We start from the raw sequence: 57671 nt of genomic DNA on the forward strand, positions 1-57671 counted from the left end.
TGGCGCGGGATCTTGCCACCCAGATCGCGTTGGCGGAGGCCGAGCGGGCCTCGCGCAAGCGCGCCCAGCTCAAGGCCCACCGGGAGCGCGTCATCGTCGCCATGCGCGAGGGCAAAGGGCTGGCGGAGCTGATCGCCGGCCCCGACGTCGATGCCGTGCTCGGCGCGGTGGCCGCCGACGGCGTCGCGCTGGTGGGCGCCGGGCGGGTGGTTACTGGCGGCGCCACGCCGGAGCCGGCCCGTTGCGCCGAGCTTGCCGCACGGTTGGCCGGGCAGTTGCCGAACCCGGGGACGCATTTCTTTGCAACGGACTGCCTGAGCCTCCATCTGCCGGGCACCGAGGACCTCGCCGCCACGGCCGCCGCGGTCTTAGCGCAGCCCCTGGTTGCCCGTTCCGAGCTGCAGATGCTGTGCTTTCGCGGCGAGTCGGTGCGCGAGCTTACCTGGGGCGGCGACCCGGACAAGGCTGTCACCGCCGATGCCGATGGGCGCATCAGTCCGCGCAAGTCGTTCGCGGCCTGGCGGCAGAGCGTGCAACTGCATGGCCCGCGCTGGTCCGAGGAAGAACTGGAGTCGGCGCGCGAGTTCGGCGTGCTTATCGACATCGAGACGCGCCGCGTCGCCGAGCAGGCGATGCGCGACGTCGAGGCGCGCTTCCGCTCCATGCTCGACAACTCGCCGGCGGCGGTCGTCCTCAAGGATCTGGACGGACGCTATCTGTTGGTGAACCGCCGCTGCGAGGCCCTGCTCGGCCGCAGCAATGCCGAGCTTTTGGGCAAGCGCCCGGATCAGGTGATGCCAACCGCCATCGCCGCCGAACTGATGGCCAACGACCGTGCCGTTATCGACGAACTGAGCACGCACACCGTCGAGGAGATCATCGAGGGACCGGGCGGCCCGCACGTGATGCTCTCTACCAAGTTCCCGCTGCTGGACGCGGCCGGCCGAACCACGGCCATCGCCGGCATGGCGTTCGACATCACCGTGCGCAGGCGCGCGGAGCGCGCCCGCGACGTGGCGCTGGCCAAGTATCGGGCGCTGTTCGAGAACTTTCCTCTGGGCATCACGGTCTGCGACCGCGATGGCTCCATCGTGGAGGCCAATCCCGCCTCGGTTCAGATGCTGGGTGTGCCGTTGGCGGAGCAGACAGAGCGTGCTATCGACGGCCCGGAGTGGTCCATCGAGCGGCCGGACGGTGCCCCGTTGCCCGCATCGGAGTATGCCTCGGTGCGCGCCTGTCGGGATCGCACCGTCGTGCGTGAGCAGGAGATGGTGTTGGTGGCGCCTGGTGGCGAGCGCCGCTGGCTCAATGTCAGCGCGGCACCGTTGCCGATGGAAGGTCTGGGTGCGCTCGTCGTCTACGAGGACATCACCGAGCGCAAGGAGTTCGAGGCCAGAAGCCGGGAAGAAGCGGCGCTGCGCGCAAGCGAACAACGCTTCCGCCTGATGGCCGATGAGTTGCCGGTGCTGATCTGGGTCAACGACCCCGACCTCAACTGCACCATGGTCAACAAGACCTACCGCAACTACTTCGACCTGCCCGAGTCCGCCTGCACGGGCCGGCAGTGGCTCGAGCGCCTGCATCCGGAGGACCGTGACAGTTATCGCAACACCTTTTTCGAGAAGCTGCGCTTGCGCAAGCCCTTCCACGGTTTCTTTCGCGCCCGCCGTGGCGATGGTTCATGGCGCTGGCTCGAATCCTTTGCCCGGCCGCTGTACGACCCGGAGGGGAGGTTCGCGGGGGCGGTGGGCACCAGCCTGGACATTACCGAGCGCAAGGCGGCCGAAGACGCACTGCAGGCATCCAATCGCGAGCTCGAGCTTCACGCCGACAAGCTCGGGCGGCTCGCCGCGGCGCTGACACTTGCGGAGCAGCGTGAGCGCGAGCGGCTGTCGAAGGTGCTGCACGATCACCTGCAGCAACTGCTGGTGGGGGCATCCCTGGGCCTGGAGCGCCTGTCGCGCCGGCTCGCGGCCGCCGCCGAGGATGCGGTGACGCCCGCCGGCGTCGGCATCGAGGAGGCGCTGGATTCGCTGAAGGACCTGTTGCGGCAATCCCTGGATGCCGCGCGCACGCTGGTGGCCGATCTCGGGCCGCCGATCCTGCATGATGTGGGACTGGAGCCGGCGCTGGAGTGGCTGTCCCGCAACATGGCGGACAACCATGCCCTGGCGGTGGAGCTGACGCTGGAGACGGAGATCCGACCGAAGCCCGAGGACGTTCGCAGTGTGTTGTTCGAATGCGTGCGCGAGGCGCTGTTCAACGTCGTCAAGCATGCCGGTCTTGCGCACGCCGAGGTGCGGGTCTACCGAGACGCATTCGACCGGCTTTGCATCGAGGTGTCCGATCGCGGCAGGGGCTTCGACACGGGGCAGCCCGCGGCCGGAGAGAGCAACGGCACAGGTTTCGGCATCCTGTCCATGCGCGAGCGGCTGCGCTGCCTCGGCGGGTTGTGCGAAATCGAGAGCACGCCCGGCGCCGGCACGCGCGTGCGGCTGCGCGCGCCGCCGCAGGAGGAGGCGCCCGTCGGCCCCGTACTGACGGATAACGGCGCCGGCGATGGGGCCGACTCCGCCCACCGCGCACCCGGAGAGCCCTCGCGCGGCAAACGCCTGTCGGTGTTGCTGGTGGACGATCACCCCATGATGCGCCAGGGCTTGCGCGCGCTGCTGGCGGACGAGCCGCAATTCGCGGTGGTGGGTGAGGCCTGCGACGGTGTCGAGGCCCTCATGCTCGTGGGGCAGCTCAAGCCCCAACTGGTGCTGATGGACTATTCCATGCCACGCATGGACGGGCAGCAGGCGACGCAGCGCATCAGGGAGAGATACCCCGAAGTCTGTGTGATTGCGCTCTCCATGTATCGGGAGGCCGACCGGGCGGAGGCCATGCTGGCCGCGGGTGCCTGCGCGTACGTGGACAAGACGGCCGGTGCCGACGCCCTTCTCGATGCCATCCGTGCGGCGCTGCCGCGCTGCAGCGGTGACTGGGGCGGTCCGTCCGGCGAGGAGCGCGACGCCCCGTTGTCTTGAACTGATTCCCAGAACTGATTCCCAGAACTGATTCTGGGTCGCGACGCCCCCGCGACCCCCACCAGCGCCACGGGGGCGCGGCCGGTGGCAGCGTCGACGCTGTCATTGGCGCCGCCGCCCGCGATCCTGCGATAATCACGTGTTTCCGTGCACTTGCGCTACGGAGTCACGAAACACAACGTGCAAATGATAGTCGGCTGCAACAAGTGCGCTAGGGGCGCCAGGGTTGCAGAAGCCGTCCACAATTCGCGCGACAGCACGCCCACGCGACGGTGCGGATCGCTCGAGTGGCGATTTCCCCTGCGATCGTCGCCTTGAATCCGCGCTTGCGCACAATACAATAACCAAGCAATCTACTCAGAAATCGGAGCGAGCCATGAGTGCAACCCCACAAGACCTGCCAGGACAGCCGGTCGCCGAGCAGCGGTCTGGTGCCTCGCGCAAGGCCGCCGAGACCGAGGCCGAGTACGGCCACTTGGTCAAGTCCGAATACGAGCACGGGTTCGTCACCGAGATCGAGTCCGACACGCTGCCGCCTGGCCTGGACGAGTCCGTCATCGCGACCATCTCCCGGCGCAAGGGCGAGCCGCAATGGATGCTGGACTGGCGCCTTGCGGCCTACGCTAAGTGGCTTGAGATGCCGACGCCACAATGGGCGGCGGTGCACTACGCGCCCATCGACTTCCAGGCGATCTCCTACTTCTCGGCGCCGAAGAAGAAGGAGCTGAAGAGCCTGGACGAGGTGGACCCGGTGCTGCTCGAGACCTACGAGAAGCTCGGCATCCCCATCGAAGAGCAGAAGGCGCTGGCCGGCGTTGCCGTCGACGCCGTGTTCGACAGCGTCTCCGTGGCCACCACCTTCCGCGAGAAGCTGGCGGAGGCGGGCGTGATCTTCTGCTCCATTTCGGAGGCGGTGCAGGAGTACCCCGAGCTGGTGCAGAAGTACATCGGCAGCGTCGTGCCGCCGACCGACAACTTCTATGCCGGACTCAACTCCGCGGTATTCACCGACGGCACCTTCGTCTACGTGCCGAAGCACACCCGCTGCCCGATGGAGCTCAGCACCTACTTCCGCATCAACGAGGCCAAGACCGGCCAGTTCGAGCGCACGCTCATCGTCGCCGACGAGGGCAGCTACGTGAGCTACCTGGAAGGCTGCACCGCCCCGCAGCGCGACGAGAACCAGCTGCACGCGGCGGTGGTGGAGCTGATCGCCATGGACAACGCCGAGATCAAGTATTCCACGGTGCAGAACTGGTATCCGGGCGACGAGGAAGGCCGCGGCGGCATCTACAACTTCGTCACCAAGCGTGGCGACTGCCGCGGGGCCAACTCCAAGATCAGCTGGACCCAGGTGGAGACGGGCTCCGCCATCACCTGGAAGTATCCGAGCTGCATCTTGCGCGGCGATCACTCGGTGGGCGAGTTCTACTCGGTGGCCGTGACCAAGGGTCGCCAGCAGGCGGACACCGGCACCAAGATGATTCATCTGGGTAAGCACACGCGCTCCACCATCGTCAGTAAGGGCATCTCGGCGCAGCATGGCATCCAGTCCTACCGCGGCCTGGTGCGAATCGCCGGAAAGGCGGAAGGGGCGCGCAATCACACCCAATGCGATTCGCTGCTCATCGGCGACAAGTGCGCCGCCAACACCTTCCCGTATATCGAGGTGAAGAACCCCACGGCGAAGATGGAACACGAGGCCACCACGTCGAAGATCAGCGACGACCAGCTCTTCTACTGCCGCTCCCGCGGGCTGTCGGAAGAGGACGCGGTGTCGATGATCGTCAACGGCTTTTGCAAGGAGGTGTTCAACGAGCTGCCCATGGAATTCGCCGTGGAGGCTCAGAAGCTCTTGAGCATCAGCCTGGAGGGTGCGGTGGGCTGATCCGCCCCCAATCCGCCCCTGAACTGCCCCTAACCTGCTCCGGGCCCCGCCCCGGGCATGCGATGAGCACGCCGCGCCGCCAGCCGCGCGCGGACTTGATACACAAGCGAGCCGCATTCGTGCCGCGAGACCGCCGCGGATGCCGCCAGCCGACGGAGTCAACCATGCTGTCTGTAAAGGGCCTGAAGGCCACGGTCGACGACAAAGAGATCCTGAAGGGTCTCGATCTGGAAGTGGGCGCCGGCGAGGTGCACGCCATCATGGGGCCGAACGGCTCCGGCAAGAGCACGCTCGCGCACGTGCTCTCGGGCCGAGAGGGCTACACGGTCACCGCCGGCAGCGTCACCTTCGAGGGGCGCGACCTGTTGGAGCTGGACCCCGAGGAGCGGGCCTGCCTGGGCCTGTTCCTGGCCTTCCAGTATCCGGTGGAGCTGCCGGGTGTCAACAACACCTATTTCCTCAAGGCCGCGCTCAATGCCAAGCGCCGGTATCACGGTGAGGAAGAGCTGGACGCCGTCTCCTTCCTGCGTCTGATGAAGGAGAAGCTGAAGGTGCTGCACCTGGACGACTCGCTGCTGAAGCGCCCGGTGAACGTGGGCTTCTCGGGGGGTGAGAAGAAGCGCAACGAGATCTTCCAGATGGCGCTCCTGGAGCCCAAGCTCGCGATCCTGGACGAGACCGACTCCGGCCTCGACATCGACGCGCTGCGGGTGGTCGCCGATGGCGTCAACTCGCTGCGCAGCCCCGAGCGCTCCATGCTGGTGGTGACGCACTACCAACGCCTCCTGGACTACATCGAGCCGGACTACGTCCACGTGCTCGCCCGGGGCCGCATCATCCGCTCCGGCGGCAAGGAGCTGGCGCTGGAGCTGGAACAGAAGGGCTACGGCTGGATCCTCGACGAGGCCGCGGCATGAGCGCGCAGGCACTCGAATCCGACCGGGCCACCAACGCCGTGGGCGGTGTGCCCGAGGCGGGCCCCTTCGACGCCTGGTTGCCTGCATCGGCACCTGCTACCGGCGAGCCCGGCTGGCTCACCGCCGCCCGGACTGCCGCCACCGAGCGCGTGCGCACCCAGGGTGTTCCCACCGGCAAGTCCGAGGGCTGGCGCTACACGGGTCTGCGCGCGCTGCTGGAGCAGGGCTTCACGCCAGTGGACGAGCCACTGGACGCCATGCTGCGCGAGGACCTCGACGACCTGCTGGTCCCGGGCCTCGACGCCCACCGGGTGGTGGTCGTCAACGGCAGCTTCGCGCCGCATCTTTCCGATCTCGACGACCTGCCCAAGGGGCTTCGCATCGGTGGCCTGCGGGCGACGCTGGCGGAGGACCCGGACGCGCTCGCGGACGACCTCGCCCGCATCGCCGGCGACGGCGCCCACGTGTTCGCGTCGCTCAACACCGCCGGCATGGGCGACGGCGTGGTGCTGCTGGCGGACCGCGGAGCCCTGGTGGAGAAACCCGTCGAGCTGCTGCACCTCTCGGTCGGCATGGACGAGCCCAAGGTGGCGCAGCCGCGCCACGTGATCCGGCTTGGCGACGGTGCCCGGGTGACGCTCATCGAGCGCTGGGCGAGCCTCGGGGATGCGCTCTACTGCAACAACGCGGTGCTGGAGATTGGCCTCGGCCGCGATGCCGTGCTCGCACACCGGCGCGTGCAACTGGAGAGCCCGAGCGCCTTCCACCTCTCCGGCGTCTACCTGCGCCAGGGCGCCGGCAGCCGCTATGACGGCATCAACGTCGGTCTCGGCGGACGCTGGGCGCGCACCGATCTGGTGGTGCGCTTCGCGGGCGAGCACGCCGAGTGCGACTTGAGCGGACTCTACCTGGCCGGCGACAAGCAGCTCATCGACTATCACCTCGACGTGCAGCACGGCCTGCCGCGCTGCACCAGCCGTGAGAACTTCAAGGGTATCGTCCACGGCAAGGGCAAGGCGGTATTCGACGGTCTGGTGTATGTCGCCAAGGACGCCCAGCAGACCGACGCCGCGATGTCCAACCGCAACCTGCTCCTGTCGCAGGGCGCGGAGGTGGACACCAAGCCGCGGCTCGAGATCTACGCCGACGACGTCAAGTGCAGCCACGGCACCACCGTGGGCCAAATCGAGCCTGAGATGCTCTTCTACCTGCGCTCCCGCGGCATTCCCGAAGGGCTCGCGCGGCGCATGCTCTGCCTCGGTTTCGCGGGCGAGATCATCAATGCCCTGGGCAACGAGGCGCTGGCCGGCTACGTCTCGGAGGCCGTCGGTGGGCGGCTCCAGGCTGCGCCGCTCTGACGCCCGAGGCGTGTGATCGGGGCCGTGCAATCGACTCAGAACCATCTCCGGGCGGGAGCCGTCACGCACGGCGCCCGGAGGCCGTAACGTGGTGATGTGATGAACAGACTCGCGCGTTTCGCCGGCTTCGGAGCCGGCCACGAAGAGGGCGTCGACCGTGACGACATCGACGCCGAAGCGGCAGCCTCCGACGCGGCTGCCCCGCCGGGCACCGGCTCGGATGTGGACGCCGCCGGCGGCGAGGCCCTGCGGGAGCCTATCATCGCCGCGCTGCGGCAGGTCCACGATCCAGAGATCCCCGTCAACATCTACGATCTCGGGCTCATCTACAGGATCGACATCACCGGCCGCGGCAACGTCGCCATCGACATGACGCTCACCGCACCGGCCTGTCCCGTGGCCGGCATGATGCCGGTCATGGTCAAGGATGCCGTCAAACGGGTGGAGGGCGTCGGCGAGGTCATCGTGGAGCTGGTGTGGGACCCGCCCTGGAGTCCGGAGACCATGTCCGACGAGGCCAAGTTGCAGCTCGGCATGTTGTAGCCACCGCCAACCGCCTGTGCCCGCCCCCTGCAGCACCACCGATGGGGCGAGCGCCGTTCTTGCACGTCAGCCAGGCCGCATGCCCGCGTTGCCCGTGAACGCCACGGGCCGTGTTGCGGTCGTGCATCGCACGGCTCGGCCAAGTTCTCCCGATGCGCGTGGACGTACGCCCGGGCGCCTGGTTCCAAAGAACAGGATGTGCGTCGCTCGGGGCGGCAGAATGGCGTGACCGAGCGTCTCCCGCACGTGGGTATGGGGCTTTCTGATGGCCCCGTTGGGCGCTCCGTGGGGCCGGTCGTGCGGACTTGCGCCCACCGGTTTCGCCCGTTGGTCGGCTTGCTAAGCGCTTGTGCCGGGAGTACGTTTCGACATGCGCGCAGCTACGATAGCGTCTGTGTCCAGCTGTCCGTGTCGGCAACAACCGGCAATGACCGGTGTCTTCAGCCGTCCGGCCGTTGCCCTTCCGGGCACCTATAACGGAGCGTATTCCTTCCGACAGCGGCGATAGGGAGCGAAGCGCCAATGATCGCGAACGCGCAGGCTCAGAATCCCGGGAAACTCGGCGGCGAGTCGCCCACCGGCCGGGGCGGCATCGTGCCGTCGCATGCCAGCGATGCTGACTCGCTGCTGGTGGTGGTGGTGGACGATCAGAGCGCCGGGCGCAGAATCCTGGAACAGGTCATTCGCGGCATCGGGGCCGATATACGCGTGGCGTCTTTCGACGACGCCGCCGCCGCGCTGGCTTTCGTTCGTGCCGAGACGCCGGATCTCATTGTCACCGACTACCTGATGCCGGGCATGGACGGCGTCGGCTTCATCCGCCGCGTCCGGCTCATGCCCGGCTGTGACGACGTGCCCATCATCGTGGTGACGGTGGTGGAAGACCGACAGGTGCGCTACCGCTCCCTGGATGCGGGGGCCACGGATTTCCTGAGCCGCCCGATCGACGAGCACGAGTGCCGGGCGCGCTGCCGCAACCTGCTCACGCTGCGGCGCCAGCAGCAGATCATCAAGGCCCGGGCATTGGCGCTGCAGGAGACCGAGCGGCGTTTTCGCATCATGGCCGATGAGCTGCCGCTGGTCATCTGGGTGCAGGACACGGCGGGGGCGGTCGCCTTCGTGAACAAGACCGGCTGCGACTTTTTCGGCTTGCCGGAGGCGGAGCTGGCCGGCCGGCGCTGGCAGCAGTTTGTGCACCCGGACGACCGCGGGCGCTATTTAGCCGCGGCCGAGGCCAGCTTCCCCGCCCGGCAGCCGCACCAGGACCAATGTCGTGTGCGCCGCGCCGACGGGCAGTGGCGGTGGATCGAGACCTTTGCCCGCCCCTACCAGAGCCCGCAGGGCGTGTTCGCCGGCGTCGTCGGCGCCTGTCTGGACATCACCGAGCGCAAGGCCGCCGAGGAGTCGCTGCGCTTATCGCATCTGGAGCTCGAGCGCCGGGGCGAGCAGTTGGCGCGCCTGTCCTCGCAACTGAGTCTCACCGAGCAGCGCGAGCGTAAGCGGCTCGCGCAGGTCATCCACGACGACCTGCAGCAGTTGCTCGTGGGCGCCGCGTTCAGCATCGAGCGTGCCGGGCGGCGTTTGGACGATAGCGCGGGGGGCGCCGCCGCACGCGATGCGCTGAATGGCACGGGCGCATTGCTGCGGCAGGCGATCGAGGTCGCGCGCACCCTGGTGGGTGATCTGAGCCCCCCCATCCTGCATGAGGTCGGACTGGCCGCGGCGCTGGACTGGCTCGCCCGGCGGATGCAGCAGCGCTTCGGCCTGAACATCTCGCTGGATCTCGACCGCGCCGTGGCCCCGCAGCACGAGCATCTGCGCTGTGTGCTCTTCGAGGCGGCACGGGAGGCGCTGTTCAACGTCGTCAAGCATGCCGATTGCAGCGAAGTCCACCTCGCCCTGTCGTGCGCCGCCAATGGCTGGCCGCAGGTGGTGGTTGAAGACGACGGCGTCGGCTTCGATGTCCCGACGCGTCTAGGGGACGGCTCCGACACGGGCGGGTTCGGCCTGTTCTCGATGCGCGAGCGTTTGCACCTGTTGGGTGGGGATCTCCGCATCGAGAGTCGGCCCGGCGCCGGCACCCGGGTCGTGCTCACCGCGCCGCCGGTGGTTGCGTCCTGCGGGTCGGCCGAGGTTCCCGGCAGCGTCCATCAAGTGATGCCCGCGGCGGTGGTGGCGGCAGCAGGGGTCGCGCCTGCGGCGGACTTGCGTATCTTGTTGGTGGACGACCACGCCATGATGCGCCGAGCGCTGTCGTCCATGCTGGAAGGGGAGTCCGGGCTCAGCATCGCCGGCGAGGCCGCCGATGGCATCGAGGCTGTCGCCGCGGTCGAGCGACTGCAACCGGATATGGTGCTGATGGATTTCTCGATGCCGCGCATGGATGGCGTCGAGGCGACGCGCAGCATCAAGCAGCGCTGGCCGCGGGTGCGGGTGATCGGGCTGTCCATGCACGAGCAGGCCGACCGCGCCCAGGCGATGCTCAACGCGGGCGCGTCGGCTTATGTCTGCAAGTCCGGCGACGTTGAGCTGTTGCTGCAGACCATCCAGCGGGTGAGCATGGCCGAGGACTCGGAAGGTCGCGTCTGACAAGCGCGATTGCGTGAGCCGCGGCTTACAAGAGGTGCCGCTCGGCTGCTGCCCTGTGACGCGGTACCACCGATCTGGGCTGATTGCGTGATGGACACCAACCGGCAGCGAGACAGCAACGAGGTGCCCGAGTCCGCCGGGGGGCGCTTGACCCGGTGGTCATGGCTGCATCTCCCGACCGCGCTGCGCTTGTCTCGGGAGCACAAGGGCGGCGACGCCATCGAGCGCGAGCAGGCGGTCATCCGCGTCATTCTCGGCAGCATCGTAGTGATCTACATGTTCACCGCCGGGACCGGCGCCGCATCCGTGTCGGTGGTGGGCGCCGTGCGCTGGGTAGGGGGGATGTTCCTGCTTGCGGCGGTCGTGCTGCTCCTCGCCGCATTGCGCGATATCGGACCCGCGCAGGCGCGGCGCAGCCTTGGCATCCTGGTCGACCTGTCCGGTGCCTCGGCGATGATGGCGCTGGCTGGTGAGGCGGGGGCGCCACTGCTCGGCATCTATCTCTGGGTCATCGTCGGCAACGGCTTCCGCTACAACATCCGCTATCTGGCGTTCGCCACGGTCATGAGCCTGATCGGCTTCGCCCTGGTCGTCGTGGTTGCGCCCTATTGGCATCACCACCCCGTTTTTGCCCTCAGCTACTTCCTGGTGCTGATGGTCATTCCCGCCTACGTGGCGGCGCTGCTGGCCACGCTGCATCGCGCCGTGCGCGAGGCCAAGGAGGCGAGCTCGGCGAAGAGCCGCTTCCTCGCGAAGATGAGCCACGAGCTGCGCACGCCGCTGAACGGGGTTATTGGCCTCAGCGATCTGCTGATGGATGCCGAGCTCCGTGGCCAGGAACGCGAGCTCGTGCGCACCATTCACGTGTCCGGCAAGACCTTGCTCGGCATCATCGACAACATTCTGGATTTCTCCAAGATCGAGGCCGGGCGGCTGAGCGTCGACTGCACCGACCTGGACATTTATCGCCTGGTGTCGGAGACGGTGGCGATGTTCGCCCCACAGGCATGGCGCCAAGGCATCGAACTTGACACGGAGCTCGATCCGCAACTGCCGCATCGACTCCGGGGCGACCCGCTGCACATCCGTCAGGTTCTCATGAATCTGGTCGGCAACGCCGTGAAGTTCACCGAGTCGGGTGGCGTGGTGGTGCGCGTGATGCAAGCGGACGACCCGCAAGTGCCGGCGCTGCTTCGGCTCCGCTTCGAGGTGGAAGACACCGGGATGGGGATTGCTCCGAAGGATCAGCAGCACATCTTCGACAGCTTCCAGCAGGCCACCGACATCGCCAGCCGGCGGTTCGGCGGCACGGGGCTTGGCACCGCCATTGCCCGCGAGCTGGTTCGGCTCATGGACGGGCAGATCGGCTTCCACAGCATCCTGGGACAGGGCTCGCTATTCTGGTTCGAGCTGCCGCTAGAGCGGTCGCAGGCCGTCGCTGAAGGTGCCGTGCCCGCACCGGATCAGAGCGCGCAGCTGCTGGCCGCGAACGTTGTCCCGCTGGCCGCGCCCCAACGCAGCCTGTTGCCGGTGTCCGGCCTCAGGGTGCTCGTGGCAGAGGACAACGAGATTAACAGGCAGGTTTTGCGCGCGACCCTGGAGCGGGCCGGCTGCCGCCTGATCATGGTGCAGGACGGGGAGCAGGCGCTCAACGCCCTGCACGAGCATGGCGATGAGCTGGACCTGCTGCTGCTGGACAAGAACATGCCTGGGCGCGGTGGACTGGAGGTGTTTCGGGCGCAGCGCTTCATGCGGTCGCGGGCGCCGGTGCCCACCATCATATTGTCCGCCGATGCCACGGACGCGGCGCTGCAGTCAGCGCGCGCGACGGGTGTGGACGCTTATCTCACCAAGCCCCTGGACCGCCAGCGCCTGCTGGACACCATTGCCGCTATCGCTTTGCGGGGAGGACGCGCGCCCGCGGGCGCTGACGCGCCGACGCCGGTCGAGTCGTCGGCATTGACAGACGGTGCCTGCGCCCGCGGTCCTGCGCCTGATGCCGGGGCCGGAAAGTCCGAGCCCTTCCTGGACCAACACAAGCTGGCGTCGCTGCGGCAACTCGACGGGGGCAGTGGCTTCTTCGTCGAGCTCCTCGAGGGTTTCCAGCGGGACGCCGAGACATCGGTATCGGCCATCGCCGAGGCGCTCGCGGACGGTGACTATCCGCGGATGCGGCACGCCGTCCATGCGCTGCTGGGCAGTGCCGGCGAGGTCGGCGCGTTGCGCCTGGTGAGCGACGCCCAGAAGTTCCGCGGCCTGCGGCCGTTCGAGCTCGACTCGGCGCCGGCGCAGCAACTCCTTGCCCGGCTGCGGCAGACCCTCGCGACGACGCTTCGGCTGCTGCGGGCGCCGGAGCGTAGCGTCCCTGCCGACTGGGTGCCGTAACACCGCCTTACGCGGCAGCGGCACCGAGCTGGGTCTGGCGCGACACGAGGCGCTGCATCATCCGCAGGTCCCGAGGCTCCAGCGCGAGCGCGGCATCGACCCAAATCTCCAAGACGTCACGCAATTCCCGGTAGCCGAGGGGATTGAGGGTGTTGCGCACCTTGCGCACGGCGCGGAAGCCGTTGCGGCTCCGGTTTTCGCGCCGAATGTGCTCGTAGACCGCCAGCGCGCCGTCTCCCGGCTCGGCAAGTACATCGACGAGCCCCATGTCGTGAAGGGTCTCGGCTGAATAGAGATCGCCACTCAGCATCATGCGCTCCGCCTGCTTGGCGTCGAGCTTGCGCGAGAGTAGGCTATAGGCTCCCATGCCAGGGAACAGGTTGAAAAGGATTTCCGGGAAGCCCATGCGCGTGCCGCGCTCGGCGATGATGACATCGCTGGACAGTGCGGCCTCGAATCCCCCGCCCAACGCGTCCCCCTGCACCAGAGAGATGGTGGTCACGCCGCTGTCGAGGCACTGCAAGTTGGCGTGCAGCGCATCGATGCATCTGATGCCGTAGTCCAGCAGACCCTCGCGGTCTTGCTGCTGGATGAGCTTGCTGAACAGATCCAGGTCGCCGCCCAGGTTGTAGACCCCAGGCATTGCGGATGCGATGACGTGATAGCGCACGCCGAGCGCCGCAGCACCATGACGCAGACGGCCGAACCAATCATTGAGCTCGTCGAGCATCACGGTGGTGAAGCACGGCCGTGCGGGTGCGCTCATGAAGCACCAGGCGGCTTCATGCTTTTGATCAATATGAATTTGCAATTGCCGGAAAGTGGGCGTTGAGGCGCTGCGGTGGGCGATGGAGGTAACGGCGGACATTGGGAGCTCCTGGTTTCTATTCGTGACTTTGGCGGCAGACTCGGATACCGACTTGAGCGTCCGGGATCGGCTCGGCCGAGCAAACGCCCGATAACAGACTATACTATTGCACCTAGATCTAGATAAACTAATTTCTTATCTAAAGATAAGAGAAACACTGTCTTACAAACAGAAATAATCCGCTTGCTTCCGCGTAGGGTTCTCCATATCGACATCGGCTATTGCCGTCGGGTCGCTCGATTGGCGCCCTAGGGGGGGTCGGGGCTACAGGGCTCGTGTGGCGGAGGCTCGCGACCGGTATCCTTCGGTCTCCTCGTGCGAGGGAACTGCCGATTGTTCGATGTTGCCCGTGCGGGGCAGGCTGCCCCGCCATGTTCAGCGACCCATCGCAGAAGGTGAGGGGGAGCGGAAACCGCGTTTTTGCTTCTCATGCCGATCTTGGCCATGGATTATGGCCAATAATCGGCGTCTCCCCAGCCCATGGAGCACACGCATTGACCGATCTCGTCGCTGCTGCCCGGCGCTTCGCCACCGAGGCGCACGAGCGCATCGATCAGCGCCGCAAGTACAGCAACCAGCCCTATCAGGAGCATCTGAAGGCGGTGGCCGAGCATGTCGCCGGCGTTACCGACGACGCCGAGATGCTCGCCGCCGCCTGGCTGCATGACACGGTGGAGGACACGCCGGCCACCTTCGGTGACATAGAGCGGGTGTTTGGGCGCGCGGTTCGCGACCTGGTGGCGGAGCTCACCGACGTGAGCAGGCCCGGTGATGGCAATCGTGCCGCGCGCAAAGCCAAAGACCGCCATCATCTGGCGCAGGCCTCGGCGCGGGCCAAGACCATCAAGCTTGCCGACCTGATCGATAACTGCACCGACATTTGCCGGCACGATGCCGCCTTCGCCCGCGTCTACCTCGGCGAGGCGGCGGCGTTGTTGGACGTGCTGGGTGACGGCGATCCCCGGTTGTACCGCCGCGCCCAGCAGGCCATCGCCGCATGCGCGCGGCGCCTCGGCTTGCCGGCACCGCCGCAGAGTCTCGCCGAGGGCGACGTGGTGCACCCGCCCGGTGAGCTCAGCCTGTCTCAGCGACGCGCGCTGCGCCTGTTCACCGACGCCTTCACCGCCAGCGAGATCGCGCAGCCGCTGCGCTCTTACGACTGCGAGCGCGGTGTCAACGCGCTGTCGGACCTCGCTGCCCGGGATGATCTGGAAGTGGCGGGACTGCGCCGGGACGGGGTTTGTGTCGGCTTCCTCAACCCCGACGTAAGGCCGGCGCGGCACGTCGATGACCTGCTTCGCCCCTTCGAGCCGGCGCAGGTGGTGCCGCGCGATGCGTCCCTGTCCGAGGTGGTGCACGTGCTGACCCAGTACGATTTCTGCTTCGTGACTGCCATGGGCGACGTAGCGGGCGTCATCACCCGCGGCGACATGCAGCAGCCGGTGGTGCGCATGTGGCTGTTCGGCATCATCACGCTGATGGAGATGGAATTGCTCGAGCGCATCCGCGCCCGCTGGCCGGACGGCGGTTGGACCGGGCTCCTCTCCGCCGGCCGTCTCGACAAGGCGCAAGCGCTGCTCGCGGAACGCCGCCGGCGGGGGCAGCACGTGGACTTGGCGGATTGCCTTCAGCTCAGCGACAAGGCGCGCATCCTGATGGATGACGAGGAGCAGCGTCTCGCCTTTGGTCTGCGCACCAAGGGGGCCGCCAAGCGTGTCATGAGCGATCTCGAGTCGCTGCGCAACAACCTCGCCCACATGCAGGACATCGTGACCTACGACTGGCCGCAGATCGCGCGCCTGGCGCGCAACATCGAGGAGCGGCTTCGTCGGCACGGCGGCGACCGTCTGTGACCGAGAAATGACCGTTGAATGACGGGATCGAGGTGGCAAGCATGTGGTTCTGGCCCCTACACTCCGCCGCCGGAGCGGCGGAGCGCAGGTCCATCGAGACGACGACTCGGGGACAACCAGCCCGCTTGCCCGAGTCGCATCGCCACCGTGGAACCGAGGACCCCGACATGACTCATTGCCGCCGTGCCGCCGCCCTGCTGCGCCACCTGCTCGTCGCCGCATCCTTGCTTGCCGTTGCTGCATCGTCACCGGCGGCAGAGCAGGGCAAGGCGCTGAAGCTGATCGGCTCTGGCGCCAGCTTCCCGGCACCGCTGTACCTGCGCTGGTTCCGGGACTACTACGTGGCGCATCCCGAGCTCCAAGTCGACTATCAGAGCACCGGCAGTGCCGGGGGGGTGCAGGACCTGATCGGCGGTCGGGTGGATTTTGCGGGCACGGATCTGCCGCTCACCGAAGAGCAGGCGCGCCGGGTCGCCGGCGGGATTCGCCAAGCGCCGATGGCGGCCGGCGGCATCGTCGCGGTCTATAGCCTGGACGGCGTGCCGGACCTGAAGCTCAGCCGCGACGCCTTGGTGGGCATCTTCTCGGGCCGCATCGCGCGCTGGAACGACGCGGCCATCGCGGCGGCCAACCCCGGGGCGACCCTGCCGGATGCGCCCATTACCGTGGTCGCGCGCGCCGATTCCAGCGGCACCACCTACAAGTTCACCCGCCACCTGAGCGCGGTGAGTGCCGAGTTCGCGCAGCAGGTGGGCACCAACATGCTGCCCAACTGGCCGAAGGCGCTGAAGGTGCGCGGTGGGCTGGTACGCGGCCGTGGCAACGACGGCGTTGCGGCCAGCGTGCGGGCGATTCCGGGCAGTATCGGCTACGTGCAGTACGCCTTCGGTTTCTTGCCAGGGATCAGCATGGCGGCGCTGGAGAACCGCTCGGGCAAGTACGTCGCCCCCGGCGAGGCCGGCTTCGACGCGGCCATGCTCTCCGTGTACGAGAACCACAGCGTCGAGAACACCAGCGATCCGATCGGCGATGGCGCCTATCCCATCGTCGGGATCTCTTGGCTGGTGCTGCGCAACCGGTATGACGACCCGGCCAAGCCCGCGGCGCTGGATGACGTGATCGCCTACGCGCTCGGCGCCGGCCAGGACATCACCGAGCGACTCGGCTATGTGCGCTTTCCCAAGCCCCTGATCACGTCTGTGCAGGAACAACTGATCAAGTAGCTGCCGCCTGCTTGGCAGGGTGCCGGGTCGATGTCTCGCCGGACCTTTGCGGCATCAGCCTATCGCCGCGCGTGGCGTCGAGTGCGGGAGATGTCGCGATGAGCGCCACCCTATGTCCGGCACGCCGCCGGCGGCGGACGACGTCGTTCGCTCAGCCGCCGACGCGCCCGAGCATCTGCTGCCAATCCAGCAACTCGCCCGGGCCGCCGGCCACCGTGCTGCGGTAGCTCGGCAGGTTCATGCCGGTGCCGATGGGCGGCCAGCTTGGCGGCGGGTGCAGCCAGCCGCCGTCGGCGCTGCGCATATGGCTGCGGTCGCTGGCGAAGTCTGCGCGATAGTCGGCCGCCGGCACCAGCCGGAACAGGGGTTGCAGCGCCGACGGTAGCTGCTCGATGGACGGGAAGCTGCCCGTGAGCCAGCGGCCCGCGGGAACTGGGCAGCCGAGACGGCTGTCGAGATCCCAAATGCGCGCACTGCCGTCCAGCAGCACCACGTGATAGTCCCACCAGCACAGACCGCCGGGTGGCGCCGCCTTCTGTGCCGCTAGCGGACAGGCGCCTTGACGGTTCATGAGGAACACGACGTGCCGCGGCCCGTCGCCCAGCGCTGGCTCCGCGCATAGCCACCAGGCGTTCTCTTCGCAGTAGAAGGGCTGATAGCGGAAGCCCGTGGTGTCGCGGGCTGGGGCCGGCTTGGGTTGTCGCTCCGAGTCTGGCATGGGGTCTGGCGCGGAGTCTGGTAAGGGGGCTTGCGATCTGGTTGCTTCGGGCGGGCAGGGGCGAGGCCGTGCAGCGCGGCAGGCGCGCCCGCGACCGTGGCCGGGCCTTGCTGGCGTGAGCCGGCGCGCCCGCATGACTTGGCCGTCGCGGGCGCACGGCGCTTGCTTCCGCTAGTGCTGCGGTTACACTCTGACTCTTTTCACCCTACAAACAGCGTCGAGGTACAACGTGGTCGCGCCCGAGCCCAAGTTCCGCCGCATCGAGCGGCTGCCGCCCTATGTCTTCAACATCGTCAACGAGTTGAAGGCCGCGGCACGGGCCCGCGGTGAGGATATCATTGACTTCGGCATGGGCAACCCCGACCAGCCGACGCCGCAGCACATCGTCGATAAGCTGATCGAGGCCTCGGCGCGCCGGGATACCCACCGCTACTCGGTATCCCGCGGCATTCCGCGCCTGCGCCGCGCCATCACCCGCTGGTACAAGAGCCGCTACGACGTCGATCTGGACCCGGCCACCGAGGCCATCGTCACCATCGGCTCCAAGGAGGGCCTGGCGCACCTGGCGCTCGCCACCATGAGCGCCGGCGACACGGTGCTGGTGCCGAACCCGGCCTATCCCATCCACCCCTATGGCTTCATCATCGCCGGCGCCGACGTGCGCCACGTGCGCTTGACGCCGGACGTGGACTTCTTCGAGGAGCTGCAGGAGGCCATCCAGAGCTCCTGGCCGCGGCCGAAGATGCTGGTGCTCAACTTCCCCGGCAATCCCACCACCACCTGCGTGGAGCTGGATTTCTTCGAGCGCGTGGTCGACATCGCCCGCGAGCACGGCATCTGGGTGGTGCACGACCTGGCCTACGCCGACATCGTCTTCGACGGCTACACGGCACCGTCCATCCTGCAGGTGCCGGGCGCCAAGGACCTGGCCGTGGAGTTCTTCTCCATGTCCAAGAGCTACAACATGCCCGGCTGGCGCATCGGTTTCATGTGCGGCAGCCCGGAGCTGGTTGCCGCGCTGGCGCGCATCAAGAGCTACCTGGACTACGGCACCTTCACGCCTATCCAGGTGGCGGCCATCCACGCGCTGGAGGGCTCGCAGCAGTGCGTGGCGGAGATCCGCGCCATGTACCAGCGCCGCCGCGATTGCCTGTGCGACGGCCTCAACGACGCCGGCTGGTCCGTGCGCAAGCCTAAGGCCACCATGTTCGTCTGGGCGCGCATCCCGGAGCAGTATCGGCACATGGGCTCGCTGGAATTCTCGAAAAAGCTCCTGCGCGATGCCAAGGTGGCCGTCTCGCCGGGTATCGGCTTCGGTAACTATGGCGACGACCACGTGCGCTTCAGCCTGATCGAGAACGAGCACCGCACTCGCCAGGCGGTGCGCGGCATCAAGCACATGTTCCGCGACGATGCCCGCGCCGCGCCGGCACAGGCCGGCTCGGCCGAGACGCCCGCCGATGAGCAGGCCGGAAGGGCCGAATCGCAGCCGGCCTGACAGCGACAACGAGATAGTCACAGCGAGAGAACAAGCGATGGAACCGGTCAACATCGGACTCCTCGGGCTCGGCACGGTGGGCGGTGGCACCGTCACGGTGCTGACCCGCAACGCCGCCGAGATCGCGCGCCGCGCCGGGCGCGACATCCGCATCAGCCATGCCGCGGCCCGCGCCTATGACCCGGAGCGCATCGAGGGCCTCGATGGCATCGGCCGCATCAGTGACGACGCCTTCGCGGTGGTGGACGACCCCGAGGTGGACATCATCATCGAGCTCATCGGAGGCTATTCGCCGGCCCGGGAGCTCGTGCTCCGGGCCATCGCCAACGGCAAGCACGTGGTGACCGCCAACAAGGCCCTGATCGCGCTGCATGGCAACGAGATCTTCGCCGCGGCGCAGGAGCGGGGCGTGATGGTGGCCTTCGAGGCGGCCGTGGCCGGCGGTATCCCCATCATCAAGGCGCTGCGCGAGGGGCTCGCGGCCAACCACATCGAGTGGATCGCCGGCATCATCAACGGCACCGGCAACTTCATCCTCACCGAGATGCGCGACAAGGGCCGCGACTTCGCCGAGGTGCTCGCCGAGGCGCAGGCGCTGGGTTACGCGGAGGCCGATCCGACCTTCGACGTCGAGGGTATCGATGCGGCGCACAAGCTCACGATCCTGGGCTCTCTCGCCTTCGGCATTCCGCTCCAGTTCGACAAGACCTTCACCGAGGGCATCAGCCGGATCGAGGCGCAGGATGTCGCCTACGCCGCCGAGCTCGGCTATCGCATCAAGCACTTAGGCATCGCCCGGCGCGCGGCGGACGGCATCGAGCTGCGCGTGCATCCGACGCTGATCCCGCACCGGCGCCTCATCGCCAACGTAGACGGCGTCATGAACGCGGTGCTGGTGAAGGGCGACGCCGTGGGGCCGACCCTCTACTACGGTGCCGGTGCCGGCGCGCTGCCGACCGCCTCCGCCGTGGTCGCCGACGTGGTGGACGTGGTGCGGGCATTGACCACCGATCCGAACAACCGCGTGCCGCATCTGGCCTTTCAGCCCACGGAGCTCGAGGACACGCCCGTGCTGCCGATGGAAGAGGTCGAGACGGCCTACTATCTCAGGCTCACCGCGCTCGACCGCCCGGGTGTGATGGCTGGCATTGCCGGCATCCTCGGCGAGGAAGGCATCAGCATCGAGGCCATAAAGCAGAAGGAGCCCGTCGCTGGCGAGACCCATGTGCCGCTAATCATGCTCACCCATCAGGTGCGCGAGGCAGGCATGAACCGTGCCCTCGAGCGCATCTCCGCGCTGGATGTGGTGCAGGGCGAAATCGTGCGCATCCGCATGGAGGCGCTGGCGGGCTGAGCCGAAACACGAGGGTACATCTGCCGGGTACTCACTCGTGCAGCGTTTCACCTAACTTTGCCGTCGTTGTCGTTGTCGAGTATCCGACCACGACCACGAGCACGAGCACGAGCACGAGCAGAGACTTAGACCAGGTTTCTCGGCTCCGGCCCCATCCGGATTGGCGCCCTGCAAAATTGGCTGAAATGGGGACTACTACCAGGGCCGATACCAGGGACCGAAGCCAGGCCCCCACCAGGGTCCCCAGCCGGTGCCGTACCAGGGGCTGTACCAGGGGGCCGGATACCAGGGGCCCCAATCCCCTGGACCCGGGCCGAACGACTCGGGCGCGGGCCACAGGTGCTTTCCCGTCGCCCGAACAACCGGATAGCGATAGGGATATTCGCCAACGTCGCGCGTCTGCGTTCCCACCAGCACCCCGCTGATGGTGAGCAGTCGCTGCCGCGGATACTCCGCTGGGTCCAGGAATCCGTGGAATCGCGCGATGAACCGGCCTTGCGGCGTTGCGTCCATGCGCGGCTCGCCCGTGGCGTTCAGCGGGCGGGCGAGGATCTCCACGTCGGTGGTGTCGGCCGCGTTTTCCACGCCCAGGATGCTGCCGCCCCAACGCACCGGCGTGCCGACGTGGCGCTCCGTTGCGCGGCGCGCCTCGCTGACGGTCAGTGGTGCCGGCGCCGGTGAGCGGATGTCGTCTGGCACGTGGCCCGCACAGCCGAGCAACAGCGCCATCGCCGCGATGGGCAAAGCGAGCCTCGGCCGCGCCCCTCCGGCGCCCAACTTCGGGCCGGCACGGCCACCACGGCGGAAGCGCTCCCGGTCACACATCATCGGCTTCAGGTTAAGCTAGTCTGTGGTGGTTTCGCCTGCATCATGATCAGGCTAGAACCGTGTCTCTGCCGCGCGACGCGGCGACGGCAGCCAAGCAGCGTTCCTTCGGTCTTGTCCCGATGAAAAGATCTTTCACCAAGCCGCATCAGGATACCGCGAGCGTGGCGGCGGATGCTCGTGCCGCGGTGATCTCCGACACGGCGGCCGATGGACTCCTGGTGCGCATCCAGACGCTGTCGCGGGTGGTGGAAAGCTTGCCCGTGGTGGTCTACGTAGATGAGCCTGGCGCGGAGACCCCACGCTATGTGAACGACTTCATGGATACCCTGCTGGGGTTGCCGGCTGGGGAGGACCGCCCCAGCCATACCCTGTGGTACGAGCACCTGCACCCGGACGATCGGGAGCAGGTTCTCGCCGAGCGGGCGCGCTGCCGCAACGACGGCGAGCCCTTCTATGCCGAGTACCGGCTGACCACGGGCCATGGCGGGATCATTTGGGTCAGCGATCACGCCCGCGAGGTGCAGGCCGCGGAGACCGGTGCCCGCGTTTGCATCGGCGTTATCAAGGACATTACCGAGCGCAAGGAAACGGACCTCGCCCTGCGCCGCAGTCTGATGCTCAACGAGGCCGTGCTGGCAACGGTCACGGACCTGCTCGCGTACCTGGACTTGGAATTGCGCGTGCAGCACGCGAGCGCGAGCTTCATCGCGGTGCTGGACACGAGTCCGGGCGAGGTCATCGGCCGGTCGCTGGCCGATCTGCTGAAGCCCGAGGGTGACCCGCTGGCGGAGGCGCTTGCGCGTTGCCGCGGTGGCGAGACGCAGCGCCGGGAGATCTGGCTGGACCTGCCGGTGGGCGGCCGGCGTTGCCTCGACCTGCACCTGGTGCCGCACCGCGGTGGCGGGGGCGTGTTAGGCATCGTCGCCATCGGCCGCGACATCACCGCGGCGGTACAGCAGCGCGTGGCGCTGGAGGAGCGTGAGGCGCAGGTGCGCAGCATCGCGCGGAACCTCCCCGTCGCCATCGTCCGCTACATCGAGCTGCCGGACGGACGCAGCCGCACCCACTACGCGAGCGAGGGCGCCCGCGACATCTGGGAGGTGGCGGCCCCGGTCGTGGAGCAGAATGCGCAGGTGCTTTGGGACATGATCCTGCCCGAGGACCTGCCCGCCACGCGTGCCTCGGTGGACGCCTCGCGCCAGGACTTGACCGACTGGGTTCACCAGTGGCGCATACGCACGCCCAGCGGGCAGGTCAAGTGGTTGCACGGACGGGGCAAGCCGCGGCGGGGGGCTGACGGCGTGGTCACCTGGGACAGCGTCATCTACGATGAATCCGCCCGCAGGCAGGCGGAGCTGGAACTGGACCGGCTGGCGCACAGCGACCACCTAACCGGTCTGCCGAACCGGCTCGCCTTCCAGCAGACCCTCGCCGCCGCGCTGGAGCGCAACGCCGAGCGCCGCGGGCTGCTGGCGCTGCTCTTCATCGACGTCGACAACTTCAAGCAGGTCAACGACTCCTTCGGCCACAGTGCCGGCGACCGGATGCTGGTGGAGGTCGCCGCCGTGCTCGGCCGGCAGGTGCCGGCGGGCCAGACGCTGGCGCGCATCAGTGGCGACGAGTTCGTCGTCGTCACCGAGCGTGCCCCGGACCAGCAGGGCGTCGCCGCCCTGGCGCGCAGCCTGCTGGCGGCGGTGGAGCAGTGGCGCTTCCGTGTGGATGATCAGGAGATCGCAGTCAGCGTGAGTATCGGCATCAGCCTCGCCCCGCTGGACGCACGGGACGCCGAGACCATGCTGCAAACTGCCGATACGGCCATGTACCGGGCCAAGCAGCTCGGCCGCAACCGCTACCAGTTCTACGACCCGAGCTTCACCGAGGCGGTACAGCAGCGCATCGCCTTCGAGAACGGGCTGCGCCGGGCCCTCGACGAGGACGGTCTGGTGCTGCATTTCCAGCCGCAGGTGAGCATCGACGACGGCCGCATCCTCGGCATCGAGGCCCTGCTGCGCTGGCGTCATCCGCAGCGCGGCATCCTGCTGCCGGTGGAGTTTCTGTCCATCGCCGAGGGGGCGGGCATCATTGGCCCCATCGGCGAGTGGGTGCTGGCGCAGGCTTTCGACACCTTCGCCGGCTGGAAGCGTGCGGGCATCGCGCCGCCGCGCCTCGCCCTCAACGTCTCCGCCAAGCAGGTCGCGGACGCCGATTTTCCGCGCCTGGTGCAAACCATGCTGCGCCGCTTCGCCCTTGCGCCCACGGAGGTGGAGCTGGAACTGAGCGAGGACCTGCTGGTGGAAGAAGGTGGGGAGTCGCTGCGGGTGCTTCAGGCCCTGGCGCGACTCGGGCTCGGCATGGCCATCGACGACTTCGGCACCGGGCGCTCGTCGCTGGCGTATCTCCGTCGGCTGCCGCTGACGCGCATCAAGATCGACCCCTCCTTCATCGCCGCGTTGCCGGATGCCGATGCCGCCGCCATCGTGCGCAGCATCGTTTCACTGGCGGGCAGCCTCGGGCTCGAGGTGATCGCCGAAGGGGTCGAGACCCGTGGCCAGGCCGATTTCCTGGCGGCCAACGGCTGTCCGGCGGTGCAGGGGTATTACTTCGTCGAGCCCAAGGCCAGCGCGGACGTGGAGCCGCTGCTCGCCGCCCGCCAGTTGGACCCGGTGGGTGGCGCGTCCGCTTGACCACCCGCGCCGACAGCGCTATGCGAAATCGGGGTCACCACGCTTGGGCTCGCGCTCGCGCTCGCGCTCGATGAGCATTTGCGCCAGCGAGTGGTAGAGCGGCTGCGGGGTCAGCAGGTAGGAGACACCGTAGCCGATCATCGCTGCCGCCATCAGTGCCAGCAGGGTGTTCTGGTTGTCGGTCATCTCCATGACGATGACGAAGCCGGTGATGGGGGATTTCACCGCGCCGGCGAAATAGGACACCATGCCCAGCAGTACCATCAGATCCAGCGGTGCCAGGGGCAGCACCCGGTGCAGGTCGGCGCCGATGCCGGCCCCGGTGGATAGTGCCGGCGCGAATATGCCGCCGGGGATGTTGCTCAGGTAGGACGCGAGCGACGCGATGAACTTGTACACGGCATAGAAGGGTTGCGGTGCCTCGCCGTCGATGACCAGGGCCTTGGCGATCTGGTAGCCGGAGCCCATGACGTCATAGTTCGTCATCGCCCCCATCAGCACCACCACGGCACCGCAGACGAAGGCGACGCCGAGGGGATTGCTCGCCACCAACGGGGCGAGTGCCCGCGACATGCGCATGACAAAGTAAGCGAACAGCCCGCCGGCGAGGCCCGCCACGACCGCGCAGACCAGCACGGCTAGCCAATCGCTCGATCCGGTCGCCTGTCCGGCCGCGGCGGTGCCGAAGTAGTAGGGCTGCCCCACCAGCAGCATCGAGACCAGCGCGGACAGCACGACGGATAGCACGACGATCCCGGCGAGCCGTGGCGTGAAGCTGCGCAGCATCTCCTCGAACGCGAACACGATGCCCGCCAACGGGGTGTTGAACGCCGCTGAGATGCCCGCCGCGCCACCGGCCAGGAGCATGCCGCGGGCCATGTAATCGGCCGGGAAGCGGGCCAGCCGGCGCATGGAATACATGATGGCAGCGGCCACGTGGACGGTGGGCCCCTCGCGACCGACAGAGGCGCCGCAGACCTGGGCGATCAGGGTCAGCAGGATCTTGCCGCCCGCGAGCCAGAGCGTCAGCCAGCGATCCTTCGCCCGGGTCTCCAGTGCGGCGATCACCTGGTTGATGCCGCTGCCCTCGCTGCCGGGGAAGAACCGGCGTGCGAGCCAGGCCACCAGCACCAGCCCGAGGGGCGTCATCAACAGCGGCAGCATGGGCTCGGCGGCGGCGATGCGCTGGAAGAGCAGGTTGGCCTGCTCGCTGAGCTGGCCGAAGGCGGACGACACCGCCCCCACCAGCACCGCACCGAGCAGGAACGCGGCGCGCACCCGCCAGGCGCGCGCGGAGAGCAGCACGCGGCGGGTATAGCGCAGGCGGTCGATACGCATGGCCATCAAGCGCCGCTACGCCCGCCGCGCACCACGGCACAGACCGGCAACGCCGCGCGCCGCCGGGGGAGGCGAAAAAAAGCCGGCTTGCGGCCGGCTGCTGGTTGCCGAGTGCGCGTGTCGCACAGCGTGCGACGTCCGCTCAATAGCCGCCCTTGCGCATCACCTCGGGCAGGCCCGCGATCTTGGTGCCCTGCTTGGTGGGGGCCAGCGGGAAGAGCTTGTAGACATCCTTGCTGGTGGGCTTGGAGCCCCAGACCTTGCCCATGTCCTTCAGCAACTGGCGCTCCATGGGCTGGTTCTGGTTGTGGTTGTAGTACTCCTCGCGGAGGTACTTGATGATGTCCCAGTGTTTGTCGGTGAGCTCGATGCCTTCCGCATCCGCCAAGACCTTGGCGACGTCCTCATTCCAGTCGCCGAGGTTGGCCAGGTAGCCGCTCGCGGTGGTTTCGATGCTCGTACCGTTGACTTCGATTGCCATGTTGGGCTGCTCCTCTCGTCGTCGCCGGCGGCGATGGCCGCCGGGTGCGTTTCTTGTGTCTTTGCGCTGCCGTCGCCAGCGGACGTGCTCGATGGCGACAGCATAATGACCCGCTAATATTAGAGAAATCGGCGGGTTAGGGAAACTTCTAAATGACCGGTGTCGTCCGGCAGGCGCCTGGGCCGGCCAGACCGAGTGGCATTAAGGCACTGAAAGTGCAGAGATAGGAAGAGACCGCGGTGCTCCCATTGAGACCTGGCTCGGTGCTGGTCTCGGCCCCCGATGCTGATCGGTCCCCCCGCCGGAACGGGGGCTGGTCCGGCTCCGTCGTCTTCGTGCAGGCGTCTACTTGGGCTTATGCACCGCGTCGATGCCTTTGTGCGGGATGAACAGCCCGCAGCCCATGGCGCGGTACGGGCCGAGTCCGCGCTGTTGCAGGAGCAACGACTCCTCCGGCGGCAAGTCCGCCAGCATCAGGCTGCGTGTCTCGATGGGGCCGTCCGGCGTCGCCAGCCGCGTCGTCTTGCCGCACAGGGCCTTGCGCACGCGGATGCCCATCTCGGCAAGTGTGTCGGCTGCCCAGCGCAGGAAGGCGTCCTCGTCCACCCCGGGCGGGCCCGCCACGTAGCGCGAAAAGATCGTGCCTTCTCTGCCCAGCGGCCGCGGCTTGGCATTGCCGATGCCGAGCGGGGCACCGGCGATGTCCAGCGTCCTGCCCTCGAGGGCGGCGCGCAGCGCGTCCATCTTGGCCCGGGGCACGCGGATGCTCAGCTTGGTGCGCCGAGACAATAACAGATGCTGGTCTCCGCCGTGGGTCGGACGCTCCCACCCATTCTGTGAGCCGGCCACGTGGATGCTGTGGATGCCACAGCCGGGCTCTTCGAGCCAGGGCGCGGCGGCCAGCAGGGCGCGGCTCAGCGCGTAGGCATGATCCACGGGGATGGAGCGGCAATCAAGGTTGAACAGCACGTCGACGATGTCGTCGGCGATGCCGATCGCGGGGGTTTCCTCGTCTTCCTGCCAAAACATATGGGGGCGTGGGATGCGTTGGGTGAACGGGTGCCGGCGACGGACTCGGCGTCGGGCGCGCAGGCCCGACTGGCGCCAAGTCCTGGCCTTAGGCGGGCAGTCGCTCCTGCAGCGCCTCGCGGTCGAACCACCAGTCGTCCTGGACCAGCACGTCGATGACGTTGCGCAGCCGCACGAGGAATTTTTCCGGCTCGCGCAATTCCAGCCGGTCGCGCCACAGGTCGAAGGCCTCCTGACTGTCCACGTCGCTGTGACGGCGGGCAACACTGGAGAGCATCTGGGACGTGAAGAAGACCAGATTTTCGCGCTGCGTCCCCTCGGCACGCAGGTCGGCCAAGAACAGGGCCGTGGTGGCGGCGACCGCGGCGCCGTCGGCGTCGTTGGGCGTTTCGTCCACGACGTGGTTGAGCAGGTCGACGGCCAGCTCGACATCGATAGGGCAGGTGACCGCCAGCCAGATGCCCTGCCCTAGCGCGGCGAGCGACTGGGGCTGCTCGGCGCGGAACAGGACATCGCAGCAGTCGGCCGCCGATTCGATCTCTTCGAGCGTCATGAAGGCGTCGAAGGCCTCGCGTGCGATCGACCAAGCCTGCTCGCCGCGGCCCAGTCCGACCAGCGTCCGCGCCATCTGCAGTTGCGTTTCGGCGACGCGAAGCGCGTCGGCGCCGGCGCGCTGGATGGTGTCGTATTGTTCCTGCAGTGCCAACAGGTGCGACTCCAGCGCCGCTTCCTCGGCGCCCTGCCGGACGATGGAATCTGCCGCGGTGTCGGGCAGTCGCTGGGTGATGTCGTAAGCCTTCATGTGGATCGCCTAACGGGGTTCGCTTGCGGGCTTGGCAGTTGCGATGGCCTCTGCGGATGGTTGCCGGGATGACCTGTTCGGGTGACGGTTATGTCTGTGCGCCCGATGTGCGCTTGGTCTGCGCCCGGTCCGCTGCCGGTGTGGTCAGTGGCAGCCGCAGTCGGCCGCGGATCAACGGATCAGGCCGCTGAATGCCGCCTCCAGGCGGTCTTCCCAGTCCTCTGGGGTGTCCGGGTAGGGCGGCTTCACGTCCATTCGGAAGAAGCGTTCCCCGGTGCGGGCGGCATCCATCACCGCGTGCTGCAGTTCGGGGAAGGTCTCGATGTCTTTCCGGGAGACCAAGATCTCACTAAGTTTCAACATGGGTTCGGTGCCCTCGAGTTCGTAGGGGCCATCTCCCCGCTTTGCGGTCCGGCCGTTGCGCCTGGATGGCACGCCGTGGGCGGGCCTTGGCAGTGCTCTGCAATGGTCGGGCGCACGGCGGCGGGCCAGAAAGTGTCGGCGAGTGTCTGCGCGCCGCACTTGCGGCCTGAGCCGTCGGCCGCGGCAAAGCCCGCGGAACTTCTGCCCCGAGCGCATGTCGTGCTGCGGTCATGGGCGGCTATGTGCTGACGCGCCACGTCGAATGCAACGCGGGCGTCGCAAAACGGGTATCCCTAAGTAGGGATTCAGGCGCGTCTCGATATCAGTGGGTACGAATATTAGGGAACGTTGACATTGACAGGGGTGCTGGCTAGACTCGGTGGCCTTGAGCAAAGGTGGGGCGACAACTTCATACCCCATTGAGCGGAAAAAGAAAAAAGCAGTCGGTCAACTATCCCCAATGGGATATCCCGGCGCCAACCCGACATCCCGAACGTGGAATTTCTGTCTCCGGTCCAGCCGACTATAGTGCCTCCCCAGACACGGGCGTCCTGCGACGAGGTCCGGGCGGAGCCATGCCGGTGCCAGGGCGGCGTCTAGATGACTTCTTATGAGGCGTCGGCCAAAAAGCGTCGGCCAGACACATAGGCCGCAAGTGGCTCGCGCAAGACGCCCAAAGCTCTACCCAAACTTCGGTCCGGCAGCCCACGGCGTGTGCTGTCAGACGCCGGGCCCAAATTGATCGGATCCCAATCTTGATCAGATTAGGTTGACCTGACCTCTACGGGAGATTCAGCGACATGGCGATCGACAAGCACCATACCCCGATGATCGATCAGCTGGAGGACGGCCCCTGGCCGAGCTTCATCTCCGGCATCAAGCGGCTGCGTGACGAGCATCCGAACGAGCGCATCAACGCGGTGACCAATGACCTGCTCGGTCAGCTGGAGCACTCCTACGAGACCCGCAAGGGCTACTGGAAGGGAGGCACCGTTTCCGTTTATGGCTACGGCGGCGGCATCATCCCGCGCTTCTCCGAGGTCGGCAAGGCGTTCCCCAAGTCGAGAGAATTCCACACCCTGCGTGTGCAGCCGCCGGCTGGCAATCACTACAGCACAGCGATGCTGCGTCAGCTCGCCGACAGTTGGGAGAAGTACGGCTCGGGTCTGGTCACTTTCCATGGTCAGACCGGCAACATCATGTTCATCGGCGCCGACACTGAGTCGACGCAGCACTTCTTCGACGAGATCAACGAGTACGGTTGGGACCTCGGCGGCGCCGGCCCTTGCGTGCGCACGGCCATGTCCTGCGTGGGCGCGGCCCGTTGCGAGATGTCGTGCACCAATGAGCTGAAGTCCCACCGCATGCTGGTGAACAACTTCACCGACGATGTGCACCGTCCGGCGCTGCCGTACAAGTTCAAGTTCAAGGTGTCCGGCTGCGCCAACGACTGCCAGAACGCCATCGAGCGCTCCGATTTCGCCGTGCTCGGTACTTGGCGCGACGACATGAAGGTCGACCAGGACGAGGTGAAGGCCTACGTGAAGGCCAAGGGCCGCCAGTACATTATCGACAACGTCATCACCCGTTGCCCGACCCAGGCTTTGTCGCTCAACGACGATGACACGCTGGCTGTCAACAACCGCGACTGCGTGCGCTGTATGCACTGCCTCAACGTCATGCCGAAGGCGCTGCACCCCGGCGACGACAAGGGTGTGACCATCCTCATCGGCGGTAAGCGCACGCTCAAGATCGGCGACCTGATGGGTACCGTGGTCGTGCCGTTCAAGAAGCTGGACACCGAGGAAGACTACGAGGAGATGGTGGAACTCGCCGAGAACATCATCGACTTCTGGGCCGAGAACGGGCTGGAGCACGAGCGCTGTGGCGAGATGATCGAGCGCATCGGGCTTGCCAACTTCCTCGACGGCATCGGTATCGACCCCGATCCGAACATGCTGAGCCATCCGCGTCAGTCGTCCTATATCCGCATGGACGGCTGGGACGAGGCCGCCGAGGCGTGGTTCGAGAAGCAGGCCGCCGGCTAATACGCTGACGCTACCGGGATCGGCCGCGGCGGGTCGGTGCAACCGACCGCCAGCCGCGCGCCGATTTCCTTCGCCGACCAAGATCAGCACCTAACTGTTTACTGATTGACTGGAGGACCATCGATGGCCAAAGAGATGCGCGAGCCCATCGAAACGGGCTGCCCGGACCCGTGGCAGTACATGCACCCGGTGATGCGAAAGAACTTCGGCCAGTGGAAGTACCACGAGCACCCGCGCCCGGGCGTACTGCGTCACGTCGCCTACAGCGGTGACGAGATCTGGACTGTCAAGGCCGGCACCCAGCGCATTCTGGACGTGTTCACGCTGCGCAAGCTGTGCGACATCGGCGACCAGCTCGCCGACGGCTTCGTGCACTTCACGCTGCGCTCCAACATCGAATACATGGTCACCGACGAGGCCAGGGTCGCGCCGCTGATCCAGGCGCTGGAAGACGCGGGCTTCATCGTCGGCGGCACCCAGAACTCGGTGACCATGATTTCCCACACCCAGGGCTGGCTGCATTGCGACATTCCCGGTACCGATGCCTCCGGCGTTGTCAAGTCCATGATGGACGAGCTCATCGACGAGTTCCGCAACGCCAACATGCCCAACCGGGTGCACATCACCACCTCCTGCTGCCAGATCAACTGCGGCGGGCAGGGTGATATCGCCATCAACGTGCAGCACACCAAGCCGCCGAAGATCAACCACGATCTGGTGGCGAACGTCTGCGAGCGCCCGTCCGTCGTCGCTCGCTGTCCGGTGGCGGCCATCCGGCCGGCCATGGTGAACGGCAAGCCGTCGCTGGAAGTGGACGAGCGCAAGTGCATCTGCTGCGGTGCCTGCTATCCGCCGTGCCCGCCGATGCAGATCAACGACGCGGAGCACTCCAAGCTGGCCATCTGGGTGGGCGGCAATCACTCCAACGCCCGCGGCAAGCCGACCTTCCAGAAACTGGTCGCCGCCGGCATCCCTAACAACCCGCCGCGCTGGCCCGAGGCCACCGCGATCGTCAAGCGCATCCTGAAGGCATACAAAGAAGGCGCGCGGGACTGGGAGCGGGTTGGCGAATGGATTGAGCGGATCGGGTGGCCGCGCTTCTTCGAAGAGGTGGAGCTGCCGTTCACCAAGTATCACATCGATACCTGGCGCGGTTCGCGGGCCAGCTTCAACAGCTCGTCCTACATCCGCTTCTGAGGCCCCGCTTCTGACCCCGCTGTGGGTACACAGCCCCATCGCGGGCAGAAGCCAGCGGCGGACCGGCCGGCTCCAGACCCGGCCGGCCGCTGCCCGCCACTCAAGAGGTCGCCCAATCCGAGGTCGATATGAAATTCGCAATCCAAGTCAACGAGGGACCGTATCAGCACCAGGCGTCCGATTCGGCCTACTTCTTCACCAAGGCGGCGCTGGAGAAGGGGCATGAAGTCTTTCGCGTGTTTTTCTATCACGATGGCGTCAACAATTCGTCCCGCCTGACCACCCCACCCCAGGACGATCGCAACATCGTCAACCGCTGGGCCGAGCTGGCCGAGCAGCACGATCTCGACATGGTGGTCTGCGTCGCCGCGGCTCAGCGCCGCGGTGTCGTCGACGAAGGTGAGATGCAGCGCAACGGCAAGGATGCGACCAACATCCACCCGCGCTTCCGTATCTCCGGCCTCGGCCAGCTGGTCGAGGCGGCCATTCAATCGGATCGCCTGGTCGTCTTCGGCGACTGATTCGGCGGGGGAGACGAACATGTCGGAAACCATCAAGAAATTTCTCTATCTCAACCGCAAGGCGCCCTACGGGACCATCTACGCCTGGGAGTCGCTGGAGGTGGTCCTCATCGGTGCGGCGTTCGACCAGGACGTGAGCCTCGCCTTCGTGGAAGACGGCGTGTACCAGCTCACCAAGGACCAGGACACCACCGGCATCGGCATGAAGAACTTCTCGCCGACCTACGCCGCGCTGGGCGACTACGAGGTGAAGAAGATCTTCATCGAGAAGGAATCCCTCGACGAGCGTGGGCTGACCCTCGACGATCTCCAGCACCTGGTCTGGGAAGACGAGGACGACGACTGGGCCGAGAAGGATTCCATCAAGCTGGTCTCGCGCGAAGAGATGACGGCTCTCATGGAAGACGCCGACGTCGTCTTCAGCTTCTGACGCACTACTAGCCGGGAGACTGGCGAGCGAGGATCACCATGAGCACCCTTCACACCGTCAACAAATCGCCCTTCGAAAAGACCTCTCTGGACGTCTGCCTGTCCCACGCCGGCGCTGGTGCCAGCGTGCTGTTGCTGGAGGACGGCGTCTACGGCGCAACCAAGGGTACGGCCGTCGAGACCCGCGTGAAACAGGCGCTCGATTCGGTCAAGCTGTTCGTGCTGGGGCCCGATCTCAAGGCGCGGGGGCTGTCCGAGGACCGCGTCATCGAAGGCATCAGCGTCGTGGACTACGCGGGCTTCGTGGATTTGGCCGCGGAGAACGACAAGGTCCAGGCCTGGCTGTAATTCCATCAACCTACACAGGAGCATCCACCATGCCCATCGAAGTCAACGGTAAGTCCCTCGAGACCGACGAAGAAGGCTACCTCGCCAACATCAATGACTGGGAGCCTGGCGTTGCCGAGGTGATGTCCAAGGAAGACGACCTGGAGCTCACCGACGAGCACTGGGACATCATCAACTACCTGCGCGAGTACTATGAGGAGTACCAGATCGCCCCCGCGGTGCGCGTACTCACCAAGGCCGTCGGCAAGAAGTTCGGCAAGGACAAGGGCAACAGCAAGTACCTGTACGGTCTGTTCCCCTACGGTCCGGCCAAGCAGGCGTGCCGTTACGCCGGTCTGCCGAAGCCGACCGGCTGCGTCTGAGTCGGCGAACTCGGCCGCTGTCGGCCGCTCTCTCGGGGCCTTCCGGGGCAGCGCCGGCAGCGGCGACGAATTGCAGCGCCGTCCGTCCGCGTCAGCATTCGACGCCGGCGAACGGCTACGCCGGCCGCCGAGTCTCTCGCGCCGGCCACTGAGCGTAAAACCGGTGCGCACGCGCGGCGCCGGTGCTCTGGGGCCGTGAATTCCGGGCTGCGCCGGACCACCAATACGACTTCATCACCGAGGCAGTGTCGTCATGTCCTTCATCTCCACCATCTACGCCTATCTGTTCTATTTCGCGGCGTTCATGCTGGTGCTCGGACTGGCGGCCAAGGTCGTGCAGTACGCCCGCACGCCCGCTCCGCTCAAGATTCCCACGACACCGGCGCCGACGACACGCGCTGGCGTGGCATTCCGGATCACCCGCGAGGTGGTCTTCTTCGAGAGTCTGTTCCGCGGCAACAAGTGGATCTGGATCTTCGGCTGGATGTTCCACTTCGGTCTGTTCATGGTCACGCTGCGCCACCTGCGTTACTTTATCGACCCGGTGTGGGCGCCGATCAAGTTTATCCAGCCCTTCGGCATCTATGGCGGCATGGCCATGGTGGTGGGGCTTGCCGGACTGTGGGCGCGCCGCTTCCTGGTGGACCGCGTGCGTTACATCACCTCGCTGTCGGATCACCTGATTCTCGCCCTTCTGATCAGCATCGGTCTGTCCGGGCTGTCGATGAAGTTCATCGCGCACACCGACGTCATCCGCGTGAAGGAGTTCTTCCAGGGGCTCTACGTCGGCCACGTCTCGACCCTGCCGGCCGACCCGTTGCTGCTGGTGCACCTGCTGCTGGTGGCCTCGCTGATGATCATCTTCCCGTACAGCAAGCTGTTGCACATGCCCGGGCTCTTCTTCAGCCCGACGCGCAACCAGGTGGATAACCCGCGCGAGCGCCGGCACCTGGCGCCTTGGGCGCGGCGGCTGGAGCAGCAGCAGTAAGCTGCGGCAAGCGGTACCGGCTCGTCCGGCGGCGCCTGATCGCCGCTCCCCGAGCCTGACGCAAAAGCGGAGCGCCGCGGCGCACGACTCAGATTTCGGAGACTTTAGACCCATGGCCAAGGCCGACTTCGAAGTTCCAGTCCTGAAGCAGTACCCCGAAATCCCCGAGATCGAGCCGGGGGTTATGGCCCACTCGTCGCCGTTCAAGGCCAAGGCGGAGTTCCAGGCCGAGCTCGGCTTCCCGGGGGAGCTGGTGGACAACTGGCAGGAGAAGGCCATCGCGAAGATGGGCGACCTGCTGGGGCGCTACCGCTCGCTGCGGGTGTACCTGGACGCCTGCGTCAAGTGCGGGTCCTGCACCGACAAGTGCCACTACTACCTCGGCACGCATGACCCGAAGAACATGCCCGTCGGCCGCCAGGACCTGATGCGCAAGGTCTATCGGCGCTACTTCACGCTGGCCGGCAGGTTCTTCCCGAAGCTCGTCGGTGCCGAGGACTTCACCGAGGAGGTACTGAACGACTGGTACAGCTACTTCCACCAGTGCTCGCAGTGCCGTCGCTGCTCGGTGTTCTGCCCCTACGGCATCGACACCGCCGAGATCTCCATGGCCGCCCGTGAGGTCATGGATCACATCGGTATCGGGCAGAAGTACTGCAACGAGATCATCGGCAAGGTCTACAAGATCGGCAACAACTTGGGATTGCCGGGGCCGGCGCTCGAGGACACGCTCGAGGGGCTGGCGGAGGACGTCTACGACGAAACCGGTGTGGAGGTGCGCTATCCCCTGGACGAGGAGGGCGTCGAAATCCTGCTGGTGACGCCATCGGCAGACTTTTTTGCCGAGCCGCACGTGGACGGCCTGATCGGCTACGGCAAAGTCTTCCACGAGGCGGGCGTCTCCTGGACGCTCAGCAGCTACGCGTCCGAGGCCGCCAACTTCGGCATGTTCATCGGCTCCTACGAGAACATGCGCCGGGTGGCGCTGCGCATCCGCGAGGCGGCCATCAAGCTCGGCGTCAAGCGCATCGTGTTCGGCGAGTGCGGCCACGCCTGGCGCGTCGCCTACAGCTTCCTCAACACCCTGGCCGGCCCCTGGGACTTCCTGGACCCACGCTACCCGATTCCGCAGCACATCTGCGAGTTCACCTGGGATCTGATCCAGCAGGGCAAGCTCCGGCTCGACAAGAGCCAGAACGATGACATGGTGCTGACGTATCACGACTCGTGCAACGTCGCCCGCGCCTCGCGGATGGGCGATCGCCCCGGCGGGCAGTTCGAGATCCCGCGCGCGATCATCCGCGCCACCTGCAACCACTTCTACGACATGGACGAGGACACCATCCGTGACCGCACCTTCTGCTGCGGCGGTGGTGGCGGCTTGCTTACCGACGACCTGATGGAAGTGCGGGTCAAGGGCGCGCAGCCGCGGGTGGAGGCGCTGAACAACGTCATGCACGAGAAGGGCGTGACGCACATGGCCGCCATCTGCGCCATCTGCAAGAGCCAGTTCACCAAGGTGCTGCCCTACTACGGCATGGACATGGATCAGATCGTCAGCGTGCACCAGCTGGTGTCCAACGCCCTGATTCTCACCGGGCAGGTCACCGACGAAGACGAGGAGGAGGCCGCCGATGAGGCCGCCTGACGGCCGCTGCCCCACCCCTCCGAGCTGGGGCGCCGCACATGCAGAGAGTCGTCCAGTCATCAGGTCCCGGCCGACGCCATGTCGACCAGATCTCATCGATTAAGCGAGCGCGACAGCTTGCAGCGTAAGGAGCGTTATCCATGGCAACTTCCAGCGATGAAATGAACAAGCTTTCCTGGCGCCGGTTCGAGGACGGCGACAACGTCTGGGACAGTCTGACGGAGAAGATCTTCGTCCAGGATACGTCCCACAAGTGCCCGACCTACGTGCACAAGACGCCGCCTTGCCAGGGCAGTTGCCCGTCCGGTGAGGACATCCGCGGCTGGCTGCAGATCGTGCGCGGGCTGGAGCAGCCGCCGGAGGGCCTGACCTGGCAGGAGTACGCGTTCCGCCGCTCCACGGACGCGAATCCCTTCCCGGCGATGATGGGGCGCGTGTGCCCGGCACCCTGCCAGGACGGCTGCAACCGCAACGAGCTGGAAGACTTCGTCGGCATCAACGCCGTCGAGCAGTTCATCGGCGACACTGCCATCGCCAATGGCTACAAGTTCGAGACCCCGCCGCCGACCAGCGGCAAGCGCGTGGCCATCATCGGCGGCGGCCCGGCCGGCTTGGCCGCAGCCTACCAGCTGCGCCGCAAGGGCCACGCGTCCACCATCTTCGAGGCGAATGACGGTTTGGGCGGCATGTTCCGCTTTGGCATCCCGGGCTATCGTGTGCCGCGCGACAAGCTCGACGCCGAGATCAACCGCATCCTCGACATGGGCGACATCGAGGTCAAGCTGAACAGCCGCGTCGGCGTCGATGTCACCGTCGAGCAACTGGAGAAGGACTACGACGCCGTGCTCTGGGCCATCGGCTGTCAGTCCGGCCGCGGCCTGCCGGTGCCCGGTTGGCAGGACACCCCCAACTGCGTCTCCGGCGTCGCCTTCCTGAAGGCGTTCAACGAGGGCCGCATGAAGGTCACCGCCGACAAGGTGGTCTGCGTGGGTGGTGGTGACACCTCCATCGACGTGGTCTCCGTAGCGCGGCGTCTGGGCCACATCACCAAGACCGGCAAGAGCGACCTGCCCGAGACCGTCATCCACGACGGCTACGTGGCGCACGACGCCGCCGCTACCGCTGCCGCCGAAGGGGCCGAAGTCACCCTGACCTCGTTGTTCCCGCGCGCGCAGATGACCGCTGCCGAGCACGAGGTGCACGACGCCCTGCACGAGGGCGTCACCGTCCTCGACGGCGTCATGCCGGTGGAGGTCCTCAAAAGCGAGAACGGCCGTGCGACGGGCCTCAAGGTCGCCGACTGCAAGATGGAGGACGGCCGACCGACCCCGGTGGCGGGCACCGAGCGCGTGCTCGATGCCGACCTGATCGTCTCCGCCATCGGCCAAGGCGGCGACCTCACCGGCCTGGATGACTTCGACAACGGCCGTGGCCTGATGAACTCCGACAAGTTCTACCAGGTGCCGGACAAGCCCGGCCACTTCGTCGCCGGCGACATCATCCGCCCGCACCTGCTCACCACGGCCATCGGCCAGGCGTGGATCGCCGCGGAGTCCATCGACGAGTATCTGAAGCAGGCCGAGCACAAGCGCCGCCCGAAGGTCGACGTGCATCACTTCAACCTGCTGGAGAAGATGACCGAGGCGCACCTGGCACCGGAAGCGTTCAACGTGGCCGAGCGCGGCGACCTGCGTGGCACCTCCAGCGGCAATTACGCGATCCACAACTACGAGGACCGCTCCGGCGCCGAGATCATCCCGCACGACGAGCTTTTCCTCGCCCACTTCAAGTACGAGGCGCGCAACCTGCGCAAGGAAGAGGTGCCGAGCGCCGAGGAGGTGCTGGGCCACTTCAAGGAGCGCGTCATTGGCTACACCGACGAGGAGGCTGTCGCCGAAGCCAAGCGCTGCATGAGCTGCGGCATGTGCTTCGAGTGTGACAACTGCGTCATTTTCTGCCCGCAGGACGCCGTTTATCGTGTCGCCAAGGACGAGAAGACCACGGGCCGGTACGTGGCCACCGACTACGCCCGGTGCATTGGCTGTCACATCTGCGCCGATGTCTGCCCGACCGGCTACATCAAGATGGGCTTGGGCGAATAAGCCCGAAGCAGTAGCGGCCCTGGGCAACCGGGGCCGGAGCAACCCGATGACACATTTTCACCCCAAGCTCCGCGCACCGGTCGCCATCGCGCCACTCGTGCTGCTGGGTCTGCTCTGCCTGGGTCTGGCCGCGGCGGCGCAGGCCACCGGTGTCGGCGACTTCGTCGTCGACAGCTCACGCGCGGCCAAGCTCGACCACTGCGTCGAGCCCACGGAGTATATGCGCCGGTATCACTATGAGCTGATCCGTCACCAGCGCGATACAACCGTGTATGGGGGCATCCGTTCCACCAAGCACAGCCTTGCCGGCTGCGTTAAATGCCACGTCGGCTACGACGCGCAGCACAAGCCCGTCGCCGTCAATGCCAAGCACCAGTTCTGCAACGCTTGCCATAGCTATGCGGCGGTGACCGTGAACTGTTTCGACTGCCACGCCACCGTGCCCAAGGGTGAGTCCTGGAACCAGGTGACGGCCGGGGACCGTGAAGCGCTGCTCCCGGGCGTGCACCCGCAGGTGGGCGCAGCCGCCCCGGCCGCGCCCGGCGCCGCGCCGGAGAGCAGAGACCAATGAGCAGAGAAGTCGACCAAGTGAACCAGGAGCGTCGCCGCTTCATGGGTGTCGCGGCGGGCGCCGTCGCAGGCACTGCGGGTGGCGCGGGCGTCGTCGTTGCCGCCCTGTCCAGTGGCGTCTCCAGCGATGCCGCGGCCGCACCGCGCACCGAGCCCGTCAGCGACCGCCATCGCTGGGGCATGCTCATCGATACCGCAAAGTGCGTGGACGGCTGCACCGCCTGCGTCGATGCCTGCGATGAGGAGAACGGCCTGAATCTGCAGGCCGAGCCCCTCGGCGACGACGAGGCCAAGTGGCAAAACCAGCGCTCGGCTTGGATCCGCAAGGTGAAGGTGCAGGACAACGCCAGCGGTGTCGTGACCAATCTGCCGCTCATGTGCCAGCACTGTGAGCATCCGCCCTGCGTCAACGTCTGCCCCACGGGCGCGTCGTTCAAGCGTGCGGATGGCATCGTCATGGTGGACCGGCACATCTGCATCGGCTGCCGCTACTGCATCATGGCCTGCCCGTACAAGGCGCGCTCTTTCATCCATGAACAGGTGGTGCAGAAGCTGACGCGCGCACCCCGTGGCCTGGGCTGTGTCGAGAGCTGCAATCTGTGCGTCCACCGGATCGACGACGGCAACCCTTCCCCCGCCTGTGCCGACGCCTGCGCGGCCGAGGGTCACCACGCCATCCTGTTCGGCGACCTGAACGATCCCTCGGGCCCGTTGCGGCAGGCCCTGGGTGCCCAGCCGAACCGGCAGATTCGCGAGAATCTGGAGCTGAACACTGGCGTGCGTTACGCCGGTCTCTAGCAGGGCTGAAGCCGGAACGAGCGGACCTACCCAGCAGCTGCGCCAAGCAACCCCACCAAGTCCACCCGGGCCGCGCCGCGGTGCGGCCCGCGCCATGGCGGCAGAGCGCCGTCGCGGCCCAATTATCGAGACCGACCGATGGGCAAGAGAATCGTCTACCGCGAATGGCTGATCCAACCCGAGCGTTACTGGGGGTTGCTCGCCGTGCTCGCCGGCGTCATCGCCGTCGGTGGCGCCTCCGCGCTGTACATGGAGCACGAGGGCCATTGGGTCACCGGCATGACCAACTCCGTGGTCTGGGGCCTGCCCCACGTGTTTGCCGTGTTCTTGATCGTCGCCGCGTCGGGGGCGCTCAACGTCGCCTCCATCGGCACCGTGTTCAACAAACCGGCCTACAAGCCCTTGGGCCGGCTCTCGGGCCTGCTCGCCTCGGGCATGTTGGTGGGGGGGCTCTTGGTGCTGGTGCTGGACCTCGGCCGGCCGGACCGGCTCGTCGTGGCCATGACCACCTACAACTTCTCGTCCATCTTCGCGTGGAACATCTTCCTCTACACCGGCTTCCTCGCTATCACCGTCGGCTACCTGTGGACCATGGCCGAGCTGAAGGGCAACAGGTTCCAGCGCCCGGTGGGCATCTTCGCCTTCCTGTGGCGGCTGGCGCTCACCACCGGTACCGGCTCCATCTTCGGCTTCCTGGTGGGACGCACCGCCTATGACACTGCCGTGCTGGCGCCCATGTTCGTGGTGATGTCGTTCGCCTACGGGCTCGCCGCGTATATGCTAATCCTCATGACCAGCTTCCAGTGGGACGGCCGGCCCATCGGCCCGAAGATCCTGAAGCGGCTGAAGGACCTGCTCGGACTCTTCGTCTCCTCGATCCTGTATTTCACGCTCATCTACCACCTCACCAACCTGTATGGCGCGAAGGACGCGGATTTCGAGAGCTTCCTGCTGCTGCATGGCGGCATCTACACTTTCCTGTTCTGGATCGGCTGGGTGCTGGTGGGGAGCGTGGCGCCGCTGGGCATCATCTATCACCCGCGTCTCAGCAAGGACCCGAACTGGATCCTGGCCGCTTGCGCGTTGGTCATCGTCGGTGGCTTGTCGGCGATGTACGTGGTCATCATCGGCAGCCAGGCCTTCCCGCTGGAGATATTCCCGGGCAAGACCGTGCTGGAGTTCGGCGCGCCGGGCGACGTCGGCGGCGCCGTGGCGCCCTACACGCCGAGCCTTCCCGAGTTGCTGCTGGGTGTTGGCGGCGTTGCCGTGGCGATGCTGATCGTGTCGGTGGGCATCCGGGTGCTGCAGTTTCTGCCGGAGTCGCTGTCCGACAAGGATATGGACGGTCTGGCGGAGGCGGCGGTCTGAGCCGCGATCGCATCCGCTCGCCCGGAGCCGTGGCCGCGGCGCCCGCAGCAGCGGGCGCTGAGCCATGTCACGGGTGGCGCCTGCCGCACCCGCACGCGCACCGGCTGAGCGCACTCGGCGCGTGACATGCCACACATCTATCTTTCCGCAGCCCGCAAGTCGTCCGGCAAGACGACGCTCAGCATCGGGCTCACTCGCGCGCTGCGGCGGCGCGGCCACCGGGTGCAGCCGTTCAAGAAGGGGCCGGATTACATCGACCCGCTGTGGCTCACCCAGGCGGCAGGCCGTGCCTGTCTCAACCTGGACTATCACACGACGCCGGCGGGAGAGATCCAGGCCGATTTCGCCCGCGCGCTGCGGGACGCGGACCTGGGCTTCATCGAGGGCAACGTCGGGCTCTTCGACAGTGTCGACGTGCTGGGCGCGCAGAGCAATGCCGAGATGGCCAAGCTGCTCGGCGCGCCCGTCGTGCTGGTGGTGGACACTCAGGGCATGACGCGCGGCATCGCGCCGCTGCTGCTCGGTTACCTTGCCTTCGATCCGGCGCTGCACATTGCCGGCGTCATCCTCAACAAGGTCGGCGGCGAGCGCCATGCGACCAATCTGCGCCGCGTCGTCGAGCACTATACGGACCTGCCTGTGCTCGGCTGCGTGCCGCGCCTGGCCGGGTTTGGCATCGAGGAGCGCCACCTGGGGCTGATGCCAAGCAACGAGGCCGATGGCGCCGAGGCGACTGTCGAGCGCATCACCAACCTGGTGGCGGCGCACGTGGACCTGGAGGCGGTGGAGCGCATCGCCGCAACGGCGCCCTCCCCATCCATCCAGCCGTCCCTCCGCGCGTTCCACCCGGACGGTGGCGGCGCCCCGGTGCGCATCGGTATCGCCCGCGATGACGCGTTCGGCTTCTACTATCCCGACGATCTCGCCGCCCTGGCCCGAGGCGGTGCCGAACTCATCCCCTTCAGCCCAGTGGCGGACACCGATTTGCCAGACGTGGACGCGCTCTTCATCGGCGGCGGCTTCCCGGAGATGCGCATGCGGGAGTTGGAAGCGAATACCGGCATGCGTGCGGCCGTGGCCGACTTCATTCGCGCCGGCGGCCCCGTCTACGCCGAGTGCGGCGGGCTCATGTACCTCGCGGAGCGCTTGCACTGGCATGGACACGCGAGCCACATGTGCGGTGTGCTGCACGCGGAGGTGGCGATGCACGACCGTCCCCAGGGGCGCGGCTACGTGCGGCTGGCGGAGACCGAGGCGTTCCCCTGGCCACGTCGGGGCGATCAGGCGGCGGGGCAGGAAATCCGGGCGCATGAGTTCCACCACTCCGCGGTGGTGAAACCGGACCCGGACTGGGTCTACGCGTACGAGGTGCTGCGCGGCCAGGGCATCGACGGGCGGCACGACGGCATCGTGCAGCACAACCTGCTCGCCAACTACGCGCACCTGCGCGACGTGGGCGGTGTTGCCTGGACCGAGCGCTTCCTCGCCCACGTCCGCGCACTGGCCTGAAGTCGCTGCCCGTCGCCGCGGGCGGACCTGGGGGCGACGCACCACCCGCAGGCACGCTATGATTTTCTGACACCCATGCCGGCGCGGCCCTCGCCGGCGGAGCAGACAGCATTGGGAAGTGAGACATGTTCAAACTGACCCCGGCTGCGGCCGAGCAAGTTCTGAAGGCGGCGAAGGAGGGCAATGCGGAAGGCTTGTCCCTGCGCCTGGCCGCCGCGCAGAAGCCAGACGGCGCCATCGAATACCGTATGGGCTTCGAAGACGCCGTTCAGGAGGACGATATCCGTTTCCAGAGCGAGGGAGTCGACCTCGTGATGGCGCCGGAGGACGTCCCCCTCCTGGACCAGGCCACCATGGATTATGCCGAGGTGGAGCCCGGCAAGATGCACTTCATCTTTCTGAATCCGAAAGATCTGCACTACAAGCCCCCATCTCAATAAGGGTCTTGGGGTTAGCTGGTAGTACCCCGTTTCAGCCAATTTTGCAGGGCGCCAACCCGGGTGGGGCCGGAGCCGAGGAACCTGGTCGAAGTCTCTGCTCGTGGTCGTGGTCGTGGTCGTGGTCGTGGTCGGATGCTCGACAACGACAACGACAACGACAACGAAAGCAAGATTGGGAGAAACGCTGCACTAGCCCCTAGCCCCTCATTCGTCATGGAACTGGCCAGCGAAGACACTTTCCGACTCAACGTGCTGCTCGCCAACAAGCCGAAGGCGATTCGCATCGATGAGTCCAAGCTCATCGTCTATGGGCTGTCGGACAAGGGCGAAGCGAAGGTGGAGCTGAAGCCCGCCGGCCGCCCGGAGCAATACCTGCGGGCGGTGAAGGAGCTGATTTCCGGCCACATCCTGGGCTCCCCCGGCGGCTATCCGATCTATCTCAAGCGCTGGACCCGCATGGGGCAGATGCGAGACGAGAGCCTGGAACAGCTCCTGATGCTCGGCGAGCCGGAGGCGGTGGTGGCCGCAGTGGGCTCACCGGGTCTCACGGAGGAACTGGCGCGGCGCGCCTGGTGGGCCATGGAGGACGCCGACAACGCCCGGCGCATGCTCGAGAATCCGAACATCGTCGCCTGCAGCCTAGGCGCCGAGCTCGCCGCTTACGTGCTGGACTACCTGCCCTTCGAGACCGAGACCGACAGCCAGACCGACTCGGTGCGGGTGATCCTGAAGCCGGGCCTGCTGGAGCCGGCTACGGTGGCGGACCTCTGGGCCAAGTCCAGCCGCAAGCAGGCCTATCTGGTGGGCTTCCTACAGGCCCTGCCGGACGCGCTGCCGGAGCCCCTACCGGCGCGCGCCGATGCCGAGGCACTCGCCGCGGCGCTGGAGCCGCTCCGCGCCGCCGGCAACCCGGTGGCGCGGCAACTGCTGCGGGTCGCTTCGGGCCAGGGCCAGCGCTATCTCAAGACGGTTGGCGGGGTGCTGGACAAGCCGCCGAACCAGGATGTCGTCACGGCTGCCTTCGATTGCCTGCGGGACTACTGCGCGGCGCTGCGCCCGGACGGAGACCCCAAGCTGGCGCTGGCGGCGGTGCAGGCGGAGGCAGAGCGCTTCGTCACCGAGGGCCAGACCCACGCGGCGGTGCGCGAGGTATTGGCGGCCTATCCGGGGGCGCGGGACGACATCCTCGCCATGCGCATCCTGTCCGCCGCCGGCTACGGCATGATCCGGCCGGTGCTGAGCGATCCGACCACCCTCGGCAGTTTGATGCGGCGCAAGCTGAAGCCGGTGATCGACCCGTTGCAGTCGTACATCGACCGGCTGCGCACCGGCGGCTGAACGCGGCGCCCACACAATCGATCGGCATCGATCGGCATCGATCGGCGTTACTGCCGGCGAACCGTCATGTTGGTGCGCCCGGTGCCCGCCTGGTCGGTGAGCTGGTACTGTCCGTCGCAGATGGTAGTGAGTCCGAGGATGGACTCATGGCCGCAGAACCGGCCCCAGATGCGCCACTCGCCCTTGCCGGTACGGGTGATGGTGGCGTGCGAATCGAACCCCCCGACGCTGCCGGTGAGCTGCCACTGCTTTTGGGTGATGCGGCTGATCTCCGCATAGGACTCGCGGCCGGCGATGTGCCCAGTCGCCCGCCACTTGCGGTCTTTCACCATTTCCGAGACGCTGGCGAACGACTCCCGGCCGTCCACCCAGCCTGATAGCTTCCACATAGGTGCGCCCAATGCCGACGGGCTAAGCTGCCCGCTCGTTGTCTTATCTGATTCGAGTTTGACATCGGGAGGCCTCCCGCGTTGTGACGGAGTGGCGAATCCTGCGCCTTTAGCGCGGGCGCTTCGCCTCGCGCCGCTGGGCCGCGGCCTCGGCCAGTTCCTGGAGCATCGGCACGGTGTCGTCCCAGCCGATGCAGGCGTCGGTGACGCTCTGGCCGTAGCGCAGCGCGACCCCCTCGGTGAGCTCCTGCCGGCCGGCCACCAGGTGGCTCTCGATCATCGCGCCGATGATACGGCGGTCGCCGCGGGCAATCTGTCCGGCCACGTCCTCGCAGACCCAGATCTGCTTTTCGTGCCGTTTGCGGCTGTTGGCGTGGCTGAAGTCGATCATGATCTTCGGCCTCAGCTCCGCCTGCTCGATGGCCTCGGCCGCGATGTTCACGCTCTCGGTGTCGTAGTTGGGCCGGCTGCCGCCGCGCAGGATGATGTGGGTGTCGAGGTTGCCGCGGGTGCTGAAGATGGCCGACTGGCCATCCTTGGTGAGCGACATGAACACATGCGGCCGCGCCGCGGCGTGAATGGCGTCGATGGCCACCTTGACGCTGCCGTCGGTGGCGTTCTTGAAGCCCACTGGGCAGGACAGGCCGGAGGCCAGCTCGCGATGGCCCTGGCTTTCCGTGGTGCGGGCGCCGACCGCGCCCCAGCTCACCAGGTCGGCGATGTACTGGGGGCTGATGAGGTCCAGGAACTCGGTGCCGGCGGGCACGCCCATTTCGTTCAGGTCCAGCAGCAGCTTGCGTGCGAGCCCCAGGCCCTTGTTGATCTCGAAGCTCCCGTCGAGGTTCGGGTCGTTGATGAGCCCCTTCCAGCCCACGGTGGTGCGCGGCTTCTCGAAGTAGACCCGCATCACGATCATCAGGTGCTCGGCGAGGCGCTCGCGCACCTCCACCAGGCGGCGCGCGTAGTCCAACGCCGCCGCAGGGTCGTGCACCGAGCAAGGACCCACCACCACCAGCAGGCGGTCGTCGTCACCGTGCAGGATGCGCTGGATCTCGCTGCGGGCGTGGAACACCGTCTCCGCGGCAGTGTCGGTAATGGGGAACTCGCGGTGCAGGTCCTTCGGCGGGATCACCTGCTTGATTTCGCGAATGCGAAGGTCGTCGGTCTCTGGGCGCATGTGGACAACGCCTCGGTGGGGCGCGTGCTGACGGGGGACTCGCGTGTGCGGCCCGGTTGCCGTGCCGGTTGCCGTGCGCTTCCGGGGCGGCGCTCGCGGCGCGGCAGGAGCCACGAAATTAGCCGCTCAGTATAGCCCAACCGTGCATGGGCGGTCCGCCATGCGGCCCCCGACGGACCAAGACCCTGCCGCGGGCATGGCTGCGGACCACCCGTGCACCGTAGAATGGACGGTTTCTCCGGCCGTGCATCCACACCCGCGCGGCCCCGTGTTCCGCGCCTGCGGACAGCGGATACCCGCAGCGGCCGCGCGCGGTCTGCTCGCGTCCCCGTCTTGCCCGCTGGCGCCAACGAGACCGATCAAGCCAATGAAAGACGACGGATTCGGCCAAGGGCCGGAGCAATCGCCATCGCGTGGCCGGCGCACCGCCGGCGCCAAGCCCGGCACTCGCCGGCGCCGGCGCACCGGTGCCGGCGGGCGTGACGACTGGGCCGAGGAGATCTATTCTGCTCCCGCGGACAAGCGCGCCGCCGACGATGAGGGCGAGGCGCAGGTCATCGTCAGCACCCGGCTGCGCAAGCCCAAGGTACACCTGATGGCGCCCGCCACCGCGGCCTTCGTGGACCTGCGCCGCTACATGGGGCGGTGGTACGAGATCGCCCGCCTGCCCTATTTCACCCAGCGCCGCTGCGTCAAGGACGCGCACGCCGACTATGTCCTGGGTGACGACGGCATGGTCTATGTCACCAACCGCTGCACCCACCAAGATGGCGGTACCGGCACTGCCAAGGGCGTCGCGCGAGTGGTGGACCGGGGCAGCAACGCGCGGTTGGAGATCAGCTTCCGCACCCTCTACGGCGTGCACGTCCTCTGGGACGACTACTGGATCATCGGTGTCGGCGCCGACTACGACTACGCGCTGGTGGGCCAACCCACGCGCAAGCGCGGCTGGGTCCTGAGCCGTGATCCGTGCCCGGAAGAGGCCAAGGTGCAGGCATGGATCGCGGAGTTCGCCGAAAAGGGCTTCCCGGCCGAGGAATTCCTGCGCACTCGGCAGGAGGGTGGTCAAGCACCCGCGCGGTCATCCGTGGCGGAGAGCAACTAGTGCACGGCCTTGGAATTGTCGATACCGTTCGCTGTCCGGCGCGAGCGAGTGTCGCCCTGGAGGGCGACACTCCGGCCATCGCGACCCGCGGCCATAGTGTCGGCCGGCGTGTCGGCCGGCGTGTCGGCCTCCAGGTCGACACGGATCAGCACCACGGGCGGCCTTGAGCGTGGCCTCGATACTTCCGCATGAGTGCACTCGCACAACTGCGCTGAAGTGCCACTGATCACTCGTGCAGCGTTTCTCGTAACTTCGCTGTCGTTGTCGTTGTCGTTGTCGAGTACCCGATCACGACCACGACCACGACCACGACCACGACCACGACCACAACTACGACCACGACCACGAGCAGAGACTTCGACCAGATTCCTCGGCTCGGGCCCCCACCCGGGTTGGCGCCGTGCGAAATTGGCTGAAACGGGGCACTAGCGGCCGGCGCGAGCTCGGGATCGCAATCGATCCCGATCCCGAAGCGCCTGCAGCCAGTGGTGGCGGGAATCAGGCGCAAGCGCACTGGCAACCATCTCTCCACGAGGGCGCCCGTGGGAGCGGCGTCCTCGCCGCGATCGCTCTAGCGCCGTGGGAGCGGCGTCCCCGCCGCGATCACCCCAGCGACGTGGGAGCGGCGTCCCCGCCGCGATCGCTCCAGCGTCGTGGGAGCGGCGTCCTCGCCGCGATCGCTCTAGCGCCGGTGGAAATGGCATCCCCGCCGCCAAGTGACTCTATCTTCCCGCCAGTGTGCCGCAAAATCCGTTGCTCGCCGGGGCCATACACGGCCATGATCGGAAGCTGAAGCCAGTGGGATCATAGCGCGTCCCCGGCTTACCCCACGGCCTCTGATCACGGCTCGCGAAGCTCGACTTCGCGCGTCAAAGAAACCCCCTCGGCGACATGCGGAGAGCCACCATGAAACTGGTGCGAGACGGCGTTCACCTGTCATTCGAGCTGGCCGGCACGGGCACGCCCGATCTGGTCTTCGTGCACGGACTCGGCGGGGATGCCAGTCACTTCGCGGCGCAATTGGCCCATTACTGCGACCGCGAACGCGTGCTGATCGTCGAGCTCCGCGGTCACGGCGCGAGCGACGCGCCCCGCCAAACCTACCCGATCGAGGTCTTCGCGGACGACATCGCCTGGCTCTGCGACACCCTCGAATTGCACCGGCCCGTCATCGTCGGCCAGGGCCTCGGCGGCAATACGGCGCTGGAGATCGCCGCGCGCCGGCCCGAGCTAGCGGCAGCGGTCGTGCTGCTCGACTCCTCGCTGCTGCTCACTCCAGAGGAAACGGAGCGGTTGACTGCCTGTTGCGACGGCTTGCACGGTCCCGACTGGCAGGACTGGGGGCGGCGCATCATCGCCGAAGCCTGCCAGCCGACCGACCGCTGCCGCGCACAGGTGGAGGCACGATTCCTGGCAACGCCACAGCACGTGTTGGCCGCGGCCTGCGACGGCGTCATGGCGTGGGAGCAGACGCGGGCGCGGATCTGCGCCAGCGCATGCCGGGTGCCGGTGCTCTACGTCGAGGCGTCCCGGCCGTTGGTTGACCTTGAGCGCTTCGCGCGGCTCTGCCCGCAACTGATCACCGCGAAGGCCACCGGTTCCGGGCATTTCCTGGCCATGGAAGTGCCCGAGCAGGTCGATGCGATGCTCGATCGCTTCCTGTTGCTGTACCGGCGGCAGTCGCATGGAGCGACGCCGCACGCGTCCCAGGCGCTCAGTGCCCCTCTGGCCAATCGTCGCCAAGCGTCTGCCTGAACCTGAACGGGCCTGGCTCGGGGAGGGCGTGCTGGCCGACGATCCGAGCCTCGAGACTCGCATACCGGCAAGGGGCGTCCTGACCTACCCACGTGCGGGGCGGCTCGCGGTCACCGAGGCCGGCCTGCCGTCACGGACCAGCCTTCGCGAATGCCGTTAGGCCATGGCGGGAGAAGCCTTGCCGATAACCGTTGCGCAACGGGCAGAGCCCAATCGGCGCTTGGCGCGAAGCCGCGATGGAGGATGAGTCGTCGTTCCGCCCACCGGTGGACTCCAATCAGTCGCCCCGGGGCAGTAGCGCCTGCGGAATGCCGACGCCATCGTCTTTGACTTGCACGATACAGTCCCCGCCTGCACGGGTGACCTGGACCGCGATGGACCCGCCCGGCTCGGTGTACTTGGCCGCATTGCTCAGCAGATTGGCAAAGACCTGGCCAAGCCGCACCGGGTCCGCGTCGAGCGCCAGTGTCGCGGCGGGCAGGTCCAATGTGAGCCGGTGGCCGCGGCTGTCGATCAACGATCGGGTGGTCTCGATGGCTTGTTCGAGCACGTCCGCGACGGCCACGCGCTCGCGGCGAAGCAGGATACGCCCGTGGTCGATGCGGTTCAGATCGAGCAGATCATCCACCAGGCGCACCAACTGCGCGAGCTGGCGTTGCATCTTGGCGATGGTATCCGCCGCCCACGGAAGCTGCTGGCCGCCCTGCGCGAGCAGTTCGAGGCCGTTGCGCAGGGGGGGCGAGCGGGTTGCGCAGCTCATGCGCCAACGTGGCGAGAAACTCATCCTTGCGACGGGCCGCCTCGCGCAAGGCCAGCTCGGCCTGCCGGCGCTTGGTGGTTTCTTCGACGACGATGCTGATGCCGGTCACCTGGCCAGCGGCGTTGCGCACCGGCAGCGAATGGTGCAGCCAGCTGCGCTCGACTCCGGGCCTGGAGGGCGTCTCGCCGACGGCCTCCTTGTTGTAGAGGGGGCGACCCGTCTCTAGGGCCTCGCGCAGCTCCGGCTCCATGGTGTCGGCGAGCTGGGGCAACATTTCCCGCACGCGCTTGCCGAACTCGATGTGCTGCAAGCCGTGCGTCTTCAGCGCCCCTCGGTACTCCGCCATGACGCGGGCGCGGTCGTCCGGATGAATGCTCGCAAGCCGGCTCGCCTGAGAGGGTTGTACGCTGCGGGGCAGGCCGTACAGCTCGTAATAGGAGTCCGACCAGATGGAGCGGCCGGTGACCAGATCGATGTCCCGGACGCCGGCGCCGATACGGCAGCCGGCGTTCGCGAGCGTGGCCTCGCCCTCGCCGCGGGTCGGCTCGGCCGCCCCGGGCCGGACCGGCAGAGGTTCATGACGTGCGCTCTCGTGCAGAGCCCGCAGTTCATCACGCTCGCGCTCGAGCTCCGCAACGCGCGCCTCCAGCTCCGCGATGCGCGCGCTCGCGGCATCGGCGCAATGGTCCGTGGTCACGGCCACATCATCGCCTGCCGCGGGCGCTCCGGATCACGCTCCATGAGGTCTCACGATCATCTCCCGTTTGGCTGTATGTCCCTGAGCGCAATGATGCCTGATCAAGAAAACGTCGGAAACCGCGCATGCGACCGCCCTGCTGATCCTTGGCCAGGATCGCGGCCGAGCGAGCAGGGCCCTGGAATCAAGGGCAGCCGCGCGAGCTCTGGCTGAGAAACTGCCAGGACCGCCCGGCGCGGCCCAGCTCGAAGGTATCGACGCTGCAAGCGTGCTTGCCGCTCTTCATTCGATAGGATAAGCGAGCCTGCACGCGCTCGTCGCTCAAGGCGCGAATCTCCGACGCGGTGACTCGGTCCACCTTTCCGTCCCACCAGCCCACATAGCTGTCGAACCCAACCCGGCGACGCATCTCGGGCGAGAGCATGGCCCAGGTCTGCGCATAGGGCACGTGCTTCAACAGCGAATAGTAGCGCTCGACGAAGCGGGCGGCCGACCGCGGCTCGGGTCTGCCCGGGCCGCTCGCCGGGGATGCGCCGGCGCACTTGGCGGAACCAACGAAGCAGCCCCGCTCCATATCCCACACCTTGATGCCCAGGCTCAAGCATTCCGCGGTCGAGAACCAATACATGTCGTCGGAGGCCGTCTGGAAGGTGCGCACGAAGATCTCCATGGGTGCGTTCACGGTGTGGCCGTATTCCAGCATCTCGCCGACGATCTGTTGCGTGCGGTCGGTATCATCCAAGCGCGAGCCATCGCCGTTCCTGAAGGCGTGGAAACCCAGCCGGCTGGTGGTCGTGCTGGACATCCAGCGCGCGCCGGTGCGGTCGGTGCCGCCCAGGAACGCCAATGCGCAGGCGCTGGCGCACATCCCGCCGCCTTCCACAACGGCCTTGATGCGATTGCGCCTGAGGTATTCTCCAAGTCGAATACCACCGCCGAGACTGCCGCCGGGGCTGTCGAAATAGACCGCGGTGTTGCGCCTGCGCCCGACCCGGGAGAGATAGCGGTCGAGGCGCTCGGCGTCGTCCCAGACGACGTTCCCGGTGGCCGACACCGCGGTCAGCGTCTTGGAATCGTTGCCTTGGGCGCTGAAGTCCATCGCGGCGGCGGGCAGTGCCAGGCTCGTGAGGACAATGCAGGTGATTTGAGCGCAGCCCTTGATCATGGTCCCGGTCAGGCACGTGAGCAAAGCCATGAATCGAGTTGGCCTGGTGGGTGAAGTTTCCATCCGAGCTCCTCAAGGGTCCAATGTGCCTTGGTCGAGTTTCTCAATTGTGAAGTTGTCACGAGATTGCGTCTCGCGTCTGTGCCGCCGCGAGCAATCGGAATTACATGATCTACCGTCGGGTGGAAATGCCAGTAGGCGATATGTGTTTCTGATGTCTTCCAATGGGGATGGTATGGAAAGTCATTTGGCAATTCAAGACTCAAAATGCGTAGCGCGCCTGGATAGAGCAGTCTTTCACCTGAGTATCTATCAATAAAGCCGTCTCGCAGGAAGGTCGCCATGCTTTGAGCAAGCGTGTATCTGCGTGCGCTTCTCTCGATTGGCGAAAAGGGATAGCCGGCCATAATGATCTTCCCGGCATCTGATGACTCACCCATCATTAGGGCTGAGAAGGCTCGCTCAATCGCCTGGAGCTTGTTCATGCCTTGTTCGTCGCGCAGTTATTTAGCGATATTCAGAATCTGGCCGAGGCTGCTTGGGCGGCGCCAGATCAGGGTGCCGCGTGGGCGCTGGCCGCAGGTTTCAAATGGCATGGCAAGTTTCGCTGACGCGGTGCCTGCAATGGCTTCGGCGTGTCGGCGGTTGACGCGCGCTTCAAGTGCCAATGTCGCTTCCGGACACGAATGTCGCCACGTCCGCCGCCAGCGCCGCGAGTAGCTCGGGCGGGATGTCGTCGCTGGCCTGTGCCAGGCTCTGGGCGCGCATGATCAGTGTCGCGTCGTCGGACTGGAGACGGCCGCCGGGCAGGGCCTCGGCGTAGAGCCAGACGGCGGCCTTGTGGGGCTCGGGCGGCTGGTCCTGCCCGCAGCACAGCGCGGCGGCGTTGAGTAGGGCGCCGAGCAGCAGCTCGGCGGCGGGGGCGGGGCAGTTCTGGCGCAGCAGCACCTCGGCGGCCTCGAGCTTCTGGCGGGCACGGCGTAGCAGCGGGGGCTCCGATGGCGCCGCGGCCGGCGGTTCGGTTGGGGCCTGATAGAGCGCCTCGGCGTCGGCGGCGGGGGAGGCGGCGCCCAGGCGCTGTAGACCGCGCAGCGTGCGGCGGTCGATGAGCGCGATGGGGACTTGCTCGGAGATGACCGCGGCGCGGGCGTCGTCGGCGTCGTCCACTTGATCGAGCACCACCAGCAGGCCGCCCCGGGCGCCGAGGATGCGGTCGATGCGGGGGCCGAGCTCGTGCTGCAGGACCTCGATGCAGCGGCGGACCTCGTCGCCGAGACCGGTGCCGGCGACCGCCGTGTCGGCGGGCGCCGTGGCGGCTTCGGTGCCTGCCGGCATGCCCGCCGCCTCGGGCTCGGTGGGTGCCAGCTCGGCGGCGGCCTCGGCCGCGACGGCGGGCGGCAATTGCGTCGGCTCGGCGGCGCCTGCCAAGTCCTCGGCCAGCACCTCGGCCAGCCGCTTGGACATGCCCACGACATCCTCGGTGGCGTCGGTGTCGACGACGTTGTCGAACAGGTCGCGCTTGCCTTGCACCAGGCCCAGCACGTGGTCCTCGTAGGCGTCGGCGGCCACCAGGTGGACCACCTGGACCTTGTTGCGCTGGCCGAGCCGGTGCACGCGGGCGACGCGCTGGTCCAGTACGGCCGGGTTCCATGGGATGTCCAGGTTCACCAGCAGCGACGCGCATTGCAGGTTGAGCCCGGTGCCGCCGGCGTCGGTGGAGATGAACACCTGGCAGGCGTCGTCGTCGTGGAAGCGATCCATCAGCGCGCCGCGCCTCGCGCTGGGCACGCCGCCGTGCAGGCGCACGCAGCCGAGACCCATGCGCCGGACGAGCTCTTCCACCATCTCGCCCATCTGCGCCCACTGCGAGAAGACCACGGCCTTGAGTCCGGCGAGCTGACAGCCTTCCTCCAGGATGCTGGCCAGCTCGTCGAGCTTCGGCGAGCCCTTGGTTTCCTTGTCCACCAGGCCGGCGGCGTTGCAGGCCATGCGCGCGCGCTGGAGCGCGGCCATCATGCGGTTCTGCTCGGACGGCGTCAGCGGCCGACGCTTGAGGATCTGCGCCAGGCGCGCGGCGGTGTTGATGGCCTCGTCGTGAATCTCCGCCTGCTTCGGCGACAGCGGCACATCGCGGCGCTGCTCGATGCGGTCCGGCAGCTGGTCGCGCACCAGGGCGCGGTCGCGGCGCAGCATGACGGGCTGCATGCGCCGTCGCAGCTCGGAGAGGTTGCGGTAGCCGAGCACCTTGCCGCGCTCGTCGGTGATGTGGAAGTCCACCAGATACCGCCACAGCGGCCCCAGCACCCGCGGGTCCACCACCTGCATCAGGCTGTAGAGGTCCTCCAGGCGGTTCTCCAGCGGCGTGCCGCTGAGCACGAAGGCGTAGCGCGATGGGATGCGCTTGATGGCGGTGGCGATCTTGGTGCGCCAGTTCTTGATGCGTTGGGCCTCATCGAGGATCAGCAGGTCCGGCGCCAGGGTCTCGTTGATGACGCTCAAGTCTCGCAGCACCAGCTCGTAGTTGATGACGTAGAAGCCGCTGCCTTTGCGGTACTGCACCGCGCGCGCCTCGGCCGGCCCCTGCACCTGGTGCGCCTTGGCGCCGGTGAAGCGCTCGATCTCCCGCGCCCACTGGAACCTGAGCGACGCGGGGCAGACGATGAGCACACGCTCCACGTTGTCGTTGCGGTGCAGCCAGTAGGCGGCGGCGATGGCCTGGAGGGTCTTGCCGAGGCCCATGTCGTCGGCCAGCAGTGCGCGGCCGCGGCCGGCGAGAAAGGCGACGCCGTCCACCTGGTACGGGTAGAGCCGGGCGCGGATCTCGGGCAGGCGGCCGCCGCTGTCATGGATGCGGCTGCCGATGTCGCGGGCGCGCAGCTCGCGGGCGGCGTCGTCGGCGAGCCGCCGGGCGTAGGCAAGGGCGTCGTCGCCGATCAGCAGCTCGTCGCCGCCGTGCTGCTCGGCGAAGGCGAGAAATTCATCCGGCAGCCGGCCGCGGAAGGCGCCGTCGGCATCGAACCAGTCCTCCAGCACCGGCAGCAGGTGGGCGGCCATCTCGGCGGCCCGGTGCAGCCGGATGCGCGGGGCGTCGTCGCGCTGCCAGTCCAGGTAGACGTAGGGCCGCGGCGCCGGCTGGTTGCGGATCGCTTTGTAGTCCTTGCGCTTGCCGATGCGGTGCAGCACCGCCTCGATGTGCTTGCACGTGCCGAGCTGATTGGTGGCGAAGTCCGGGCAGGTGCAGTGGTTGGCGCGCTCGGTCAGCGAGCGGATCTGCACCTGCCAGGTGGTCTGGATCGGGCTCGCGCCGGTGCCGATGGAGCGCGCCCGCCAGGTGCCGAACCAGGTGCCGAACCAGGGGGCATCGTCGTGATTACCGCCGACGGGCTCGACGCGCACCTCGGCGCGGCCGCGCTTGACCCGCTCGTCGATGGCGGCGGCGACGGCGTCGCCCAGCTTGGCGTCGGGCGGCTCGGCGGTGCCGAAGGCGAGGAGCGCGGCCAGGGCGTGGACGCACAGGCCGCCGTCGGTGTCGGCGCCATCGCCATGGTTGGCGCAGTCGCAGGCGGACCAGAGGTTGCCGTCGGCGTCGTAGCCCAGGCTCAGCGCAAGCTGCTCTTCGGAGTCCTCATCCTCCACCTCGGCGTGCAGCTCGCCGTCGGCGAACTGCACCTGCACCACGCGCTTATCCTGCGCATGGCGCCAGGCGCGGCGGAGCTGCGACTCGCCGGCGAGACCGTGCAGCTCCTCGCTGTCGAACACGAAGTGGGCCTGGGTGGCGCCGGTGGCTGGGGTCTGCGGCATGGTGGCTCCGGGTTGCGTTGCAGGGTTGGGTGTTGGCTCGTGCTTCGCGCGTGCTGCGGCAAGATCGGGCAAGGGCGCGGTCGCGGATGCGGTGGTGCCGATACCGATCGCGATCGGACGCGATCCAGGGCGACACGGATCAACAATCCACGCGGCGCAACACGCCGACAACGGCACATCCCAGCGACCTCGCCCCACAGCGCCCGGCTAGACCAGAAATCGCAACGGCCCGTCGATGCGCTCGCGCGGCAGCGGCGAGGTCGTGTCGGCCGGCTGCTCTGCGAGCATCTCGACAGAGCCGTTGCCGGGGTCGAGCCGGAGCTTGGCGACGTACACCTTGCCGGCGTGGCTGATCGTGGCCGCGTAGACGGGACGGCCCGCGTCGTCGGTTTCCAGATGGCGCCAGGGGGTTAGCGGAACGGAATCCGCAGCGACCGCGACCGTCGGTTCCGCCGCGGCATCGAGCCAAGCACCGGCGTCGATGATCTCGAAGCGCCCGCCCTCGGCGCGCAGGGATGCGCAGAACCAGCGCGTGTAGTCCGCGCGGGCCACGTCGGTATCGAGCCGGATGCGCCCGTCCGCGACCAGCGCGTATGGGGTCGCGCTATTGCCGTCGAGCAGCACCAGGCCGGCGTCGCCCGCCAGCAGGTCCAGCGCAGCCGCTTGGCCAGCGCCGGCGAGATGCACCTGGATCAGGTCCAGGTCGCTGAAGGACAGGGGGCGGCGCTCGATCAGCAGCACGTCCGGGCCCGGCCGCGCCATCGGTGCCGGCAGCCCTTCCGAGCGGGCGAGCGCCCGGGCCGCGTCGGGCAGCGCGCGGATCATCCGGCCGACGAGGGTTCGGGCGGTGTGGCCGTCGAGCCGCTGCCAGGCGTCGGGGAGCAGGTGCGCCGGGTGCGGCTCGGGCGCGTCGCTGTAGCGCGCAAGCACCGCGTCGAGGTCGATCTGGTTGGGGCTGGGCGGCTCGGCGATCCAGAACGCCCGCTGCCGCCCGGCTTCCGCCGCCTCGGCGAGCTTGCGCTCCACGTCGGCCAGCAGCGTATCCAGCTCACGGTCGAGCGCGTCCGGCCCGGTGCGGAGCAGGTTGGCGAGCCAGGGCTCCAGCAGCCCGCGCTCCTCCCGCGGCAGGTTCAGCAGCACCTCCGGGCGCTGCGCTGCCTGGTACGCGATGCCGGCCGCGAGCAGCCGCAGCGGCAGCTGCAACTGCGGGATGTCCCCGGCCAGCGCCCGCCAGGTATCGAGCCAGGCTTGGGTGCTTTGTTGCGGCAACCAGTCGATGGCGAGGGTTCGCAGGCTCCGGACCAGCGCCTCGCCCAGTTCGGTGAGCAGGCCGTGCTTGCCGAACAGCTCGAGCCAGAGGGCGATATGACGCCGCCAGACCTGGGGGCGCTGGGTGCGCGCCGGCAGCCAGCGGACATTGCCGAGGTCTTCGCCCGACCAAACCGGTGGGCGGGTCTTGGCCAGAAGCCCATCGAGCGCGACGCGGCCGTCGTCCCACCGGTCGAGCCACAGCAGGGCCTCGGCGTGCTCCAGTGCGACCTTGAAAGTATCGCTCGCCTTGTAGCCGGGTTGCGGCTGTGACAATAGCGCCAGCGCCTCGCCGGGGCGGCCGGACGACGTCAAGGCCGCCGCCTTTTCCAGCGTCAGCGGCGTGCCGTGCTGATCCAACTCGGGATCGAGCTCAAGCGCACGATCATAGGCCCTAAGCGCGGTGTCCAAATCGCCAACGCTGTGGCGCGCAAAGCCGCGGTAGGCCTGGCCCAGCGCCGACTCGGGCATGAGCGTGGCGAAGGCATCGGTGACGCGCTGGCACGTCCGAGATCGTCCTTGCTCCTGCAAGGCGCCGAGCAGGCGGCGCCAGGCGTCCATGCGGCGCGGTTCCAGTGCCAGCGCCTTGCCGTAGGCACGTACCGCGTCATCGAGCCCCTGGATCACCTGGAGGTCGTCGCCCCGCTCTTCCCAGTCCGCCGCGCTTGCGGGCTCGCCGATCAGCTCCATGGCGCGCTCCAAATACTGCCTTGCCTCCGCATTCCGCCCCGCACGCTTAAGATTCCAGCCATGGTCGCGGTTCAGCGCTGGATCATCGGGCTTCAGCGCCACCGCGCGGGCCGAGGCACGCAGTGCCTCGTCGAAGCGTCCGAGCTGGTCGAGCAGGAAGCCCCGCCAGCTCCAGCCGAGGCTGTCCTCGGGATCGATCTCGGTCACGCGGCGCCAGCAGGCGAGCTGGTCCTCGGGCGGGGCGTTCAGCGCCTCGAGGCAATCCGCCTTGCGCTCCCAGCACGTTTTGTCGTGTGGGTCCCGCTCCAGCGCGCAGTCTATCTCCGCCAGGGCCCTCTGGTAGTCGCCCTCCTGCACCGCGCTCAGGAAGGCCTGGTCCAGGGTCGCCCGCAGCGGGTCCGGCTCCGACCTTGCCCGCTCGACGGCCGCTTGCAGGTGAGAGCGCTCCAGCCCGCCGTGTGCGGTGCTGCCCGCCAGCTCCGACAACTCGCTGCTGGAGTACCAGATGCGCAGGAAGTCGATGAACAGCGGGATGGTCTCGCCGCGCTGCTCCTTGACATCGAGGCACAAGCGCATCAGTGGCTCGCGCAGCTCGTAGTAGTTGTTGCGGCCGATGCTGTCCGCTTGCAGCACATAGCCCAGCTCCACGAGCTTGCCGAGCTGGGTCGATGCGCTCTGCGGGCTCACCATGACCTCCCGGGCGATGGTCTTGACCGGCACCGCGACCTTGAGCCGGCGCAAGGTGTCGACGATGCCCCGCTGCAAGGGCGCGAGCCGGGCCATGCGCGCCTGGTAGTAAGGCGTCAGCTCGTCCATGAGCTTCAGAAACGGCCGCACCAGCTCGTCCAGGGACTCGCGCGTCAGAAACTCGTGGAAGATCACGTAGACACGCGGGTTGCCGCCGGCCAGGTAGTGCACCGCGCGCACGCGGGCGAGGCCGAGCGGGCTCCAGATCAGGTCCGCCAGCGCGCTGTCGCTGGTGTGCTCGGCGAGGCGGGCCAGTAGCTCGGCGGCGTCCTCGACGCCGAAGGGCTCGAGCCGCTGGGTGCGGAAGAAGCCGTAGAAGGCCTCTTTCTTGTCCGTCAGCGGGTCGGTGAGGCTGGTGGTGGTGGCGAGGATCGCTAAGCGAGCGGTGTTCTGGATCAGCGCGCGCAGCTTGCGCTGGCCGTCCTGGCGCAGGTCGGCGAGCAGATCGTCCAGGTTCTCCGCCAGCAGCAGCAGGGTGCGCTCGCCTTGGGAGGGCGCGGCTGGATTCGCGGCGGGGTCTGCGGCCGGATTTTGCAGGGTCTCGGCGATAAGGCCTTCCAGCATGGCCTCCTGGCGGCTCGTGTCGGTGACGTCGAGCACGGCCTCCAGGCGCTCGCCGAGCCAGTCCAGGTCCGGCTCGTCGTCGCGCAGCCGGCGCAGGAT

At 67.3% G+C, this 57671-nt stretch carries 46 protein-coding genes (1 of these 46 running past the window's edge); 30 read left to right on the forward strand and 16 right to left on the reverse strand.

The genetic code is table 11. The annotated features are described in order from the left end of the window. From LJE69_RS10765 to LJE69_RS10795, 7 genes are all read left to right on the forward strand, one after another. On the forward strand, positions 1–3029 hold a 3029-nt coding region (locus tag LJE69_RS10765), incomplete at its 5' end, for a PAS domain-containing protein (RefSeq protein ID WP_296924745.1). A gap of 376 nt (positions 3030–3405) precedes the next feature. Next, positions 3406–4917, forward strand: a complete 1512-nt coding sequence (gene sufB, locus LJE69_RS10770; protein WP_296924747.1) for a Fe-S cluster assembly protein SufB — start codon at positions 3406–3408, stop codon at positions 4915–4917. Between the two features lie 164 nt (positions 4918–5081). Then, entirely contained in the window at positions 5082–5834 is a 753-nt protein-coding gene (gene sufC / locus LJE69_RS10775; protein WP_296924749.1) for a Fe-S cluster assembly ATPase SufC, read from the forward strand. Beyond that, on the forward strand, positions 5831–7192 hold the full coding sequence (gene sufD / locus LJE69_RS10780) for a Fe-S cluster assembly protein SufD (RefSeq protein ID WP_296924751.1): 1362 nt from the start codon (positions 5831–5833) through the stop codon (positions 7190–7192). The genes sufC and sufD overlap by 4 nt, the downstream gene beginning before the upstream one ends. A 99-nt stretch (positions 7193–7291) precedes the next feature. Beyond that, positions 7292–7735: an SUF system Fe-S cluster assembly protein gene (locus LJE69_RS10785; protein WP_296924753.1), complete on the forward strand. Its 444-nt coding sequence runs from the start codon at positions 7292–7294 to the stop codon at positions 7733–7735. A 522-nt stretch (positions 7736–8257) separates the two neighbouring features. Continuing rightward, on the forward strand, positions 8258–10324 hold the full coding sequence (locus LJE69_RS10790) for a response regulator (RefSeq protein ID WP_296924756.1): 2067 nt from the start codon (positions 8258–8260) through the stop codon (positions 10322–10324). A 90-nt stretch (positions 10325–10414) separates the two neighbouring features. Beyond that, on the forward strand, positions 10415–12709 hold the full coding sequence (locus LJE69_RS10795) for an ATP-binding protein (protein ID WP_296924758.1): 2295 nt from the start codon (positions 10415–10417) through the stop codon (positions 12707–12709). 7 nt (positions 12710–12716) lie between these two features. Here the strand turns inward: LJE69_RS10795 and LJE69_RS10800 are convergent, their stop codons facing one another. After that, positions 12717–13577, reverse strand: a complete 861-nt coding sequence (locus LJE69_RS10800; RefSeq protein ID WP_296924760.1) for a crotonase/enoyl-CoA hydratase family protein — start codon at positions 13575–13577, stop codon at positions 12717–12719. A 494-nt stretch (positions 13578–14071) separates the two neighbouring features. Here LJE69_RS10800 and LJE69_RS10805 point away from each other — a divergent pair, with 494 nt between their 5' ends. Both LJE69_RS10805 and pstS read left to right on the forward strand, forming a co-directional pair. Next, positions 14072–15430 (forward strand): HD domain-containing protein, encoded by a 1359-nt coding sequence (locus LJE69_RS10805; RefSeq protein WP_296924761.1) that lies wholly within the window; start codon positions 14072–14074, stop codon positions 15428–15430. A 167-nt stretch (positions 15431–15597) separates the two neighbouring features. After that, a complete protein-coding gene (gene pstS, locus LJE69_RS10810) occupies positions 15598–16653 on the forward strand; it encodes a phosphate ABC transporter substrate-binding protein PstS (protein ID WP_296924763.1) in 1056 nt (351 codons plus the stop codon). Positions 16654–16804: 151 nt separating this feature from the next. On the opposite strand, the gene LJE69_RS10815 is transcribed toward pstS, so the two are convergent. Then, positions 16805–17371, reverse strand: a complete 567-nt coding sequence (locus LJE69_RS10815) for a hypothetical protein (RefSeq protein WP_296924765.1) — start codon at positions 17369–17371, stop codon at positions 16805–16807. Between the two features lie 229 nt (positions 17372–17600). On the opposite strand from LJE69_RS10815, the gene alaC reads away from it, so the two are divergent. Together alaC and LJE69_RS10825 are read left to right on the forward strand one after the other, a co-directional pair. After that, a complete protein-coding gene (gene alaC, locus LJE69_RS10820) occupies positions 17601–18869 on the forward strand; it encodes an alanine transaminase (RefSeq protein ID WP_296924767.1) in 1269 nt (422 codons plus the stop codon). 37 nt (positions 18870–18906) lie between these two features. Beyond that, positions 18907–20223 carry a homoserine dehydrogenase gene (locus LJE69_RS10825; protein ID WP_296924769.1) on the forward strand — a complete coding sequence of 439 codons (1317 nt, stop codon included), beginning with the start codon at positions 18907–18909 and terminating at the stop codon, positions 20221–20223. A 195-nt stretch (positions 20224–20418) separates the two neighbouring features. On the opposite strand, the gene LJE69_RS10830 is transcribed toward LJE69_RS10825, so the two are convergent. Further along, positions 20419–20967, reverse strand: a complete 549-nt coding sequence (locus LJE69_RS10830; protein ID WP_296924771.1) for a Slp family lipoprotein — start codon at positions 20965–20967, stop codon at positions 20419–20421. Between the two features lie 203 nt (positions 20968–21170). Between LJE69_RS10830 and LJE69_RS10835 the strand changes: the two genes are divergently transcribed. Then, positions 21171–23735: a GGDEF and EAL domain-containing protein gene (locus tag LJE69_RS10835; protein WP_296924773.1), complete on the forward strand. Its 2565-nt coding sequence runs from the start codon at positions 21171–21173 to the stop codon at positions 23733–23735. Positions 23736–23753: 18 nt separating this feature from the next. Here LJE69_RS10835 and LJE69_RS10840 read toward each other — a convergent pair whose 3' ends face one another. The 5 genes from LJE69_RS10840 to LJE69_RS10860 form a co-directional block, all read right to left on the reverse strand. Next, on the reverse strand, positions 23754–25073 hold the full coding sequence (locus LJE69_RS10840) for a chloride channel protein (protein ID WP_296924775.1): 1320 nt from the start codon (positions 25071–25073) through the stop codon (positions 23754–23756). 142 nt (positions 25074–25215) lie between these two features. Continuing rightward, complete coding sequence (locus LJE69_RS10845) at positions 25216–25554, reverse strand: TusE/DsrC/DsvC family sulfur relay protein (protein ID WP_296924776.1); 339 nt, start codon at positions 25552–25554, stop codon at positions 25216–25218. Positions 25555–25899: 345 nt separating this feature from the next. Continuing rightward, the gene (cas6, locus tag LJE69_RS10850) at positions 25900–26583 is read right to left on the reverse strand and encodes a type I-MYXAN CRISPR-associated protein Cas6/Cmx6 (RefSeq protein WP_296924778.1); all 684 of its coding nucleotides are present in this window, start codon (positions 26581–26583) and stop codon (positions 25900–25902) included. 88 nt (positions 26584–26671) lie between these two features. Then, a complete protein-coding gene (locus LJE69_RS10855) occupies positions 26672–27385 on the reverse strand; it encodes a hypothetical protein (RefSeq protein WP_296924780.1) in 714 nt (237 codons plus the stop codon). A 171-nt stretch (positions 27386–27556) separates the two neighbouring features. Next, the gene (locus tag LJE69_RS10860) at positions 27557–27748 is read right to left on the reverse strand and encodes a sulfur relay protein DsrC (RefSeq protein WP_296924782.1); all 192 of its coding nucleotides are present in this window, start codon (positions 27746–27748) and stop codon (positions 27557–27559) included. An 800-nt stretch (positions 27749–28548) separates the two neighbouring features. Between LJE69_RS10860 and dsrA the strand changes: the two genes are divergently transcribed. The 15 genes from dsrA to LJE69_RS10935 all read left to right on the forward strand — a co-directional run bounded on the left by dsrA (position 28549) and on the right by LJE69_RS10935 (position 43414). After that, positions 28549–29796 (forward strand): dissimilatory-type sulfite reductase subunit alpha, encoded by a 1248-nt coding sequence (gene dsrA / locus LJE69_RS10865; RefSeq protein ID WP_296924784.1) that lies wholly within the window; start codon positions 28549–28551, stop codon positions 29794–29796. 123 nt (positions 29797–29919) lie between these two features. Beyond that, on the forward strand, positions 29920–30993 hold the full coding sequence (dsrB, locus tag LJE69_RS10870; protein ID WP_296924786.1) for a dissimilatory-type sulfite reductase subunit beta: 1074 nt from the start codon (positions 29920–29922) through the stop codon (positions 30991–30993). Positions 30994–31121: 128 nt separating this feature from the next. After that, complete coding sequence (gene tusD / locus LJE69_RS10875; RefSeq protein ID WP_296924789.1) at positions 31122–31514, forward strand: sulfurtransferase complex subunit TusD; 393 nt, start codon at positions 31122–31124, stop codon at positions 31512–31514. A gap of 19 nt (positions 31515–31533) precedes the next feature. Continuing rightward, positions 31534–31944 carry a sulfurtransferase complex subunit TusC gene (gene tusC / locus LJE69_RS10880; RefSeq protein WP_296924793.1) on the forward strand — a complete coding sequence of 137 codons (411 nt, stop codon included), beginning with the start codon at positions 31534–31536 and terminating at the stop codon, positions 31942–31944. A 38-nt stretch (positions 31945–31982) separates the two neighbouring features. Further along, a complete protein-coding gene (gene tusB / locus LJE69_RS10885) occupies positions 31983–32291 on the forward strand; it encodes a sulfurtransferase complex subunit TusB (protein ID WP_296924796.1) in 309 nt (102 codons plus the stop codon). 29 nt (positions 32292–32320) lie between these two features. Next, positions 32321–32653, forward strand: coding sequence for a TusE/DsrC/DsvC family sulfur relay protein (locus LJE69_RS10890; protein ID WP_296924798.1), 333 nt, complete (start codon positions 32321–32323; stop codon positions 32651–32653). Between the two features lie 253 nt (positions 32654–32906). Then, the gene (locus LJE69_RS10895) at positions 32907–33641 is read left to right on the forward strand and encodes a respiratory nitrate reductase subunit gamma (RefSeq protein WP_296924801.1); all 735 of its coding nucleotides are present in this window, start codon (positions 32907–32909) and stop codon (positions 33639–33641) included. A gap of 112 nt (positions 33642–33753) precedes the next feature. Continuing rightward, on the forward strand, positions 33754–35289 hold the full coding sequence (gene dsrK / locus LJE69_RS10900) for a sulfate reduction electron transfer complex DsrMKJOP subunit DsrK (RefSeq protein WP_296924803.1): 1536 nt from the start codon (positions 33754–33756) through the stop codon (positions 35287–35289). Positions 35290–35429: 140 nt separating this feature from the next. Next, a complete protein-coding gene (locus tag LJE69_RS10905; RefSeq protein WP_296924806.1) occupies positions 35430–37391 on the forward strand; it encodes an NAD(P)-binding protein in 1962 nt (653 codons plus the stop codon). A gap of 46 nt (positions 37392–37437) precedes the next feature. Next, positions 37438–37962 carry a sulfur reduction protein DsrJ gene (locus LJE69_RS10910; protein WP_296924809.1) on the forward strand — a complete coding sequence of 175 codons (525 nt, stop codon included), beginning with the start codon at positions 37438–37440 and terminating at the stop codon, positions 37960–37962. After that, positions 37959–38759: a sulfate reduction electron transfer complex DsrMKJOP subunit DsrO gene (dsrO, locus tag LJE69_RS10915; protein ID WP_296924810.1), complete on the forward strand. Its 801-nt coding sequence runs from the start codon at positions 37959–37961 to the stop codon at positions 38757–38759. Before LJE69_RS10910 ends, dsrO begins: the two co-directional genes overlap by 4 nt. Positions 38760–38897: 138 nt before the next feature. Beyond that, a complete protein-coding gene (gene nrfD, locus LJE69_RS10920) occupies positions 38898–40127 on the forward strand; it encodes an NrfD/PsrC family molybdoenzyme membrane anchor subunit (protein WP_296924812.1) in 1230 nt (409 codons plus the stop codon). A 126-nt stretch (positions 40128–40253) separates the two neighbouring features. Next, positions 40254–41636 (forward strand): cobyrinate a,c-diamide synthase, encoded by a 1383-nt coding sequence (locus tag LJE69_RS10925; protein ID WP_296924814.1) that lies wholly within the window; start codon positions 40254–40256, stop codon positions 41634–41636. Positions 41637–41761: 125 nt separating this feature from the next. Continuing rightward, positions 41762–42076, forward strand: coding sequence for an iron-sulfur cluster assembly accessory protein (locus tag LJE69_RS10930; protein ID WP_296924816.1), 315 nt, complete (start codon positions 41762–41764; stop codon positions 42074–42076). 213 nt (positions 42077–42289) lie between these two features. Continuing rightward, a complete protein-coding gene (locus tag LJE69_RS10935; protein ID WP_296924818.1) occupies positions 42290–43414 on the forward strand; it encodes a sulfur reduction protein DsrS in 1125 nt (374 codons plus the stop codon). Between the two features lie 47 nt (positions 43415–43461). Here LJE69_RS10935 and LJE69_RS10940 read toward each other — a convergent pair whose 3' ends face one another. Together LJE69_RS10940 and aroG are read right to left on the reverse strand one after the other, a co-directional pair. Next, the gene (locus LJE69_RS10940; protein WP_296924821.1) at positions 43462–43803 is read right to left on the reverse strand and encodes a hypothetical protein; all 342 of its coding nucleotides are present in this window, start codon (positions 43801–43803) and stop codon (positions 43462–43464) included. A gap of 109 nt (positions 43804–43912) precedes the next feature. Then, entirely contained in the window at positions 43913–44980 is a 1068-nt protein-coding gene (gene aroG, locus LJE69_RS10945; RefSeq protein WP_296924824.1) for a 3-deoxy-7-phosphoheptulonate synthase AroG, read from the reverse strand. Between the two features lie 367 nt (positions 44981–45347). On the opposite strand from aroG, the gene LJE69_RS10950 reads away from it, so the two are divergent. Beyond that, positions 45348–46085 carry a lipocalin family protein gene (locus tag LJE69_RS10950; protein ID WP_296924827.1) on the forward strand — a complete coding sequence of 246 codons (738 nt, stop codon included), beginning with the start codon at positions 45348–45350 and terminating at the stop codon, positions 46083–46085. Positions 46086–46991: 906 nt separating this feature from the next. After that, a complete protein-coding gene (locus LJE69_RS10955) occupies positions 46992–47840 on the forward strand; it encodes an alpha/beta hydrolase (RefSeq protein ID WP_296924830.1) in 849 nt (282 codons plus the stop codon). A gap of 277 nt (positions 47841–48117) precedes the next feature. Here the strand turns inward: LJE69_RS10955 and LJE69_RS10960 are convergent, their stop codons facing one another. The 4 genes from LJE69_RS10960 to LJE69_RS10975 all read right to left on the reverse strand — a co-directional run bounded on the left by LJE69_RS10960 (position 48118) and on the right by LJE69_RS10975 (position 50947). Then, positions 48118–48501: an ATP-binding protein gene (locus LJE69_RS10960; RefSeq protein WP_296924833.1), complete on the reverse strand. Its 384-nt coding sequence runs from the start codon at positions 48499–48501 to the stop codon at positions 48118–48120. Then, on the reverse strand, positions 48461–49297 hold the full coding sequence (locus LJE69_RS10965; protein WP_296924836.1) for a PAS domain-containing protein: 837 nt from the start codon (positions 49295–49297) through the stop codon (positions 48461–48463). Before LJE69_RS10965 ends, LJE69_RS10960 begins: the two co-directional genes overlap by 41 nt. Positions 49298–49481: 184 nt before the next feature. Continuing rightward, positions 49482–50462, reverse strand: coding sequence for a hypothetical protein (locus LJE69_RS10970; RefSeq protein WP_296924838.1), 981 nt, complete (start codon positions 50460–50462; stop codon positions 49482–49484). A gap of 8 nt (positions 50463–50470) precedes the next feature. Then, a complete protein-coding gene (locus LJE69_RS10975) occupies positions 50471–50947 on the reverse strand; it encodes an HNH endonuclease (protein WP_296924841.1) in 477 nt (158 codons plus the stop codon). 3 nt (positions 50948–50950) lie between these two features. Between LJE69_RS10975 and LJE69_RS10980 the strand changes: the two genes are divergently transcribed. After that, the gene (locus LJE69_RS10980) at positions 50951–51073 is read left to right on the forward strand and encodes a hypothetical protein (protein ID WP_296924843.1); all 123 of its coding nucleotides are present in this window, start codon (positions 50951–50953) and stop codon (positions 51071–51073) included. A gap of 46 nt (positions 51074–51119) precedes the next feature. Here LJE69_RS10980 and LJE69_RS10985 read toward each other — a convergent pair whose 3' ends face one another. Both LJE69_RS10985 and LJE69_RS10990 read right to left on the reverse strand, forming a co-directional pair. Then, positions 51120–54263, reverse strand: a complete 3144-nt coding sequence (locus LJE69_RS10985; protein WP_296924845.1) for a DEAD/DEAH box helicase — start codon at positions 54261–54263, stop codon at positions 51120–51122. Between the two features lie 207 nt (positions 54264–54470). Then, a protein-coding gene (locus LJE69_RS10990) for a tetratricopeptide repeat protein (RefSeq protein WP_296924848.1) crosses the window boundary here: on the reverse strand, positions 54471–57671 show its 3' portion. Its footprint extends 291 nt past the window's final position; the window shows 3201 of its 3492 coding nt (coding positions 292–3492); the start codon falls outside the window, past its right edge; its stop codon occupies positions 54471–54473.

It is taken from the genome of Thiohalocapsa sp. (assembly GCF_022340605.1).
In the GTDB taxonomy this organism is placed as follows: Bacteria; Pseudomonadota; Gammaproteobacteria; order Chromatiales; family Chromatiaceae; genus Thiohalocapsa.

Excerpts from the sequence above, each read along its gene's own strand:
- sufB (WP_296924747.1), top strand. The coding sequence starts at position 3,406 with ATGAGTGCAACCCCACAAGACCTGCCAGGACAGCCGGTCGCCGAGCAG.
- sufC (WP_296924749.1), top strand. The coding sequence starts at position 5,082 with ATGCTGTCTGTAAAGGGCCTGAAGGCCACGGTCGACGACAAAGAGATC.
- sufD (WP_296924751.1), top strand. The coding sequence starts at position 5,831 with ATGAGCGCGCAGGCACTCGAATCCGACCGGGCCACCAACGCCGTGGGC.
- LJE69_RS10785 (WP_296924753.1), top strand. The coding sequence starts at position 7,292 with ATGAACAGACTCGCGCGTTTCGCCGGCTTCGGAGCCGGCCACGAAGAG.
- LJE69_RS10790 (WP_296924756.1), top strand. The coding sequence starts at position 8,258 with ATGATCGCGAACGCGCAGGCTCAGAATCCCGGGAAACTCGGCGGCGAG.
- LJE69_RS10795 (WP_296924758.1), top strand. The coding sequence starts at position 10,415 with ATGGACACCAACCGGCAGCGAGACAGCAACGAGGTGCCCGAGTCCGCC.
- LJE69_RS10800 (WP_296924760.1), bottom strand. The coding sequence starts at position 13,577 with ATGTCCGCCGTTACCTCCATCGCCCACCGCAGCGCCTCAACGCCCACT.
- pstS (WP_296924763.1), top strand. The coding sequence starts at position 15,598 with ATGACTCATTGCCGCCGTGCCGCCGCCCTGCTGCGCCACCTGCTCGTC.
- LJE69_RS10815 (WP_296924765.1), bottom strand. The coding sequence starts at position 17,371 with ATGCCAGACTCGGAGCGACAACCCAAGCCGGCCCCAGCCCGCGACACC.
- LJE69_RS10825 (WP_296924769.1), top strand. The coding sequence starts at position 18,907 with ATGGAACCGGTCAACATCGGACTCCTCGGGCTCGGCACGGTGGGCGGT.
- LJE69_RS10835 (WP_296924773.1), top strand. The coding sequence starts at position 21,171 with ATGAAAAGATCTTTCACCAAGCCGCATCAGGATACCGCGAGCGTGGCG.
- LJE69_RS10840 (WP_296924775.1), bottom strand. The coding sequence starts at position 25,073 with ATGCGTATCGACCGCCTGCGCTATACCCGCCGCGTGCTGCTCTCCGCG.
- LJE69_RS10845 (WP_296924776.1), bottom strand. The coding sequence starts at position 25,554 with ATGGCAATCGAAGTCAACGGTACGAGCATCGAAACCACCGCGAGCGGC.
- cas6 (WP_296924778.1), bottom strand. The coding sequence starts at position 26,583 with ATGTTTTGGCAGGAAGACGAGGAAACCCCCGCGATCGGCATCGCCGAC.
- LJE69_RS10855 (WP_296924780.1), bottom strand. The coding sequence starts at position 27,385 with ATGAAGGCTTACGACATCACCCAGCGACTGCCCGACACCGCGGCAGAT.
- LJE69_RS10860 (WP_296924782.1), bottom strand. The coding sequence starts at position 27,748 with ATGTTGAAACTTAGTGAGATCTTGGTCTCCCGGAAAGACATCGAGACC.
- dsrA (WP_296924784.1), top strand. The coding sequence starts at position 28,549 with ATGGCGATCGACAAGCACCATACCCCGATGATCGATCAGCTGGAGGAC.
- dsrB (WP_296924786.1), top strand. The coding sequence starts at position 29,920 with ATGGCCAAAGAGATGCGCGAGCCCATCGAAACGGGCTGCCCGGACCCG.
- tusD (WP_296924789.1), top strand. The coding sequence starts at position 31,122 with ATGAAATTCGCAATCCAAGTCAACGAGGGACCGTATCAGCACCAGGCG.
- tusC (WP_296924793.1), top strand. The coding sequence starts at position 31,534 with ATGTCGGAAACCATCAAGAAATTTCTCTATCTCAACCGCAAGGCGCCC.
- tusB (WP_296924796.1), top strand. The coding sequence starts at position 31,983 with ATGAGCACCCTTCACACCGTCAACAAATCGCCCTTCGAAAAGACCTCT.
- LJE69_RS10890 (WP_296924798.1), top strand. The coding sequence starts at position 32,321 with ATGCCCATCGAAGTCAACGGTAAGTCCCTCGAGACCGACGAAGAAGGC.
- LJE69_RS10895 (WP_296924801.1), top strand. The coding sequence starts at position 32,907 with ATGTCCTTCATCTCCACCATCTACGCCTATCTGTTCTATTTCGCGGCG.
- dsrK (WP_296924803.1), top strand. The coding sequence starts at position 33,754 with ATGGCCAAGGCCGACTTCGAAGTTCCAGTCCTGAAGCAGTACCCCGAA.
- LJE69_RS10905 (WP_296924806.1), top strand. The coding sequence starts at position 35,430 with ATGGCAACTTCCAGCGATGAAATGAACAAGCTTTCCTGGCGCCGGTTC.
- LJE69_RS10910 (WP_296924809.1), top strand. The coding sequence starts at position 37,438 with ATGACACATTTTCACCCCAAGCTCCGCGCACCGGTCGCCATCGCGCCA.
- dsrO (WP_296924810.1), top strand. The coding sequence starts at position 37,959 with ATGAGCAGAGAAGTCGACCAAGTGAACCAGGAGCGTCGCCGCTTCATG.
- nrfD (WP_296924812.1), top strand. The coding sequence starts at position 38,898 with ATGGGCAAGAGAATCGTCTACCGCGAATGGCTGATCCAACCCGAGCGT.
- LJE69_RS10925 (WP_296924814.1), top strand. The coding sequence starts at position 40,254 with ATGCCACACATCTATCTTTCCGCAGCCCGCAAGTCGTCCGGCAAGACG.
- LJE69_RS10930 (WP_296924816.1), top strand. The coding sequence starts at position 41,762 with ATGTTCAAACTGACCCCGGCTGCGGCCGAGCAAGTTCTGAAGGCGGCG.
- LJE69_RS10935 (WP_296924818.1), top strand. The coding sequence starts at position 42,290 with ATGGAACTGGCCAGCGAAGACACTTTCCGACTCAACGTGCTGCTCGCC.
- LJE69_RS10940 (WP_296924821.1), bottom strand. The coding sequence starts at position 43,803 with ATGTGGAAGCTATCAGGCTGGGTGGACGGCCGGGAGTCGTTCGCCAGC.
- aroG (WP_296924824.1), bottom strand. The coding sequence starts at position 44,980 with ATGCGCCCAGAGACCGACGACCTTCGCATTCGCGAAATCAAGCAGGTG.
- LJE69_RS10950 (WP_296924827.1), top strand. The coding sequence starts at position 45,348 with ATGAAAGACGACGGATTCGGCCAAGGGCCGGAGCAATCGCCATCGCGT.
- LJE69_RS10955 (WP_296924830.1), top strand. The coding sequence starts at position 46,992 with ATGAAACTGGTGCGAGACGGCGTTCACCTGTCATTCGAGCTGGCCGGC.
- LJE69_RS10960 (WP_296924833.1), bottom strand. The coding sequence starts at position 48,501 with ATGCAACGCCAGCTCGCGCAGTTGGTGCGCCTGGTGGATGATCTGCTC.
- LJE69_RS10970 (WP_296924838.1), bottom strand. The coding sequence starts at position 50,462 with ATGATCAAGGGCTGCGCTCAAATCACCTGCATTGTCCTCACGAGCCTG.
- LJE69_RS10975 (WP_296924841.1), bottom strand. The coding sequence starts at position 50,947 with ATGAACAAGCTCCAGGCGATTGAGCGAGCCTTCTCAGCCCTAATGATG.
- LJE69_RS10985 (WP_296924845.1), bottom strand. The coding sequence starts at position 54,263 with ATGCCGCAGACCCCAGCCACCGGCGCCACCCAGGCCCACTTCGTGTTC.